The sequence below is a fragment of the Gordonia oleivorans genome (assembly GCF_040044975.1).
GTDB lineage: Bacteria > Actinomycetota > Actinomycetes > Mycobacteriales > Mycobacteriaceae > Gordonia > Gordonia oleivorans.
Map to the genome: position 1 here is coordinate 1 of NZ_JBDZDI010000012.1, position 57,671 is coordinate 57,671.

At 68.0% G+C, this 57,671-nt stretch carries 52 protein-coding genes and 1 tRNA gene (1 of these 53 running past the window's edge); 27 read left to right on the plus strand and 26 right to left on the minus strand.

Annotated features, from left to right (window positions below; translation table 11 throughout):
* The coding region (locus ABLE92_RS16575) for an HNH endonuclease (protein ID WP_348805841.1) at window positions 1-469 on the plus strand (469 nt) is incomplete at its 5' end.
* A 64-nt stretch (window positions 470-533) separates the two neighbouring features.
* Here ABLE92_RS16575 and ABLE92_RS16580 read toward each other — a convergent pair.
* Window positions 534-1,085, minus strand: coding sequence for a YceI family protein (locus tag ABLE92_RS16580; protein WP_348805842.1), 552 nt, complete (start codon window positions 1,083-1,085; stop codon window positions 534-536).
* A 241-nt stretch (window positions 1,086-1,326) separates the two neighbouring features.
* On the opposite strand from ABLE92_RS16580, the gene ABLE92_RS16585 reads away from it, so the two are divergent.
* Together ABLE92_RS16585 and ABLE92_RS16590 are read left to right on the plus strand one after the other, a co-directional pair.
* Window positions 1,327-2,400 carry a DUF6745 domain-containing protein gene (locus tag ABLE92_RS16585; RefSeq protein ID WP_348805843.1) on the plus strand — a complete coding sequence of 358 codons (1,074 nt, stop codon included), beginning with the start codon at window positions 1,327-1,329 and terminating at the stop codon, window positions 2,398-2,400.
* Between the two features lie 55 nt (window positions 2,401-2,455).
* Window positions 2,456-2,905 carry a DUF8820 family protein gene (locus ABLE92_RS16590; RefSeq protein WP_348805844.1) on the plus strand — a complete coding sequence of 150 codons (450 nt, stop codon included), beginning with the start codon at window positions 2,456-2,458 and terminating at the stop codon, window positions 2,903-2,905.
* A gap of 24 nt (window positions 2,906-2,929) precedes the next feature.
* On the opposite strand, the gene ABLE92_RS16595 is transcribed toward ABLE92_RS16590, so the two are convergent.
* Together ABLE92_RS16595 and ABLE92_RS16600 are read right to left on the minus strand one after the other, a co-directional pair.
* A complete protein-coding gene (locus ABLE92_RS16595; RefSeq protein ID WP_348805950.1) occupies window positions 2,930-3,883 on the minus strand; it encodes an arsenic resistance protein in 954 nt (317 codons plus the stop codon).
* Between the two features lie 61 nt (window positions 3,884-3,944).
* Entirely contained in the window at window positions 3,945-4,376 is a 432-nt protein-coding gene (locus ABLE92_RS16600; protein ID WP_348805845.1) for a PPOX class F420-dependent oxidoreductase, read from the minus strand.
* A 121-nt stretch (window positions 4,377-4,497) separates the two neighbouring features.
* Here ABLE92_RS16600 and ABLE92_RS16605 point away from each other — a divergent pair, with 121 nt between their 5' ends.
* Window positions 4,498-5,802 (plus strand): VWA domain-containing protein, encoded by a 1,305-nt coding sequence (locus tag ABLE92_RS16605; RefSeq protein ID WP_348805846.1) that lies wholly within the window; start codon window positions 4,498-4,500, stop codon window positions 5,800-5,802.
* 3 nt (window positions 5,803-5,805) lie between these two features.
* Window positions 5,806-6,738 carry an alpha/beta hydrolase gene (locus ABLE92_RS16610; RefSeq protein WP_348805847.1) on the plus strand — a complete coding sequence of 311 codons (933 nt, stop codon included), beginning with the start codon at window positions 5,806-5,808 and terminating at the stop codon, window positions 6,736-6,738.
* A 335-nt stretch (window positions 6,739-7,073) separates the two neighbouring features.
* Here ABLE92_RS16610 and ABLE92_RS16615 read toward each other — a convergent pair.
* Window positions 7,074-7,144: transfer RNA gene (locus ABLE92_RS16615), tRNA-Cys, on the minus strand.
* Between the two features lie 458 nt (window positions 7,145-7,602).
* Complete coding sequence (locus tag ABLE92_RS16620) at window positions 7,603-8,487, minus strand: hypothetical protein (RefSeq protein WP_348805848.1); 885 nt, start codon at window positions 8,485-8,487, stop codon at window positions 7,603-7,605.
* A gap of 62 nt (window positions 8,488-8,549) precedes the next feature.
* On the opposite strand from ABLE92_RS16620, the gene ABLE92_RS16625 reads away from it, so the two are divergent.
* On the plus strand, window positions 8,550-9,170 hold the full coding sequence (locus tag ABLE92_RS16625) for a LysE family translocator (protein ID WP_348805850.1): 621 nt from the start codon (window positions 8,550-8,552) through the stop codon (window positions 9,168-9,170).
* 14 nt (window positions 9,171-9,184) lie between these two features.
* On the opposite strand, the gene ABLE92_RS16630 is transcribed toward ABLE92_RS16625, so the two are convergent.
* Window positions 9,185-9,946 (minus strand): GNAT family N-acetyltransferase, encoded by a 762-nt coding sequence (locus ABLE92_RS16630; RefSeq protein WP_348805851.1) that lies wholly within the window; start codon window positions 9,944-9,946, stop codon window positions 9,185-9,187.
* Between the two features lie 132 nt (window positions 9,947-10,078).
* Here ABLE92_RS16630 and ABLE92_RS16635 point away from each other — a divergent pair, with 132 nt between their 5' ends.
* The gene (locus tag ABLE92_RS16635; protein ID WP_425476241.1) at window positions 10,079-10,495 is read left to right on the plus strand and encodes a Fur family transcriptional regulator; all 417 of its coding nucleotides are present in this window, start codon (window positions 10,079-10,081) and stop codon (window positions 10,493-10,495) included.
* Between the two features lie 36 nt (window positions 10,496-10,531).
* Window positions 10,532-12,760 carry a catalase/peroxidase HPI gene (katG, locus tag ABLE92_RS16640; RefSeq protein WP_348805853.1) on the plus strand — a complete coding sequence of 743 codons (2,229 nt, stop codon included), beginning with the start codon at window positions 10,532-10,534 and terminating at the stop codon, window positions 12,758-12,760.
* Window positions 12,761-12,852: 92 nt separating this feature from the next.
* On the opposite strand, the gene ABLE92_RS16645 is transcribed toward katG, so the two are convergent.
* Complete coding sequence (locus ABLE92_RS16645) at window positions 12,853-13,338, minus strand: FBP domain-containing protein (protein WP_348805854.1); 486 nt, start codon at window positions 13,336-13,338, stop codon at window positions 12,853-12,855.
* A 248-nt stretch (window positions 13,339-13,586) separates the two neighbouring features.
* Here ABLE92_RS16645 and ABLE92_RS16650 point away from each other — a divergent pair, with 248 nt between their 5' ends.
* From ABLE92_RS16650 to upp, 4 genes are all read left to right on the plus strand, one after another.
* Window positions 13,587-14,180: a class I SAM-dependent DNA methyltransferase gene (locus ABLE92_RS16650; RefSeq protein WP_348805855.1), complete on the plus strand. Its 594-nt coding sequence runs from the start codon at window positions 13,587-13,589 to the stop codon at window positions 14,178-14,180.
* 175 nt (window positions 14,181-14,355) lie between these two features.
* A complete protein-coding gene (locus tag ABLE92_RS16655) occupies window positions 14,356-15,615 on the plus strand; it encodes a GTP cyclohydrolase II (protein ID WP_348805856.1) in 1,260 nt (419 codons plus the stop codon).
* Entirely contained in the window at window positions 15,612-16,856 is a 1,245-nt protein-coding gene (locus tag ABLE92_RS16660) for a URC4/urg3 family protein (protein WP_348805857.1), read from the plus strand. The genes ABLE92_RS16655 and ABLE92_RS16660 overlap by 4 nt, the downstream gene beginning before the upstream one ends.
* 41 nt (window positions 16,857-16,897) lie before the next feature.
* Complete coding sequence (gene upp / locus ABLE92_RS16665; protein WP_348805858.1) at window positions 16,898-17,527, plus strand: uracil phosphoribosyltransferase; 630 nt, start codon at window positions 16,898-16,900, stop codon at window positions 17,525-17,527.
* A gap of 44 nt (window positions 17,528-17,571) precedes the next feature.
* Here upp and ABLE92_RS16670 read toward each other — a convergent pair whose 3' ends face one another.
* Entirely contained in the window at window positions 17,572-18,306 is a 735-nt protein-coding gene (locus ABLE92_RS16670) for a glucose 1-dehydrogenase (RefSeq protein ID WP_348805859.1), read from the minus strand.
* Between the two features lie 167 nt (window positions 18,307-18,473).
* Here ABLE92_RS16670 and ABLE92_RS16675 point away from each other — a divergent pair, with 167 nt between their 5' ends.
* Window positions 18,474-19,526, plus strand: a complete 1,053-nt coding sequence (locus tag ABLE92_RS16675) for an NAD(P)H-dependent amine dehydrogenase family protein (protein WP_348805951.1) — start codon at window positions 18,474-18,476, stop codon at window positions 19,524-19,526.
* Here ABLE92_RS16675 and ABLE92_RS16680 read toward each other — a convergent pair.
* Both ABLE92_RS16680 and ABLE92_RS16685 read right to left on the minus strand, forming a co-directional pair.
* Window positions 19,513-20,103: a dihydrofolate reductase family protein gene (locus ABLE92_RS16680; RefSeq protein ID WP_348805860.1), complete on the minus strand. Its 591-nt coding sequence runs from the start codon at window positions 20,101-20,103 to the stop codon at window positions 19,513-19,515. The genes ABLE92_RS16675 and ABLE92_RS16680 overlap by 14 nt on opposite strands.
* Window positions 20,100-21,053 carry a helix-turn-helix domain-containing protein gene (locus ABLE92_RS16685; protein WP_348805861.1) on the minus strand — a complete coding sequence of 318 codons (954 nt, stop codon included), beginning with the start codon at window positions 21,051-21,053 and terminating at the stop codon, window positions 20,100-20,102. Before ABLE92_RS16685 ends, ABLE92_RS16680 begins: the two co-directional genes overlap by 4 nt.
* Window positions 21,054-21,212: 159 nt before the next feature.
* Between ABLE92_RS16685 and ABLE92_RS16690 the strand changes: the two genes are divergently transcribed.
* Window positions 21,213-22,040: a crotonase/enoyl-CoA hydratase family protein gene (locus ABLE92_RS16690; protein ID WP_348805862.1), complete on the plus strand. Its 828-nt coding sequence runs from the start codon at window positions 21,213-21,215 to the stop codon at window positions 22,038-22,040.
* Between the two features lie 46 nt (window positions 22,041-22,086).
* Here the strand turns inward: ABLE92_RS16690 and ABLE92_RS16695 are convergent, their stop codons facing one another.
* Window positions 22,087-22,566, minus strand: coding sequence for a nitroreductase family deazaflavin-dependent oxidoreductase (locus ABLE92_RS16695; RefSeq protein ID WP_348805863.1), 480 nt, complete (start codon window positions 22,564-22,566; stop codon window positions 22,087-22,089).
* A 122-nt stretch (window positions 22,567-22,688) separates the two neighbouring features.
* Here ABLE92_RS16695 and ABLE92_RS16700 point away from each other — a divergent pair, with 122 nt between their 5' ends.
* Window positions 22,689-23,210 (plus strand): hypothetical protein, encoded by a 522-nt coding sequence (locus ABLE92_RS16700; protein WP_348805864.1) that lies wholly within the window; start codon window positions 22,689-22,691, stop codon window positions 23,208-23,210.
* A gap of 23 nt (window positions 23,211-23,233) precedes the next feature.
* Here the strand turns inward: ABLE92_RS16700 and ABLE92_RS16705 are convergent, their stop codons facing one another.
* Window positions 23,234-24,292: a hypothetical protein gene (locus ABLE92_RS16705; RefSeq protein WP_348805865.1), complete on the minus strand. Its 1,059-nt coding sequence runs from the start codon at window positions 24,290-24,292 to the stop codon at window positions 23,234-23,236.
* Window positions 24,289-26,280, minus strand: coding sequence for a molecular chaperone HtpG (gene htpG, locus ABLE92_RS16710; RefSeq protein ID WP_348805866.1), 1,992 nt, complete (start codon window positions 26,278-26,280; stop codon window positions 24,289-24,291). The genes ABLE92_RS16705 and htpG overlap by 4 nt, the downstream gene beginning before the upstream one ends.
* Window positions 26,281-26,469: 189 nt before the next feature.
* On the opposite strand from htpG, the gene ABLE92_RS16715 reads away from it, so the two are divergent.
* Window positions 26,470-27,222 (plus strand): PIG-L family deacetylase, encoded by a 753-nt coding sequence (locus ABLE92_RS16715; protein ID WP_348805867.1) that lies wholly within the window; start codon window positions 26,470-26,472, stop codon window positions 27,220-27,222.
* Window positions 27,223-27,536: 314 nt separating this feature from the next.
* On the opposite strand, the gene recD is transcribed toward ABLE92_RS16715, so the two are convergent.
* From recD to ABLE92_RS16735, 4 genes are read right to left on the minus strand one after another with little or no spacing between them, the layout of a single operon-like run.
* Window positions 27,537-29,414: an exodeoxyribonuclease V subunit alpha gene (gene recD / locus ABLE92_RS16720; protein WP_348805868.1), complete on the minus strand. Its 1,878-nt coding sequence runs from the start codon at window positions 29,412-29,414 to the stop codon at window positions 27,537-27,539.
* A gap of 29 nt (window positions 29,415-29,443) precedes the next feature.
* Window positions 29,444-32,878 carry a UvrD-helicase domain-containing protein gene (locus tag ABLE92_RS16725; protein WP_348805869.1) on the minus strand — a complete coding sequence of 1,145 codons (3,435 nt, stop codon included), beginning with the start codon at window positions 32,876-32,878 and terminating at the stop codon, window positions 29,444-29,446.
* Window positions 32,875-36,309, minus strand: a complete 3,435-nt coding sequence (gene recC, locus ABLE92_RS16730) for an exodeoxyribonuclease V subunit gamma (RefSeq protein WP_348805870.1) — start codon at window positions 36,307-36,309, stop codon at window positions 32,875-32,877. Before recC ends, ABLE92_RS16725 begins: the two co-directional genes overlap by 4 nt.
* Window positions 36,310-36,322: 13 nt before the next feature.
* On the minus strand, window positions 36,323-36,820 hold the full coding sequence (locus tag ABLE92_RS16735) for an acyl-CoA thioesterase (protein ID WP_348805871.1): 498 nt from the start codon (window positions 36,818-36,820) through the stop codon (window positions 36,323-36,325).
* A 203-nt stretch (window positions 36,821-37,023) separates the two neighbouring features.
* Here ABLE92_RS16735 and ABLE92_RS16740 point away from each other — a divergent pair, with 203 nt between their 5' ends.
* Both ABLE92_RS16740 and ABLE92_RS16745 read left to right on the plus strand, forming a co-directional pair.
* A complete protein-coding gene (locus ABLE92_RS16740; protein ID WP_348805872.1) occupies window positions 37,024-37,599 on the plus strand; it encodes a GNAT family N-acetyltransferase in 576 nt (191 codons plus the stop codon).
* A 113-nt stretch (window positions 37,600-37,712) separates the two neighbouring features.
* The gene (locus ABLE92_RS16745) at window positions 37,713-39,149 is read left to right on the plus strand and encodes an NAD(P)/FAD-dependent oxidoreductase (RefSeq protein ID WP_348805873.1); all 1,437 of its coding nucleotides are present in this window, start codon (window positions 37,713-37,715) and stop codon (window positions 39,147-39,149) included.
* Between the two features lie 12 nt (window positions 39,150-39,161).
* On the opposite strand, the gene ABLE92_RS16750 is transcribed toward ABLE92_RS16745, so the two are convergent.
* The 8 genes from ABLE92_RS16750 to ABLE92_RS16785 form a co-directional block, all read right to left on the minus strand.
* Window positions 39,162-39,875, minus strand: a complete 714-nt coding sequence (locus ABLE92_RS16750) for an urease accessory protein UreD (RefSeq protein ID WP_348805874.1) — start codon at window positions 39,873-39,875, stop codon at window positions 39,162-39,164.
* A complete protein-coding gene (gene ureG, locus ABLE92_RS16755; RefSeq protein ID WP_348805875.1) occupies window positions 39,875-40,558 on the minus strand; it encodes an urease accessory protein UreG in 684 nt (227 codons plus the stop codon). Before ureG ends, ABLE92_RS16750 begins: the two co-directional genes overlap by 1 nt.
* 66 nt (window positions 40,559-40,624) lie before the next feature.
* Window positions 40,625-41,290 carry an urease accessory protein UreF gene (locus tag ABLE92_RS16760; protein ID WP_348805876.1) on the minus strand — a complete coding sequence of 222 codons (666 nt, stop codon included), beginning with the start codon at window positions 41,288-41,290 and terminating at the stop codon, window positions 40,625-40,627.
* 9 nt (window positions 41,291-41,299) lie between these two features.
* Entirely contained in the window at window positions 41,300-43,018 is a 1,719-nt protein-coding gene (locus ABLE92_RS16765) for an urease subunit alpha (RefSeq protein WP_348805877.1), read from the minus strand.
* 1 nt (window position 43,019) lies between these two features.
* A complete protein-coding gene (locus ABLE92_RS16770) occupies window positions 43,020-43,349 on the minus strand; it encodes an urease subunit beta (RefSeq protein ID WP_348805878.1) in 330 nt (109 codons plus the stop codon).
* Between the two features lie 66 nt (window positions 43,350-43,415).
* Window positions 43,416-43,718 carry an urease subunit gamma gene (locus tag ABLE92_RS16775; protein WP_348805879.1) on the minus strand — a complete coding sequence of 101 codons (303 nt, stop codon included), beginning with the start codon at window positions 43,716-43,718 and terminating at the stop codon, window positions 43,416-43,418.
* A gap of 121 nt (window positions 43,719-43,839) precedes the next feature.
* On the minus strand, window positions 43,840-45,084 hold the full coding sequence (locus ABLE92_RS16780) for a DUF6986 family protein (RefSeq protein ID WP_348805880.1): 1,245 nt from the start codon (window positions 45,082-45,084) through the stop codon (window positions 43,840-43,842).
* Window positions 45,081-45,518 (minus strand): PaaI family thioesterase, encoded by a 438-nt coding sequence (locus ABLE92_RS16785; RefSeq protein ID WP_348805881.1) that lies wholly within the window; start codon window positions 45,516-45,518, stop codon window positions 45,081-45,083. Before ABLE92_RS16785 ends, ABLE92_RS16780 begins: the two co-directional genes overlap by 4 nt.
* A gap of 323 nt (window positions 45,519-45,841) precedes the next feature.
* On the opposite strand from ABLE92_RS16785, the gene ABLE92_RS16790 reads away from it, so the two are divergent.
* From ABLE92_RS16790 to ABLE92_RS16830, 9 genes are all read left to right on the plus strand, one after another.
* Window positions 45,842-46,240: a BlaI/MecI/CopY family transcriptional regulator gene (locus tag ABLE92_RS16790; RefSeq protein WP_348805882.1), complete on the plus strand. Its 399-nt coding sequence runs from the start codon at window positions 45,842-45,844 to the stop codon at window positions 46,238-46,240.
* A 67-nt stretch (window positions 46,241-46,307) separates the two neighbouring features.
* The gene (locus tag ABLE92_RS16795) at window positions 46,308-47,261 is read left to right on the plus strand and encodes a M56 family metallopeptidase (protein WP_348805883.1); all 954 of its coding nucleotides are present in this window, start codon (window positions 46,308-46,310) and stop codon (window positions 47,259-47,261) included.
* Between the two features lie 349 nt (window positions 47,262-47,610).
* Complete coding sequence (gene gnd / locus ABLE92_RS16800) at window positions 47,611-49,068, plus strand: NADP-dependent phosphogluconate dehydrogenase (protein ID WP_348805884.1); 1,458 nt, start codon at window positions 47,611-47,613, stop codon at window positions 49,066-49,068.
* Window positions 49,069-49,088: 20 nt separating this feature from the next.
* Complete coding sequence (gene guaB1, locus ABLE92_RS16805; protein ID WP_348805885.1) at window positions 49,089-50,522, plus strand: GMP reductase; 1,434 nt, start codon at window positions 49,089-49,091, stop codon at window positions 50,520-50,522.
* Window positions 50,523-50,529: 7 nt separating this feature from the next.
* The gene (locus tag ABLE92_RS16810) at window positions 50,530-51,948 is read left to right on the plus strand and encodes a hemolysin family protein (RefSeq protein ID WP_348805886.1); all 1,419 of its coding nucleotides are present in this window, start codon (window positions 50,530-50,532) and stop codon (window positions 51,946-51,948) included.
* On the plus strand, window positions 51,945-53,021 hold the full coding sequence (locus tag ABLE92_RS16815) for a hemolysin family protein (RefSeq protein ID WP_348805887.1): 1,077 nt from the start codon (window positions 51,945-51,947) through the stop codon (window positions 53,019-53,021). The genes ABLE92_RS16810 and ABLE92_RS16815 overlap by 4 nt, the downstream gene beginning before the upstream one ends.
* A gap of 23 nt (window positions 53,022-53,044) precedes the next feature.
* Window positions 53,045-53,983, plus strand: coding sequence for a 3-methyladenine DNA glycosylase (locus ABLE92_RS16820; protein ID WP_348805888.1), 939 nt, complete (start codon window positions 53,045-53,047; stop codon window positions 53,981-53,983).
* A gap of 42 nt (window positions 53,984-54,025) precedes the next feature.
* Window positions 54,026-56,218, plus strand: coding sequence for a malate synthase G (locus ABLE92_RS16825; RefSeq protein WP_348805889.1), 2,193 nt, complete (start codon window positions 54,026-54,028; stop codon window positions 56,216-56,218).
* A gap of 70 nt (window positions 56,219-56,288) precedes the next feature.
* Window positions 56,289-57,473 carry a hypothetical protein gene (locus ABLE92_RS16830; RefSeq protein ID WP_348805891.1) on the plus strand — a complete coding sequence of 395 codons (1,185 nt, stop codon included), beginning with the start codon at window positions 56,289-56,291 and terminating at the stop codon, window positions 57,471-57,473.
* Window positions 57,474-57,475: 2 nt separating this feature from the next.
* On the opposite strand, the gene gcvP is transcribed toward ABLE92_RS16830, so the two are convergent.
* Window positions 57,476-57,671, minus strand: partial view of an aminomethyl-transferring glycine dehydrogenase gene (gcvP, locus tag ABLE92_RS16835; protein ID WP_348805892.1) — the final stretch only. Its footprint extends 2,759 nt past the window's final position; 196 of the gene's 2,955 nt are visible here — the last part of the coding sequence; its start codon lies off the right edge, out of view; its stop codon occupies window positions 57,476-57,478.

The following is a 57,671-nucleotide window of genomic DNA, read 5'->3' on the forward strand; positions in this document are numbered from 1 at the left end:
CCGACGCGGCGTCGTCGCCCTCTGGGGCCGCAAACGCCGCTCACCCAATGCCGCGATGATGCGCATCATCCTCGACCGCGACCACACCTGCCGCTACCCCGGCTGCGGACGCACCCGCCACCTCCACACCCACCACGTCACCTGGTGGTCCCGCGGCGGCGACACCCACCCCGACAACCTCATCCTGCTCTGCTCCACCCACCACCGCGCGCTGCACCACGGAGCATTCTCCATCACCACCCACGCCCTGCAACACTTCACCTTCCACCGCACCGACGGCACCGAAATACTCACCGCCCCAACACAACACACACCCAACGGCTGGACCCCCGCACCCATACCCCACGACGCCGTCGTACCCATCAACCCCGGCAAACTCGACCTCGGCTACACCACCGAAGTCCTCTACGCCATCTGGGACCACCGCCAACGAGAACAACGCACCACCGAACTCGCCCACGCCGCCTGACCACCGGGGCGCCAGCGTTCCGCGGAACGCTGGAGACTGCCGACAACCAACCCGCGGCCTGCGCTCAGAGCCCGGTCGCGTGCCGCGCGACGACGACCACCCGGACGTCGTCGGCGACCTTGAGCGCACCCATCATCAGTGCGTAGGGCTTCACCCCGAAGTCGGTTTGGGTGATCGTGGTGTCGATACCGAACTCCCAGCCCTCGGCGGACTCGGTCACCGTCACCTCCAGTGGATGTGACCTGTCCCGGCCGAGGATGGTGAGTGCTCCGTCGATGCGATACCCGTTGTCGGTCTTCGCAATCGAGGCGGATCGATAGGAGATCGCCGGATTCTTGTTGGCCTTCAACGACTTCAGTGCATTGGCGCGGGCAACCAGCTTCTCCGGACCGCTCAGCGGGGTCACGCCGCCTTCACCCGAACGCACCTGAAGTGAGTCCACCTCGATATGTGCCGCCAGACTCACCGGTTCGTCGTCGTCCAGGATCGCCGTCGCCGACCACTTCTCCCACTCGATCGTCAGGCGATGTCCGGTCCGCGCCGCGGGACCGGTGACGCCGGTGTGCGCGGTCACCGAACCATCGTCGGCGGTGAAATCCCAGGTGCGCTCGCTCATGCCTGCGACTCTAGATCGCGCGGTCGGCAATGTCACTGGTGCCGAATGCCCCTTGCGGCCGTGAAGGATTCCTGCCATCCTTGGTCACCATGACTCACGGAAAGGCGTACTCCGCCTCCATCGCATGAGGCGCGGTACCACTCGGGGAACCACGATTTCCCGAGGTTCGCTCGCCGATTCCCTTCTGACCGATCAATCACACGCGGTCGTGTGCGCCCGCAACCGGTGGCTCCGTATCGGGATGTCCACCGAGCCCTCGGATCGGTCGGCCGCCGAAGACACAGTCGCCGAGCTGTATCACCTCTGCAACCGCCCCCGACCGCACTTCACCTGGACCGACTCCCCGGAATCTGGGGCCGGGATCGTCAGTGGTGCAACAGATCACGCATCGCGGGACATCGCCTCGCTGATCACCGGGACGCGATCACGGATCGACCAGCGCATCCGCCTGCGGATGAATACCGAACCGTACCCCTATCGCCGGGCGCCACAGGCCAGGTTCCTGTCGATCGATATGGCCATCCGGGAAGGTATCGGTGTCGACGACGTGATCCGCGCCGCCCTGCACGACGCACTGCGCACGACGATCTTCGATTCGATCGCACCGGCGATCCGCACCCTCGTGCCCGCACAACCCAACGTCGTCACGTGGTACGGACAGCACGAGGCGCATCGTCTGGCGTGTCATGACGTCTATCGTGCGCTCGGACTGATCGGATTCACCCGCCGTGAACTTCACGTGCTGGACCTGCAGATTCGGATCGCCGAGTCCACAGGCTGGTGGTGGCCGCTCGACGGCGTGTGCGTGATGTCCGAGCGGCCGACCGGGCTGCGTACCGAACCGACCCCGGGCGCCGTTCACGACGAACGCCGTCTCCATGCCAATTCTTCACAGGCTGTCGAATTCGCCGACGGGCAAAGTGTTTTCGCGATCCACGGGACGACCGTGCCGCACTGGGTTCTCGACGATCCGTCGCCCGAACGCATCGCGGCCGAACGCAACATCGAGATCCGACGGTGCGCCATCGAACGCATCGGCTGGGACACCTACGTGGCGTCGGCCCGACTGTCACTGGTCGACGAGACCGATGACCCGGGCAACGCGGGCCATCCCCTCCGCCTGTACGCACCACCGCCGGAATGGAGACGTCGTGATCGAATATTGCTGGCGACCAACGGTTCTGTGGAACGCGATGGCACTCGTCGCTGCTACGGACTCACCGTGCCGCAATGGTTGCCGACAGGCCTCGCCGCCGCCGGATGGACCTACGGCCTCAGCGCCGAGACCTATTCACAGCTCACCCGGCGCACCTGACCGACCCCTGATCCGTCACTCCCCCAACCACTCCCGACCACACACAGGTGACCTCATGACCACACCCACGCTGACCCAACTCACCGCGCGATCCGGACTTGACGTCCTCGATCATCTCGACCGCTACATCGCCATCCCGGTGACCGCCGGGATGCAGGCCCAGGGCGACCTGATCGTCATCCCATTCGACGTCGTCGCCGACGTCGTCATCGTCCACCTCAGGGCACGGTGGACGACGGTTCCGCAGGCCGGGATCGAAGTGCTGCGCAGCGGTTCCGGCGGGAATCCGCACACCCTGATCGCCGACGACGACCGATGCGAATGGACCACCGGTCACCACGATTCCGAATTCCTCACGCTCGGCGTCCTCGACACTCGCACAACGGCCTATCTGATCCACCCCGAACACGGGGCGAGCGGTATCGCACCGGGCCGATATGTCATCCGGCGGCAACGCGAAGGGGGCGTCGGCACTCGCCCCGGCGGACGATTCGTCGTCGACTGAGCCCCGCGGCGAACGGTTCCGCGGTCAGGCGGAAGGCTGCGGCGCCGGCACCAGTCGGGGAACCACGCGTACCAGCACCACCATCCCGATCACCTCGACCAGCGTCTGGGCGACCACCACGACCGCCGCGGACTCCAGCCCGGCCGGCAGCGCGAGCGCCAACGGAAGCACCACAAGCGAATTGCGGGTCACGCCGGTGAACACCACGGCGCGCCGAGCCGGCACGCCGAACCCGAACCACTTGCCGACACCCACACCGACGAGTGTCATCACGACGATGAAGGCGACGTAGAACGGGATCACTTCGGCCACCGCACCGAGACCGTCGCGCACCGCCGGAATCTGGCAGGCGACCACGACCGCGAGGACCACCATCATCAGCGGCACCATCAATGCCGATGCCCCCGAGGAGAATCGCCGACCGGACCGATGCGCCGACGCCCACCACTGAGTGAGCCACGCCGCGGCGAGCGGGATCACGATGAGGGTGAGAAAGGCCATCAGAAACGGTTGCGCGTCAACCACATCGGCAAGGTCGGCGCCCATGAACGCCCACAGGAACACCGGCAGCATCACCATCTGCAGCAGGAGCAGCAGCGGCGTGGCCGACAGCAACCGGCGACCGTCACCGCCGGCCAGTCCGCTGAACACGATGACGTAGTCGACACACGGACACAGCAGGACCAGCAGCACACCGACCCGGATGGCCTGATCGACCGGCAGGAAGTGGTACATCGCCGCGACCACCACCGGGACCACCACGAAGTTGATCACCACCACGGCGAGCAGAAATCGGCCGTCGCGCAGCGCGGTGAGCAGTGCCCGCGCCGGCACCTGGAGAAAGGTGACGTAGAGCAGCGCGGCGAGTGCGGGGCTGATCAAAAGTTCGAGAGTGGGCCCGGCGTCGGGAACTCCGAGTCCGACGATCATCCCCACCGCGATCGCCACCAGATACAGCGGCACCTGATGGCGTTCCATCCGGTCGACCACGCCGACTCACCACTCCCCTCGCGTGCCGGCGCGCGCCTCCGACGCCGGATCAGCGCAGTTTGGCGCCGTAGACGCGAGTGATGTGCAAGGTCATCAGCACCCGGCGGTCCGACACCATCACGCTGCGGTACTCCGCCCAGTCGGGATGCTCGCCCGCGCCGAGCCGATAGTAGTCGACGAGTGCGTCGACCTCCGGTCCGTCGGGGTCGGTGCCCGGTCCGGTCAAGGTGACCGTTCCCTCGGCGGTCGCCCAGGTGTACCCGTCGGGGCCAGTGAATTCGATCGCCGCCCGGGGATCGCGACGCAGATTCGCGGTCTTGGCGCGTCCCTCGGTCATCGACACCTGGATGATGTCGGCGTCGGCGTCGAAGACGGCCGTCACCGGCGACAATTGCGGCATTCCGTTGGATTTGATGGTGGCGAGAATCGCCAGCCGGGTTTCGGCGATAAGCGTTCGGGGGTCGAATTCGGAGTCAGCCATGTCCATGGCCAACTCTGTCGTCCGTTCGTGCATTTCGAGACGCTGCGCCCGATACTGTCGGCGGCACCACGTAGGGTTCTCGAGGGACATCGAAAACGGACAATTCGGAGGATGCCGCACCATGGCTGCTCGCTCACTCGGGCGCGGAGAGAACACCACTGTGTCATCGCCATCGCTGACCATCGCGGTCAGCGGAGCGCCGGTCGACATCGTCGCGTTTCTGCTCGCAACCGACCGACGCGTGCGCACCGACGCCGATTTCGTGTTCTTCAACAATCCGCGGAGTCCGGAGGGCGGGGTGATTCTCACCGGACCGTCGACCCTCGCTATCGACCTGGCGGCGTTGCCTCCCGAGGTGGATCGCATCGCCATCGGTCTGTCGATCGACGCTCCGGCGACGCTGGGTGCCTCGTCGATCACCACCACGATCACCGACGGCGCCGACACCATCAGCGCCCCGGCGCAGGGACTGACCGTCGAGCGGGCCGCCGTCCTCGTCGAGGTGTACCGACGTGGCGCCGGCTGGAAGGTCCGCAGCGAATCGGCCGGCTGGGAGGGCGGATTCGCCGCGCTCGTCCGCGAGCACGGCGTCGACGTCGATGACGAACCGACTGCGACACCACCTGCGGCGCCCGCAAACCCGGGCGTTCCGGCCGCACCGGCCATTCGCATGGTCAAGGGCGAAGAGAAGCTGTCCCTGGAGAAACGTCAGACACTGAACCTGCGAAAAGAGCAGGTGCACAAGGTCCTTCTCACCAAGGGTGCCGCCGGCGCCACCGCGCGGGTGATCCTGGTGATCGACAAGACGATGTCGATGCGCAAACTCTACAAGCAGCGCACCGTCCACCGGGTGGTGGAGCGCATGATCCCGGTGGCCACCCAACTCGACAGCGACGGCAACTTGGAGGCCTACCTCTACGGCAGCGGGTACGCGCAACTCCCCGACGTCACCGTCGCCGACGCCGACCGCTGGATGGACACCTACGTACACCTGACCGGCCGGCACGGACCCCCGCTGGGTCCGGAGATCGACTACGACCGCCAGATCGGTGGCGTCAACGAAGAGCTGCCGATCATGAACGCACTCCTCGGTGACGTCACCGATCGTCAGCCCGTGTTGGTGCTGTTCTTCACCGACGGCGGATTCCATTCGAAGGTTCCCAAGATCCGGTCGCTCATTCACGACGCCGCCCGCCTGCCGGTGTTCTGGCAGTTCATCGGTCTGGGCCGCAACCGTTTCGGAATCCTGACCGAACTCGACACTCTCACCGGCCGGGTCGTGGACAACGCCGGATTCTTCGCCATCGACGATGTCGACAGGATGAGTGACGCCGAACTGTACGAGCAACTGCTCTCCGAATTCCCGGACTGGTTGCGTGAGGTCGTCCGGCTCGGCATCGTCGACGCGCGATACGGTGCGCGGTAGCCGATGTACGACGACGCTCCGGGATCACCCACCGACGATCCCGTCCATCCCGACCTGAGACTCGCCGCCCGACTGCTTCCTCGAACGATCGTCACGGGCGCCACGATCCGCCCCTTGAAGGCGTTGAGTCGCCGACTCGCCGGCCGCCGGCCCGCGGGTGTGGACGTTCACGATCTCGGCGACGGCGTCGCCGTCCGTGTTCATCGTCCCGCCGACGACGATGTCACCACGGCGTCGTCCGGTGGCGCGATGCTGTGGATGCACGGTGGTGGGTATGTGATCGGTTCGGCGGCCGGGGACGACCAGCGGTGCAGTGAGTTCGCTCGGCGCCTCGGCATCGTCGTGGCCGCGGTCGAGTACCGTTTGGCGCCCGGACATCCGTATCCGGTACCGCTGCAGGATTGCCACCTCGCACTGGAATGGCTTGCGCGACAATCCGACGTCGACGCCGACCGCATCATCCTGGGCGGTGCGAGCGCGGGCGGCGGACTGGCCGCGGCACTGGCCCTGCGGTGCCGCGACGTCGGCGACTTCGCACCACGCTTTCAGCTGTTGGTCTACCCGATGATCGACGACCGCACCACCGAGGACCCGGCCGGCGATCCCGCCCGGCTGCGTGTGTGGAGTCCGCGCTCCAATCGCGTGGCGTGGGCGGCCTACCTCGGCGGCGCCGACCCGGTTCTCGTCGCCCCGGCCCGTCGCGACGACCTGCACGGTCTACCACCGACGTGGATCGGCGTCGGCACCCGCGACCTGTTCCACGACGAGGATCTCGCCTACGCGCGCCGCCTGTCCGACGCCGGTGTTCCCGTCACGTTCGACACCGTGCCCGGCGCCTTCCACGGATTCGACATCGTCGCACCGAAACTCCGGGTGTCCCGCGAATTCCTCGGTCGGCAGTGCGAGATCCTGGCCGGGGTCATCGGCACCTGGTGACGCGCCGGGGAGAGTGTGAGTGCCGGGAGTGAGACGTGCTCCCGACTCTCGGTGGGCTCTGGCGAGTTGTATTCCCCCTGTGGGAGGGGTTTTTCGCGTGTCCACCGCCTCTCGACGGTACCCACCGTGTCCAGTGCCGTTCGTGGCACCACGCGTATCGGCGACCGCTTCTCCACCGCTTTGGTGTCACGACGGGACTGGCCGGTCCCTCGCTACCACTACTCACGCATGAACACCGTCCGGCCTTGCGGGCCGTGCGATGCCCCGATTCCCGTTGCCGGGTCAGGGATTAGGACACTGTCACATGTCGCCGGGGAAAGGCTTTCGCTGGGTATCGCATATCGGATTCGAACCGATAACCTGTCGGTCTGCAACCAACTGCTCTGTCCAATTGAGCTACTGCATTTCTCGACGGAGGATGCGCTTTCCCTGCGGCTCCGTCCCTTTGGAGGACGGAATACCGCACACCCTCGATCCTTCGGCTGTCGGGCCTATCAGATCTCTTCCGCTGCAACGAAGCCGCCACGCCCCGTGTTCACGGTCATGGGACACGCCCTCGACTGACGATCTCGGACCGATGTCCCTTCCTCTGTCGCACACACCGTTGCCACCGACATCGTCCTGGCGTGACGATGGGTCACCGATTGGCTCTCCCGACCCTGCGGCCGTCGGATTCGCTTCGGGTGTGCCTCCACCCGGAGGTGAAGGTTCCGACTCGGAGTGCATGGGGTACCGGAAATCTCTCCCCGGCGACGGATGTCACCCGCCTTTCACCGGGTTGCCCCGGCTTATGTGCCATGCCACGAAATACAGACTGTAGAAGGCCACAACGTGGTGGCGCAACGGAATTAACGCCCGGGCTTGTCAGGCTTCGGGCAGGCGGTCGAGCACCTCGCGTGCGGCGGCGACGGCCCGCTCGGCAGAACGGAGTTCGCCGGCCGCGGCCGTGGCCGCGTCGTCGGCGGTGGAGTGCCGTCGCCTGGCGAAGCCCAACTCCTGCTCGGCGCGTGCGAGTTCGGCTCGGAGCCGGTCGGTTTCGTCGGTCAGCGTGCCCACCTCGGCGGCGGCGGCCGAAACCGATTCCGCCGCATCGCTCACCGCCTGCTGCGCGTCGTCGCGGCGGGATTCGGCACGTCGCAGTTCGGCTTCGGCGTGGCGACGTCGCGTCTCGATTTCGGCCGCTTCGGTGGCATCGTCCGCGCCGGCATTCGCCTGGTCCGCCGGGTCCTCGGTGGGCGCATCGGGCACGGCGACGATGCCGGCCGGACCGAATCCGCTGTATTCGGCGGCGACCACCAGCCGGCCGCGGCCGAGTAGGCGCGCGGTGGCCTCGTCGGCGATCGCCGCCCGCAGGGTCTGGGTGATCTCCCGTTCGGTCGCCGGCGACATCCGGGCACCGAGGTCGGCGGCCACCTCGCCGATGCCGGCGGCCGCATCGACGATGACGTGCCGCCGTCGGTCGGCGAGGTCGCGCAGCCGCCCGAGGGCACCGCGTCGTTGCGCCTCACGCAGTGCGGTGCCGAGTTCGACGATCGCGTCGATGCCGTCCGGGTGGCGTCGAATCCACTGGTTGAGGATCCAGGCGGACTGTGTGGGGCGCCGCAGCGCGGTGATGGTGGCCGCGAGGTCCCGATCGCCGCGCTGCCGTGCCCCTTTCGCATACACGTTACGCCGCGCGGTGAAGTCCGCCGGTGTGAGCCCGTACAGTTCGTCGGCGATCTCATCGAGATCGGCGGGGGCGTCGGTCATGACTCGATCACACCATGCCCGGCGCACACCGTGCCCGGATCGGGCGGCTACTCTGACGCGACGTGTCGTGGTCCACCTGGGTGACGTTGCTGCTCGCCTGCCTTCTCATCAGTTTCACGCCGGGAGCGGGCGCGGTGAACACGATGTCGAACGCCATCGCGGTCGGCCATCGGCGTGCGATCTGGGGAGTCCTCGGTCAGCAGGCGGCCCTGATCATCCAACTCGCGATCGTGGCCGCCGGCCTCGGTGTGATCATCGCCCGCTCCCCGACCGCGTTCGAGGTGATCCGCTACACCGGCGCCGCCTATCTGGTGTATCTCGGTGTACGACAGATTCTTCAGCGACCGGTGGCCACCGCCGATCCCACCGCCGGCACCCGCACCCAGACGGCGTGGGCGATGTTCGTTCAGGGGTTGTGGGTCAATCTGCTCAATCCTAAGGCCATCGTGTTCTTCCTGGCGTTCATCCCCGGATTCGTCCGACCGGAGACCGGATTTCTGCTGCAGTACCTGATCATCGGCATCACGATCGTCGTCGTGGACATCGTCGTGATGTGGTTGTTCTTCGCCCTCGTCGGCCGTGGTTTCGCCCGGGCCACGCGCAGCGAACGTGGTCAGCGCCGCCTCAACATCTTCTTCGGCACCCTGTTCATCGGGGTGGGCATCTTGCTTGCGGTGGCCTGAGTGTTCCGTGTGGGTCACGGGAGCGGAAGCCACGTCAGCCGCCGTTCGCCGTATTTGACGAATCCCAGCCGCTGCAGAATCGGCGAGGACGTCTGCTCCGCGTGGACCAGCGCGAGTCGGGCGCCCACATCGTGGGCATCGCGGAGGCGCGCGGCGATCAGCGCCCGGTATGCGCCGCGGCCTCGATGCTCGGGCAGGATCGCCGCACCCCAGAACCGGGCGACGTCGCCGCACAACTGGTAGCCGCCGGTCCCGACGGCAGTCCCGCGCTCCGAGGCGGTGAAGAGCCGGATGTGCGGGTCGTCGATGCGGAAATCCGGCTCGGCGAGAATGTGTGGTGGGAAGCCCCAGGCGCGCTCGGACACGTCGGCGAACTCGGTGACATCGTCCGGCGTCATCACGCGGCGCACGGTGATGCGCTCCGGCACCACGATCGCGGCATCGGCACCGTCGCCGAGCGTAAGCGCGACGATGTCGACGACGGCCACGGTGCGTGCGCCGCGGCGCCGCAGAGTGTCCTCGTCGAGGCCGGCGAAGGTTCCCACGCCCACCGTGATGCGTGCCGACGAGGCGCCGCGCCGCGCCATCACCGCTGCCGCGGAGTCGAGGACGCGCACGGGATCGGTGTCGCCGCCGTGATAGTGCAGCAGCGTCGCCTCACCTTCGAGGACGTAGAACTCGAAGGGGCCGTCGCGATGGTGCTGCGACCCCTGCGGATGCCACGACGATCGCCACGCCAGCGACTCCGAGATCACCTCGTCCGACGTCGCGCGCATCGTTCCAGCTTGGCATGCGGCGCGTCGGACATCTGCGCGGGCAGGACGTCGTCTCAGTTTGCGAAAGTCCTGAATCATTCCAGAAAGGCGCGCATACTGATCGCCGTGACCTCACCGTCGGACTTCGCGGGCATGTTGCGTTCCGCCGAACTCCGCGTCACCCGCCCCCGGGTGGCGGTACTCGAGGCTGTCCATGCACGACCGCATGCCGACACCGAGTCGATCTTCCAGGCCGCACGCGCGGACCTGCCGGACGTCTCACGGCAGGCTGTGTACGACATCCTCGCCGCACTCACCGACGTCGGGCTCGTCCGCCGTATCCAGCCATCAGGTCATGTGGCTCGATACGAGGCGCGCGTCGGTGACAATCACCATCACACGGTGTGCCGTTCCTGCGGCACCATCGGCGATGTGGATTGCGCGGTCGGCGAACGTCCATGTCTGACGCCGTCCGACGACAATGGTTTCGTTCTCGACGAGGCCGAGGTCATCTACTGGGGGTTGTGCCCCGAATGCGCAGCCTCTTCCAGCCCCGGGTCACGACCGTGATCACAGCCCGGATCACCCCACACCGAAAGGAATGTCGTGTCTGACGAGAACATCGCCTCCCCCCCGATCGGAGAGGCGAACACCGATGCCGGAGAGCCTGCAGGCTGTCCGATGCACATCCGGCCGCCCGTGGAGGGCGGCGGCAACGACCAGTGGTGGCCGGAGAAACTGAATCTCCGTGTCCTGGCCCATAATCCGGATGTCATCCGGCCGCGCGAACCCGATTTCGACTACGACGCGGCGCTCGCCGGCCTCGATGTCGACGGCCTCGTCGCCGATGTCAAGGCCGTGATGACTGACTCGAAGTCGTGGTGGCCCGCCGACTTCGGGCACTACGGACCGTTCTTCGTCCGCATGTCGTGGCATGCCGCGGGCACCTACCGCGTCGAGGACGGCCGCGGTGGTGCCGGCACCGGCATGCAGCGTTTCGCTCCGCTGAACAGTTGGCCGGACAATGTCAGCCTGGACAAGGCCCGACGCCTGTTGTGGCCGGTCAAGAAGAAGTACGGCAAGGCCCTGTCGTGGTCGGATCTGCTCGTCCTCGCCGGCAATGTCGCGTTGGAGGACATGGGCTTTCACACCAAGGGCTTCGCCTTCGGGCGGCCCGACGAGTGGGAGGCCGAGGAGGTGTACTGGGGCGCCGAGTCGGTGTGGCTGGGCACCAACCTGCGCTATCAGGACGGCAAGCGGGATCTCGAGAACCCGTTGGGCGCCACCACCATGGGTCTGATCTACGTCAATCCCGAAGGCCCCGAAGGAAACCCGGATTATCTCGCGGCCGCGGCCGACATCCGGGAGACGTTCGGCCGGATGGCGATGAACGACGTGGAGACCGCCGCCCTGATCGTCGGTGGGCACACCTTCGGCAAGACCCACGGCAACGGTGACGCCGACCTGCTGGGCCCCGAGCCCGAGGCCTCACCGCTCGAGCAGATGGGTCTGGGGTGGAAGAATCCGCAGGGCACCGGAGTGGGCAACGACACCATCACCAGTGGTATCGAGGTCACCTGGACCCACACCCCGACCAAGTGGGACAACAGCTTCCTGGAGATCCTCTACGGCAACGAATGGGAACTCACTCAGAGCCCGGCCGGCGCCAACCAGTGGAAGCCCAAGGACAACGGGTGGGCCAACTCCGTCCCGATGGCCCAGGGCGAGGGCAAGACCCACCCGGCGATGCTGACCACCGACCTGACGATGCGCTTCGACCCGGCCTACGGTGAGATCACCCGGCGCTGGCTCGATCATCCGGAGGAGCTGGCCGAGGAGTTCGCCAAGGCGTGGTTCAAGCTCCTGCACCGCGACATGGGACCGGCCATCCGGTACCGCGGTCCGCTCGCGCCGTCGGAGACCTACCTGTGGCAGGACAACGTCCCCGCCCAGCAGGGCCCGACGATCTCCGATTCCGACGCCGACAGCCTCAAGGCATCGATCCTCGAGTCGGGATTGAGTGTCGCGCAACTGGTCTCGACGGCGTGGAAGTCGGCCGCGACCTTCCGTGGCAGCGACTACCGCGGCGGCGCCAACGGTGGCCGCATCCGCCTGCAGCCGCAACTCGGTTGGGAATCGGCCGAACCCGACGAGCTGGCACAGGTGATCGCCAAGCTCGAGAGTGTGCAGCAGGCCTTCAACGCCGAGAGCGGACCGAAGGTGTCGTTCGCCGATCTCGTTGTCCTCGGTGGCGTCGCCGCCATCGAGAAGGCGGCCAAGGACGCCGGATTCGACGTGTCGGTGCCGTTCACGCCCGGCCGGACCGACGCCACCCAGGATCAGACCGACACCGAGTCGTTCGCCTACCTGGAGCCGAAGTACGACGGTTTCCGCAATTACGAGGGCAAGGGCAACGAGTTGCCTGCCGAGTTCAATCTGGTCGACAAGGCGAATCTGCTGACCCTGTCGCCGCCGGAGATGACGGTCCTCGTCGGTGGTCTGCGGGTGCTGGGTGCGAACTACCAGGGTTCTGCCCATGGTGTGCTCACCGAGACGCCCGGCACCTTGACGAATGACTTCTTCGTCAACATCTGTGACATGGATGTCGAGTGGAGCAAGGCGCCGGCCGATGACGGCACCTACGTCGCCACCGACCGGGAGACGGGTGCACAGAAGTGGACCGGGACCCGCGTCGATCTGGCGTTCGGTGCCAACTCCGATCTCCGTGCCCTCGCCGAGGTGTACGCCGAGGACGACTCGAAGGAGAAGTTCGTCGTCGACTTCATCAAGGCGTGGACCAAGGTGATGGAACTCGATCGGTACGACCTGGACTGATCGCACCTGCCGCGTGATGCGGCTTCGTGACGCGGTGGCGCCCCCGGATTCCCGGGGGCGCCCTGTCGTGTCATGGCCCCTGTCGTGTCATGTCACGAGCACACCCGCGCCACGAAACGTTGCACGCGCTCACGAAGCCCGTCGATGCGGGCCAGGCGCACACGTTCGGGGTCGTCGCCGGCCATCGCCGAGGATGGTAGCCGCCGCACATTGCGCGAACATTCGAAGTTCGCACAGATCAGGGTGCCGACGGTGTCTCCCTTGCGTCCGGCCGCACCTGCGCGGCGGGCACTGAACAACACCACCTCGTTGGGGAGCGAGATGTCCTCGCACAGCACACACTGCGGCCGGGTGCGTGGGGGTACCGCACCCGCTCGCAGCATCAGACCGACGGGACGTTCGTCGCGCTGGATGACGAGATAGCCGACGGTCGGCGACTTGGGATCCCGCCACCCGAGGTAATCGATTTCGGCCCAACCGATCTCGTCGAAGTCGGGCGGAAGGTGCAGGGATCTGCGTTCGGAGACCGAGGCGTTGACGAGAGCGGTACGGATGTCGGATTCGGACAATGGGTGCATGAGAAATAGAACTCCTGGTGATCGTCGGGAATGAGATGGGGACGCGCCCGATGGGCGTGACTCAGGGCGCGAACGTCACCTGGTGACGTCCGCGTTCCGATGACGAGAGCTATCTGCTGCCGGCGCGCACGCCGGAAACCCCCTCACGGCGCAGTGCGCCGACACCCGATGAAGCGATCACCCGGCCGGACTCGGTGCGAACAACGGTCAACGTGGTTTCCGCCGGCGCCCGGGAGCACACTGGAGTGATGACACGATGGGATACGACGTCGGCGCCGCGCGGCCGTGACTACGACCAGCGGTGGGAGCAGCTGGCGGCATCCGGGGACAACATCCACGGGGAGGCCGATCTCGTCGAATCCCTGCTGACGGAGGTCGACGGCACCCGGGTCCTCGACGCGGGTTGCGGGACCGGACGGGTGGGCATCGAACTGCATCGACGCGGATACTCCGTCGTCGGTGTCGACGCCGACGACGGCATGCTCGCCGCCGCCCGGGACAAGTGTGGCGACATCGACTGGGTGACAGCCGATCTCGCCGAACTCTCCGATCACGTGACCGACCGGTTCGACGTCGTCGTGCTCGCCGGGAACGTGATGATCTTCCTCACCCCCGGTTCCGAGTCGCGGGTACTCGCTCAGTGCGCGGCGCGACTGCGTCCGGGTGGTCTGCTGGTGGCCGGGTTCTCGGTGAGGCCGGGACGACTGTCGTTGTCCGACTACGACAGTCACGCCGAGACGGCGGGCCTCACGGCGGTCGACCGATATGCCACCTGGGATGGGGATCGGTTCACCGGAGGCGACTACGCGGTGTCGGTGCATCGACGAGGAAGCCAACGGTGAGCGCCACCGCGGGTACTCCGCGTGTGCTTCGCCGGGCAGGCGCCCGGATCCGTGACTATGCTGGCGGTTTCCTCGACACCGGTGAGACCGGTATCGACGGATCCACCACAGCGGGATCCACCAGAACGTCGATCGTTTCCGGTGAAGGACCGGGACGACGCGGAGAGGATGGGCAATGGCGACCACAGCGAGCGGGCGGCCCCCCGGCCACATCCGCCTGACCTCCCACAGCGGCGGATCCGCGGCACCGTCGATCACCTGGGGCGCGCCGACCGCCGAGGCGCGCGGGCCGGTCATCGCGACCACCACCGATCGCGCACACCGCAACGTCGTGGGAACCCACAGCGGCTCCTACAGCGTGTACCGCGCGCTGGCCGTCGCCGCCGGTGCGTTGTCGCGCGAGCACCGCGCCGATCTCACCAACACCTCACCCACCGACATCGTCGGACCTCATCCGCAGTGGTCGGATCCGAAGTCGATCGTCAGCATCGATCCGTGGGGCGCGACGATCGCGGAGTCGTTCCCGGAGTTGCTGGCCCGGGGTTACGACATCCGACCCACCATCGCCATCACCAAGGCGCACGTCATCCTCCCGGAGATCGCCGAGGCCATCGCGTCGGGGCGGTTGCATCCCGACGGCGAGGTGCTGTTGCCGACCGGTGCCGCCCTGGTGACCAAGGCGGCCGTCGAACCGGTGTGGTGGCTGCCGGGCGTGGCCGAGCGGTTCGGCTGCACCGAGACCGAATTGCGGCGGGTGTTGTTCGAGGAGACCGGCGGCATGTACCCGGAGTTGGTGACGCGTTCGGATCTGGAGGTGTTTCTGCCACCGATCGGCGGCCAGACGGTCTACATCTTCGGTGACCCGACGAAGCTGTCGGATCCGGGTACCGAGCTCACCGCCCGGGTCCACGACGAATGCAACGGCTCGGACGTGTTCGGGTCCGACATCTGCACCTGCCGTCCCTACCTCACCCACGCGATCGAGGAATGCATCCAGGGGGTGCAGCGTGGCGGCGTGGGCCTGGTCGCCTATTCGCGCAAGGAGGGCCGAGCACTCGGCGAGGTCACCAAATTCCTCGTCTACAACGCCCGCAAACGTCAGGAGGGCGGCGACACCGCCGACCAGTACTTCGCGCGCACCGAATGCGTCGCCGGCGTGCAGGACATGCGATTCCAGGAACTCATGCCCGACGTGCTGCATTGGCTGGGTATCACCAAGATCGACCGCCTGGTGTCGATGAGCAACATGAAGTACGACGCGATCACCGGTTCCGGGATCAGTGTCGGTGAGCGCGTCGACATCCCGATGGAACTGATCCCGGCCGACGCCCGCGTCGAGATCGACGCCAAGATGGCGGCCGGCTACTTCACCAGCGGCGCGGTGCCGACCACCGACGATCTGCGTCAGGTCAAGGGCCGGGGACTCTCCGGATGACCGCCGGCACCCGGGTCGACGGTTCGGCCGACACCGCGAACGCCGTCGCGACGCTACGGTCGACCGCGGAGATCCGCCGTCGCGCAACGGCATTGCTGGATCGGTCACGCTCCGGCCGCTCGTCGTGGTTCCGTATCGACGACGACCACATCGGCGACGTCGTGACGCTGGTCGCCGAGGTCACCCGCACCCGCTACCCCGACCTCGCGATCCCGTATCACAGCCGATGGCGACATTTCGAGGTCGGCGGGGTCGATCGGGTCGCCGACCTCGACATCCGACTCGGTGAGGTCGGCGCCGCCGAACGGGCCCGCACCCAGATCGACCTCGCCGTCGTCAGCGTTCTGCTCGACGCCGGCGCCGGCGCACAGTGGTACTTCGACGAACCCGGCACCGGGCAGCGGGTGCATCGATCCGAGGGCCTCGCGGTGGCCAGTGTGCATGCCTTCATCGGCGGCCTATTCTCCTCGGATCCCGATGTGCCGCTTCGGGTGGACGCCGCGGGTCTGCGGTCCATCGACGAGGCCGCACTCGCCGCCGCGTTCGGCGTCGGTCCCGCCACACCGCTCGTCGGACTGGCCGGCCGTCTGGCGGTTCTGCATCGGCTCGCCGACGCCCTCGACGCCCGGCCCGACGTCTTCGTCTCCCGGCGGCCGGGCGACCTCTACGATCATCTAACCGCCGCGGGCGGCGCGGTCGGCGCGCACGACATCTTGTCGCTGCTGCTCGACACGTTGTCGCCGATCTGGCCGTCGGACAACCGGATCGGCGAGGTCGCTCTGGGCGATTGCTGGCACCACAGCGCGGTCGATGGTGCGGGCAGCACCGCCGGGTGGATGCCGTTTCACAAGCTGTCGCAATGGCTGACCTATTCACTGCTGGAACCGTTCGAGTGGGCCGGCATCGACGTCGGGGATCTGGGCGCGCTCACCGCACTGCCCGAATACCGCAATGGTGGTCTGCTCCTCGACACCGGGGTGCTCGTTCCCCTACCCGCCGACGCCCTGACCACCCGGTGGCATGTCGACGACGAGTTCATCGTCGAGTGGCGAGCGCTGACCGTCGCGCTGCTCGACGAGGTCGCCCCCCTGGTCGCGGATCATCTCGGCATGACACCGGCCGAGTTGCCGCTGGCCTGTGTCCTCGAGGGTGGCACCTGGGCGGCCGGACGCGAAACCGCCCGCACACTCCGAGACGGATTGCCGCCGTTGGACATCGCCAGCGACGGCACGGTCTTCTGACCGACGGCTTCACATCAACGGATTCGCGTGAGGAGACCTCCATGAACGACGTGCACGTCATCGATCATCCACTGGTGCAACACAAACTCACCCTGATGCGCCAGAAACAGACCTCCACCAACGACTTTCGGCGCCTCCTCGACGAGATCTCCACGCTGATGACCTACGACGTCCTCACCGACATCCCGATGCAGGAGGTCAAGGTCGAGACGCCGATGGAGGTCACCACCGGTATGGTGATCGACGGTAAGAAGCTGGTGTTCGCCGCGATCCTGCGCGGCGGCACCTCGATGGCCGACGGCATGCTGACGGTGGTCCCCGGCGCGCGCATCGGACACATCGGTCTCTATCGCGATCCGAAGACCCACATCCCGGTCGAGTACTACTTCAAGATGCCCAAGGAACTCGACGAACGCGACGTCGTGGTGGTGGATCCGCTTCTGGCGACCGGACATTCGGCCGTGGCCGCCGTGGACCGGCTCAAGGAGTACCGTCCCCGATCGATCCGTTACGTGTGCGTGCTGACCTGCCCGGAGGGCATCGCGACGCTACAGGGTGCACATCCCGAGGTGCCGATCTTCACCGCGGGTATCGACCGGGAACTCGACGACCGCGGGTACATCCTGCCGGGTATCGGCGATGCCGGCGACCGGATCTACGGCACCGAGTGAGGTTGCGTGATGGCACGTGCGACACCGAGGCAACGGCGCCGGATCTACTTGTGCGGCACGTCCGCTGACAGTCCGCCGTCCATGACGAATTCGGCGCCGGTGGCGTAGGACGACTCGTCGCTGGCCAGGAACACCACGAAGGTCGAGACCTCCGACGAGTCGGCCGCCCGTCCCATCGGCACCTTCACCATGTCCTCGGGCAGGCCCTCGGTCATCGGTGTGCGAATCAGACCGGGATGGATGGAGTTGACGCGCACGTTGTGCGGCGCCAATTCCAGTGCGGCCGACTTCGCGAGTCCGCGCACGCCCCATTTGGACGCGACATAGCCGTGCGCCCAGGGACTTCCGCGTAGCCCCTCCACCGACGACACGTTGATGATCGACCCGCCGCCGGCGGCGATCATCGGATCGGCCACCGTCTGGATGCCCAGGAATGTGCCGGTGAGGTTGACGTCGATGATCTGTTTCCACTTGTCGAGGCGGAACTTCTGGATCGTCGAGCCGTTCACGATGCCGGCGTTGTTCACCAGAACGTTGACCTTGCCGAAGTCGTCGGTCGCGGTCGCCACCGCCGCCTGCCAGTCCTCCGGCGACGTCACGTCGAGGTGTACGTAGCGCGCGGCGTCACCGATGTCCTCGGCGAGCGCCTTGCCCTCATCGTCGAGAATGTCGCCGATGACGACCGTGCCACCCTCGGCGACCAGCGCCCGTGCATGCTCGGCGCCCATACCTCGGGCACCGCCGGTGATGATTGCGACCTTGCCGTCCACACGTCCCATGGCGAGCAACCATACAGGCGAAACGCGAAAATGAGAACACGTTCTACTGAACGTGGTCTACTGATATGGACAGGAGTCCGGACAGATGTTCACCACGGACAGATGTTCACCACGACGAGAGCGATGGCAGAGTGACCGAACAAGCAGCAGCGATCCGCGTGGGCGTGATGGGCACCGGCAACGCCGGCCGACTCGCCCTCACCCAGCTGATCGACGACCCGCGATTCGAGCTGGTGGGGGCCTGCGTGCACACCCCGGACAAGATCGGCCGCGACGCCGGTGCCCTCGCCGGGTCGAGCACCGTCACCGGCGTCTCCGCCGTCGGCGATCTCGACACACTGATCGCCGCGAAGCCCGACTGCATCGTGTACACCGCCATGGGTGACACCCGGCCGATCGAGGCGTTCGACGACGTGCTGCGCATCCTCGCCGCGCGCATCGACGTCGTCGGCACCGCGCCGGTGACCCTGCAGTATCCGTGGGGCGCCATGCCGGACAAGGCCATCGACAAGATCGTGGCGGTCGCCACCGAACACGACGCGAGTGTGTTCATCTCCGGCGTCGATCCCGGGTTCGCCAGTGACCTCATCCCCCTCGCGTTCGCCGGGACGTGTCAGCGGATCGAGCAGATCCGCTGTATGGAGATCGCGGACTACGCCACCTACGACGGTGCCGAGGTGATGTTCGACGTGATGGGATTCGCCAAGCCCCTCGACGAGACCCCGATGTTGTTCCTGCCCGGTGTGCTCTCGCTGGCGTGGGGCACCACCATTCATGAACTCGCCGCCGCGTCCGGAGTCGTCGTCGACGAGATCGTCGAACGGCACGAGAGTGAGCCCGCCCCAGAGGAATTCGAGATCGCCGCCGGAACGGTGCCCAAGGGGACCCGCGCGGCGGTGCGTTTCGAGATCATCGGCATGGTCGACGGACGCCCGGCGATCGTCGTCGAGCATGTCACGCGACTGCGTGGGGATCTGCGTCCGGATTGGGCGCAGCCGGCCCAGGATGGGGGCTGCTACCGCGTCGAGATCACCGGCGAGCCGTCGTATCGCGTCGACATCTGCCCGACCAGCCGCAAGGGCGATCACAATCACGCCGCGATCGTCGCCGGCGTCGGCCGGGTGGTCAACGCGATCCCCGCGGTCGTCGCCGGGCCCGCCGGGCTGCGGACCACACTCGACCTGCCGCTGATCTCCGGACCGGCACTCACCCCGGGCTGAGGGCCCCCGAGCCGACATCCCCCGGGCCCACACCGGCGCGCCGCGGACCCACGACATCGTAACGGGCGCAGACGAATGCGGAGTTGCGCTCGACCGACGTCAGAGTGAGATCGTAGGCCGCGGTGAACAACGGTCGACCGCTGCCCAAGGTGACCGGCGCTATCGACACCAGGATCTCGTCGAGCATGCCCGCGTCGGCGAACTGCGCGGCGAGATCTCCCCCGCCGACCACCCACACGTCCCGATCGCCTGCGGCGGAGACGATCTGGGCGCGCAGATCCCTCGGATCACCGGAGACCACGCGGATCGTCTGCGACACGGCAGCGTCGTCACGGTGAGTGAACAGGAAGGTCGGCACCGAGTACGGCCACGGCCTGCCGGCGGTCACCTCGTGATCGAGGAGCCACCGATACGTGGTGGCACCCATGACCAGTGCGCCGACGTCGGCGATGAAGTCGGTGTGATTCATGGGTCCGGACTCGTCGATGGGTTGGCTCAGCAGCCAGTCGAGATTGTCGTCGTCATCGGCCAGGAAGCCGTCGAGGGTGGTGGCCGTGAAGTAGCGGAAAGCGGTCATCGGAATCCTCCGGATCGGTTGCGGTGCCACATGATCGGGTCGGGGTCGAGGGACGGCGTGGTGACGTCGACGCCGGCGTCGCGCAGCATCATGCGCACGAGTTGCCGACGATGGGCGGCGAAGGTCAGCACGTGGGCGACGATCTGGGACAGTACGAAGGATTCCGGTGGCTCACACAGGGCGTCGATGACGCGGTCCGACCACGCGCCGCGCTGGTCGATGTCACGCGTCAACGCGATCCACTCCGCGGATACCTCGTGATGCAGTGCGGTGAGTCCGGCGAGGTCGTCGGAGACCGCCTCGGGTGCCCGGCCACCCTCGATGCACGCCAGCCATGGACGTTTGTCGGTCACCAGATGGGTGAGCACGTGGGCGATCGAGTCGTCGTCGCCCTGCCATTGAAGAATCTTGTTGCCGGGGAAGATGATTCGACGATAGTCCGCGTCGTCGAGCACCGCCGAGGCCGACAGCAGTGCGGTGGTGTCGTCGATGTCGTGACGGATCATCATCGCCAGGATGTCGCCGGATGCGGCCTCGTCGTACTGGTCGGTCCCGCGCCCGGCGGCGACGTAGAGCACCGTCGGCGAGTGGAAATGGATACCGTTGGGTGCGGGGAGCCAGTGCCCCCGATCACGCCGCGCCGGTGCGGTGCTCGGTGGATGACCGAAGGCACGGGCGAACGCGCGGCTGAATCCCTCCACCGATTCGTACCCGGAATCGAAGGCCACGTCGGTGACCCGGGACCCGCGTTGCAGATACCACGCGGCGCGTTCGAGCATCACCCGCCGACGCATGGCCAGGGGTGCCTCACCGGAATACCTGCTCACCTGCCGGCCGAAGTGAAACGCCGACGAATGTGCCCGCTCGGCCATCGTTGCCAGGGTGTCGTTGTCGTCGTCGAGTACTGCATCGAGCAACTGCCGGATGCGGTCGTGACCCGGGCCCGTCATCGTCGACCGCGCATCGTCGTCATGAGAGCAAGTATCCGCGGCGTCGGCACGGATGTGCTTGACCGTTCTTGCCTCCTCGACGTGACGCCCTCCACGCGGTCGAGACGTGCTACGGCGGTTCCGACAGGCCTCAAGTGACCACCGAGTAACCTCCTAGCCATGAGTGAGGACATTTGGAAGGCCTTCGAGGTCTCCGTCAACGACCACATCGCCGAAGTCACCCTGATCGGTCCGGGCAAGGGCAACGCGATGGGACCGGATTTCTGGCAGGAACTGCCCGAGTTGTTCGCCGGCCTCGACGCCGACGACGCCGTCCGCGCGGTGATCCTGCGCGGGGCGGGCAAGCATTTCTCCTACGGCCTGGACCTCGCGGCCATGGCCGGCGACCTCGGACCCGCCCTCGCCGACGGCGCGAAGGCCAAGGCCCGCACCGATTTCCACGGAGTCATCACCCGGATGCAGGCGGCGATCACCGCCGTCGCGGACTGTCGTAAACCGGTCATCTGCGCCATCTCCGGATGGTGCATCGGTGGCGGAGTCGACCTCATCTCGGCCGCCGACATCCGGTATGCGAGCGCCGAGGCGAAGTTCAGCGTGCGCGAGGTCCGGGTGGCGATGGTGGCCGACGTCGGCAGCCTGGCCCGCCTCCCCGGGATCATCGGCGACGGCCACCTGCGCGAGTTGGCGTTGACCGGCAAGGACATCGACGCCGCCCGCGCCGAGAAGATCGGGCTCGTCAACGACGTCTACCCGACCCCCGACGAGGCCCTCGACGCCGCCCGCGCGACGGCCCGCGAGATCGCCGACAACCCGCCGCTGGTCGTCTCGGGCATCAAGGAGGTCCTCGATCACGGCCGCATCGCCGATCAGGCCGACAGCCTGCGGTTCGTCGCCGCGTGGAACGCCGCGTTCCTGCCGAGCAACGACCTCACCGAGGCAATCACCGCCGTGTTCGAGAAGCGCAAGCCGAACTTCAGCGGGTCCTGAGCCGGAGCCCTCGGAACCGGAGCCCCTCAGAAGACGCTCCGGGCGGTCACCCGGGTTCGATCGGTGTCAGTTCGAACACCGGGATCAGCCGATCGGTGCGTACCTCGTACAGGTCGAAGTTGGGCCAGACCGCGCGCAGATCCTGCCAGGCATCCGCACGCGCCTGGTCGTGCAACTCGCGCACCCGCACCGGCACCGCCGTTCCCCGGTCGAGGATCGCGGCGGTGTCGGTCGCACGCAGGTTGTACACCCACTGCGGCGTCGTCGGACCGCCGAAGTAGGAACCCGCGATCAGCCACGAGCCGCCCGGGCGAGGTACCGCCAGCAGCCGGGTCTGGCGTTCGACACCGCTGCGGCGGCCCGCGACCACGACCGTGGTGTTGGGCAGTCCGGCGATGTCGAGCAGGCCGTAGCGTTCGCCGGTGACCTTTCGAAGAGCGTTGTCGCACTTGACGATCTGCGGGAGATACCGCGGCATCCACGGGATCGACCCGATCCTGACCGCCACGGGGGTGAGTATGCCCATCACCCGAGTCTGTCATGGTGGCCGGACATCATGGCCGAACTGTGCCGCCGGTGTCAACGTCGGCATCCACAGGTGTGGATCGTGCCGGCCGCTCGACCCGAGATCGGGCGCACGATCAGACCATGACACACAACACCTCACCCATCCCCGATCCGACGACCGCCACACCGCCGGACGCGTTGCCCGACGCCGACCCGATCCCACCGATCGACACCGCCGACCTGCCGTTCCATGACGCCGACGATCTGAGGCAACGCTGGCGCGCACTCATGGGACCGCTGGGATTCGGTGAACCGATGTTGTGGCTGCTGTTCGTCGAGCGTGACAGCCGCCTGATCAAGGCCATCAACAAGCTTCCACTGCCGACCATGCCGGACCCCGAGTTGATCGATCTGCTCATGCTCCGGTTCGGCGAGACGCTGCAGAACACCATCGGGATGTCGATGGCGTGCCTGCTGAGTCGCCCGGGCGCGGACGGCATCACGCCCCGCGACCGAGGATGGGCGATCCTGCTCACCGAATGCGCTGCACGCCACGGTGTTCGACTGCAGCCGATGTTCCGCGCCAACGACATCAACGTGGTCGGACTCGAGGCGCACCATCGCGCGATCGCAGACGACCGACCACTCGACGAGGCGTCCTGATCGAGATCATGGCATCCGAACCGTCACCCGTCCGACGGTGTATAGGTGGGCGTCGGGGTGCCGGTCATGTCCACGGTGCCCTCCGTCGGCTGCTCCACCGTGGTCCGGACCGGTCGGTCACCGTAGGTCGGCGTGTAGCCCACATGCCAGGTGACGCTGCCGAAGACTGACACCCGGGTCGGGTCCGCCTGGTCGACGTCGACGACGAGGTCGTCGAGGTCGTCGGGTGCCGTCCACTGCACGGAGCCTGGCCGGGCATCCCGGAAGAGCCGCTGAACGCAGCCGGGCCGGTCCGTCGACGCGTCGGCCTGGCGTGACGACGCACAGCCGTCGAGATGGCGGGTGAGGGCGGCATCGACGGCGCGCCGTCCCGACTCGCTCAGCGCGGCGACGAGATCCGGGGTCGGTATTGCCGCGGAGCCGCCGGGCACGTCGGCGGCGTCGGTGGCGGTACCGTCGGGGGCCGCCACCGCCAGATACGGATCGGCACTGCCCCACACGAGGCGCCCCGGGAACACGTACGCGCTTGCGTGACCGGCCACCGGGATGCCGAACAGGGTGAGCCCGGGGATGGGGCTCGCGGCGATCGAGACCGACCGAACCCCATCGGCTAGCAACCACCGTCCCTGGTTCCTGGTGAGCGTGTAGGTGGTGCTCACCGCATGATCACCGATGCGGAACGCCGCACCGACGACCGCACGGTCGCCGGTCGGTGCGGGCGATTCGGCGGTGGTGTCAGTGGCCTCACTGGTGCCGGTGGTGCCGGTGCCGGTGATGCGCACGTCACCGATCGGGGCCGCCTCCTGCTGGCGGGCCAGCGCGTCGTCGGTGAGGAATGTCGTTGACGGCCCCGCAGCCGGCCCCGTCACGATGAGCCGTCGGGCCGTGGCGCCGTCGGTGCGGGCGAGTGCATCGAGGAAGGCCCGCACCGTCTCCTCCGGTGTGGTCGGCTGCTCCGGGGCCGTGGTCGGCACCCGCACGATGAGCACCGCCACGAGCAGGACGGCCGCCGCCACCACCGCGGCACCCCCGGCGATCCATCGCCACCGGGATGCGCGCGGGGTGGTCGGCGGCAGACTCACCCCTGCGGTGTCGCGAGGGAGTCGGTCAGCTGGGTGGCCAGGAGCCGCGCGAACGCCGCAGGGTCGTCGAGTTCGCCGCCCTCGGCGATCAGCGCCATGCCGTAGACCAGGCGTGCGGTCGGGATGAGCGCCGAATGATCCTCCGACGCCCCGAATGCGGTGTTCAAACCGGTCACCAGCGGGTGATCGGCGTTGAGTTCCAGAGCGCGCTTGGTCTTGGGGACCTCCTGGCCGGAGGCGCGGTAGAGCTTCTCCAGCTGCGGCGACATCGAGAAGTCGTCACCCACCAGGCAGGCGGCGGATTCGGTGAGGCGCTTGGACAGCCGCGCCTCGGTGATGTCGTCGGACAGCGCCTCACCCAGCCACGTGAGCAGCGGCGCGAACTCGGCGGACTTGGTCTCGTCTGCGGCGTCGTCGGATTCCGACTCGCCGTCGATGGCGTCGAGATCCACCGCACCCTTGGCGACCGACTGGAAACTCTTGCCCTCGAATTCCAGGCCCGATCCGACCCACATCTCGTCCACCGGGTCGTCGAGGACGAGCACCTCGATTCCCTTGGCACGGAACGCCTCCAGGTGTGGTGAGCTCTCGATCTGCTGACGCGATTCGCCCGTCATGTAGTAGATCGACTTCTGGTTCTCCGGCATCCGTCCGACGTAGTCGGCCAGCGAGGTCAGGTCGTCGTCGCTGTGGGTGGAGGCGAAGACCGAGGCCTTCAGGATGGCGTCGCGATTGTCGAAATCGTTGACCAGACCTTCCTTGAAGACGCGTCCGAAGGTGGTCCAGAAGGTCTGGTAGTCCTCGGCGCGCGCGGCCCGCATCTCGCTGACGGTGGAGATGATCTTCTTCGTGAGGCGGCGCCGGATGGCTCGGATCTGACGGTCCTGCTGCAGGATCTCGCGAGAGACGTTGAGCGACAGGTCCGCCGCGTCGACGACACCCTTGACGAACCGCAGGTATTCCGGCATCAGTTCGTCGCAGTCGTCCATGATGAACACCCGCTTGACGTAGAGCTGGATGCCCACGTTGCGTTCCCGCATGAACAGGTCGAATGGCGCCTGAGTCGGAATGAACAGCAGCGCTTGGTATTCGAAGGTGCCCTCGGCCTTGAGGGTGATGATCTCCAACGGCTTGTCCCAGCCGTGGGAGACGTGCCGGTAGAACTCCTCGTACTCCTCGTCGGACACCTCGTCACGCGAGCGTGCCCACAGGGCCTTCATCGAGTTGATGGTCTCGGCCTCGACGGTGGTGACCGTCGTCGGTTCGCCACCCTCCTCGGCGGCCGGTGTCGTGGTGGTCTTCTCCACGTCCATCCGGATCGGCCAGCCGATGAAGTCGGAGTACTTCTTCACCAGCGAACGCAGCGTCGCCGGGTCGGTGTAGTCGTGCAGGTGATTCTCGGTGTCGACGGGCTTGAGCGTCAGGGTGACCGCACTGCCCTGGGGCGCGTCGTCGACGTCACCGATGGTGTAGGTGCCGTCGCCGGTGGATTCCCAGCGCGTTCCGGTCTCTTCGCCCGCCTTGCGGGTGACCAGGACGACGGAGTCGGCCACCATGAACGTCGAGTAGAAGCCGATACCGAACTGACCGATGAGTTCCTCGGTGGTGGCCGCGTCGCCGGCCTTGCCCGCCTCGGCGAGCTTCTTGCGCAGTTCGGCGGTGCCCGACTTGGCGACGGTGCCGATGAGTTCGATGACCTCCTCGCGCGACATGCCGATGCCGTTGTCGCGCACGGTCAGCGTGCGGGGCGCACCGTCGGCGTCATCGCCGCCGCCCTGCGCGTCGAGGGTGATGTGCAGATCCGACGTGTCGACGTCGAGATCCTTGTTCAGCAAGGACTCCAGGCGCAGCTTGTCCAACGCATCGGACGCGTTGGAGATCAGCTCGCGCAGGAAGCTGTCCTTGTTCGAATAGATCGAATGGACCATCAGGTCCAGCAGTTGCCGGGTCTCGGCCTGGAATTCCCGGACTTCGGATTCAGTACTCAACGACGACCTCCACGTGACAGCTGATCGAACAACGAAGAATCTTAGCGAGCACCGGAACAAGTACCCTGAACAGGGTGTGACGATTCCGGCAAGGGATTGCCCACCGCCCGACCATCGCTCGACCCCGACACCAGAACCCCCGAGACCAGAACCCCCCGACACCAGAACCCATGGGAGGCCGCGCCGCCGATGACGCTCCCCCGCGTGATGTGCGTTCATGCCCACCCCGACGACGAGTCCCTGTGGACCGGTGGCACAATCGCCCGTCACGTCGACCTCGGTGGCGAGATATCGGTGGTGACCACCACCTGGGCGCCCGGGACCTCACGGCACGCCGAGTTGTGTCAGGCATTGCAGGAACTGGGTGTGACCTCCGAACCGATCATGATGGGCTACGCCGATGACGGTGTGCCCGAGTCCGCACCGGGGCGTGAGCGATTCTGCGACGGCAGGTTCGACCGCCAGGTCAAAGAACTCGTCCGGCACATCCGGCGCCTCAAGCCGGACATCGTCATCACCTACGACGCCGCGGGGATCTACGGGCACCGCGATCACGTGCATGCCAACCGGCTCGCCTGCGCCGCGGCCGACGCCGCCGCGGTACCCATGCTGCACCGCAGCACCGGACCGCCGTGGCGGGTGAAATCGCTGTATCTGGCGACCGTCCCCATCTGGATGGTCGAGGCCGTCGCCGACGACTTGTTCCCGACCATGTCGAAGTACGCGCTGCCCGGTACCCAGCCCGGGATGATCGACCTCGAACTCGACGTGTCGAAGTGGGTGGATCGCAAGGCGGCGGCCATTCGTGCACACCGCTCCGAGGTCGAGCGCAGCTACATGATCTCCCATCTCATGAATCTGCCCCCGGAGAAGCGGGACCCCTTGCTCGGTATCGAGAACTACATCCGGCGCGATCTCGTGCGTGGTGGCATCGATCTGTAGGGCCCTCTGGAGGACCCCTGACGGCGCCCGGCTCCGCGTTGACAGCGCTCGGTGCTGCGTTGACAGCGCCCATGTCGTGGCGACGTTCTCCGACACGCTTTCCAGCCCAGGCGTCGGAGGCCTCGACACCTCCTCGGCTAGCGCCTCGTCGGGCTCGACCACCGGGGGCGAGCGCTGTCAACGGGTGGGCGAGCGCTGTCAACGTGGACCAGAGCGCTGTCAACGAGCCGGAGAGCGCTGTCGACGACGTGGGAGCTCAGGTTTCGGGCTCGGTGGTCGGCGTCGGTTCGGGGCCGCTCACGGTTCGGGGCCGCTCACGGTTCGGGGTCGATCATGGGGCGGATGGCCGAACGCAGGCCGCTGGCGCGGTGCACCCGCCGGTCGACGGCCGCCCGCAGCATCTCGGGTGTTCCCACGATCCGTACCGTCGACTGTGCTCGAGTGATGGCCGTGTACAACAACTCTCGGGTGAGCAGCGGGGAGTCGGCGGGTGGCAACACCACGGTCACGGCGCCGAACTGGCTGCCCTGACTGCGGTGAATCGTCATCGCGTACGCCCACATCGTCTCGGCCAGCCGATGCGGCGCGACCGTCACCGGCTCGCTGAACTCGCTGCGCCGGAAGGCGACGGCGTCACCCTCCGCGCGGTGGATCATCACCCCGCAGTCCCCGTTGAACACCTTGTTCTGCCGGTCGTTGGCGGTGACCAGAATCGGCACGCCGGGAATCGGGCGGGTTCGGTCCGCCATCAGATGGCCGTGTCCGGCGGCTTCCGCGAGCCACTCGACGATCCGTCGGGTCCATCCCTCCACTCCCCACTGACCCTCCCGGTGCGCGCACAGCACGCGATGGGTGTCGAGGGCGTCGAGTGCGGCCGACGCGTCACCGCTCGTCGCGGCCGACCGCAGCGCCCGCCCCCAGGCGACGACCGCGGCGCGGATTCCCGGATCCTCGGGTTCGACGAGGACGACGTCGTCGATGGCATCGTCGGCGACCAGTTCGAGGACGTGGTCGGCGTCGCCGACATTGACCGCCGCGGCCACCGCGGCGATGCCGCCGCGGTTGCGGAAGTTGTCGGTGAGGGCGACGATTCCGTCGGCCAGTCTGGGAAGTTCGGCATCGGCCAGACCTGCGGTGGCCACCAGATCCGCGAGCGCGGCGTCGATGGGCACCCCGGAGGGTTCGCGTTCCACGAGGTCGGCGAGGACGGCTCCGGCCTCCACCGACGCGAGCTGGTGCGGGTCGCCGACGAGGATGAGACGGGCGGTCGGCCGTACCGCCTCCAACAGGTGACTCATCGCGGTGACCGACAGCATCGAGGTCTCGTCGACGACGACCACGTCGTGCGGTAGCCGGTTGGTACGTCCGTACCTCGGAACCGAACCCGGTCGCCACCCCAACAGCCCGTGGACGGTGACCGCATGGACCGCCGGGTCCGCGGTGGTGTCATCCCCCCGCATGCCGTCCAGCGACGCCTGCAATTGGGCGACCGCCCGGCCGGTGGGAGCGCATACCGCGATCTGCAGGCGTGAACCGCCGAGCCGATCGAGAACGGCGAGGATCCGCGCGACCGTATAGGTCTTGCCCGTGCCGGGACCGCCGGTCAGGACCGAGGTCCATCGTGATGCCGCGATCGCGGCGGCGAGTCGTTGCCGGGGTGAGGCGGTCGGGCTCGTGGCGAACGCGTCGTCGACGGCGGCCACGATGTCTGCGATCGCCACCGCGGGACCGTCGTCGGCACGCTCGGCGAGCGCGGTGCGAATGATCTCCTCCTGCTCGAAGTAGCGACTGAGATACAGCAACGGGCCGTCATCGGAGTCGACCAGCACCAGCGGACGCAGGGGTCCCGACTCCGATCCCACGATCAGCGGGCAGGTGCGCAGTGCGTCCACCATCTCGTCGACCGTGGGGAGTGTCATCGGGTCGGCCGAGGCATCCTCGTCGTCGATGTCGGCCGGATTGCTGCCGACCGGGTCGAGGTCGGCCAGCGCCAGACACGTCGAACCCTGACGGACCGCGCGGACCGCGAAGGCGGCCGCGAGTTGCGCGACCTCGGAGACCGATTCGCCGCACAGGTCGACGAGGCGGGACACCACGTGCACGTCCGCGGCGTCGAGGAATCCGGCGACGTTGGCACGCCCGAGGATTCCCTCGGCGGCCAGAACCCGTTGTGGCCCCAGGGATGTCGTCACGACTCCACTCCCCTCGCCCGGACCCCGGCTCACCGTGCGCCTCGCGTGGCGAGCCCCGACCCCGACAACAGATCCGACAGCGAGGTGATCAGTTCGGTGGGGACGTTCCACTCGAAGACCCCACACCCCGACGGGGTGTCGGGTCCGATCATGCCGCGCACGAAGTGATACTGGACCGGACCCAGATGCTCGGCCGGATCGTATCCCGGCAGTCGCCATCGCAGATACCGGTGCAGCGCAACCGAATACAGCAAGGCCTGCAGCGGGTAGTGAGAACGGATCATCTCGCCGGCCATCGCCGGAGCCGAGAAATCGGTTGCGTGCAGGTCGCCGGGACGTAGCCGGTTGGTCTTGTAGTCGACGATCACGAAGCGCCCCTGCGGTGTTCGGAGCACCGAATCGATGCTTCCGGTGAGGAAGCCGCGGAGCGTTCTGGCGGGCAGTGCCCCGAGAATGCCGGCATAGTCACGCAGCAGGTCGTCGTCGGGCAACATCCGTGCCATCAACGCGGCGATCTCGGAGAGTGCCGCCGCCCCGTCGGCGTCGCCCAGCGGAAGCTCGAAGTCGAGTTCGGCCAGCCGATCGCGCGGCGGGACACTCCACAGGTCTCCGAAACCGAGCGGCGTCGTCAGCACCGCCTCGAGGGCGGTGGTCAGCGATTCGGCGTCCACCGACAGTGCGTATCGCGCCGCCGACCGGGCGCAGAGATCGCGCACATGGGCGTGGCGATCCGGCGCCGCGGTGTCGACGTATTCGAGGACTTCGTGCACGAGCGTCCCGAACGCCGCACCGAAGGGCATGCCGTTCATCAGGGACATACCGGCGTCGTCTGCCGCCCCGCCGGTCCCGGTATCGATGGCGTCGGCGACGCCACCGGGATCCGTCGGCTCGTCAACGATGACCTCGGCCTCGGGTTCGCTTCCGGCATCCGGGGTTTCGGCGGCCGGACCGTGCGCGGCGCCGGCGATGATGGCCGAATACGAGGTGCGCTGCCAGGAGGTGTCGATCTTCCCGCCGAAGATCGCCGCCGACAGTTCCGCCGGTTCGGTACCGTCGGTGCCCGACTCCCAGCGACCCGGGTCCGCGCCGACCGCGCGTTCGACGCTGATCGCCGAGGTGCCGGCACCCAGCTGGGTCAGCCGGGCCGCGCATTCCGCCGGTTCGGGCACGGGGACCGTCTCCGGGATGTCGGTGCCCGGAGCGAGATATCCCGGTGCACGGCCGAATACGAGGCGATGCAATGCCGAATGCGATGTCCCCTGCGACGGTGCCCACCACATCACGACCTGCGACGCGGCCCGGGTGAGCGCGACATACAGTTTCCGCAGATCCTCCCCCGACTCCTCGGAGATGCTGCGGCGCAAACGTTGCGACCGTCCGGTGGTGTCGGGTCCACCGACGTCGAGAAACCGCGTCTGGTTCTCGTCGTGGAAGCGGAACGTCTTCGGAGACGGTACCCGCGCGCCATCCCAGCCGAACGGGACGTACACGATCGGGAACGCGAGTCCCTTGCTGGCATGCACCGTCATGATCTGCACAACGTGGGTGTCCCGGTCCAGGCGCCGCGTCTGCTCGTCGGATCGCCGCCACCGCGACACATCCTCGATACGATCGGCCAGCCATTCCTGCACCGACGACAGACCGCAATCGTTCTCCACCACATGCCGGTTGCAGACCGTGGCCACCTGCATCAGGTCGGTCAACGCACGCTCACCGTCGGCGGTGGCGAGCACCCTGGCCGCCACTCGCCGGTCACCGAGCACCCGCTGCACCAGTGCGGCGAAGCCACCGATGTCGAATACCTTTGCCAGGTCCGACAATTGGGCCGCCAACTCGGTCAGTGCGTCGTCGCTCGCGTCGGCGAGTTCTTCGGGTGTCCAGCCGATCAACGGGGTCATCGTGGCCAGCGCCACCCGGTCGGTCCGCGACGGCGACTCGATCGCCCGGATCAGCCACAACCAGTGCCGCGCGCTCATCGTGGAGAAGACGCTGGTCCCGGTGCCGACCACCGATCCGACGCCGTGATCGGCCAACGCGCGCTGCAGCGGCTCGATCGTCTTGTTGGCCACCACCAGGATCGCGATGTCACCCGGATGCACCGGCCGGGTGTGCCCGTCGACGGTGAGTTCGGTACCCGACGAGAGCAGTCGGGTGATGTCGGCTGCGACATCGGCGATCACGGCATCGCGAATCGCGCCCACCGGTGCGAATCCGCCGCGGCCGCGCACCGGGAAGTCGTCGACGTCGAACCAGCGCACCCGCAGCGGGGTCGCCCCCGGCCCGCGCAGGCGACTGCCCGGATGTGCCGATTCCACCGGATACACGGTGATCTGCGAACTGCCCAGGTTGGCACCGCCGTACACCCGGTACAGCGCGGTGACGAGGTCACCGTCGGTACGCCAGTTGTTCTCGAGGGCGCGACGCTCGTCGGCCACCGCGACCGCATCGAGGTAGCTGAGCACCTCGGCACCGCGAAAGGCGTAGATCGACTGTTTGGGGTCCCCGACCAGCACCAGCGGCTTGTGTCCGTGGAAGCAGCGCCGCAGGATCTCCCATTGGAAGGGGTCGGTGTCCTGGAACTCGTCGACGAGGACCAGACCGAATGCGTCGCGGATGCGAGCGCATGCGTCGTCGCCGACATGGGTGTCGGTGACGATGGAATACAGGATCATCTGGAGGTCGTCGTAGGTGCGCACCCGCGCAACCCGTTTGCGTTCGTCGACGATGTCGCGGACCCGGTTGCAGAAGCGGACCCGGCGGGCCGCGATGCGGTCATCGGCGTCGGCGTTCTCCCCCACCGGATCCGACGGTGCCAGTGCCACACCGGGATTGCGGACGGCGTCCTTCGCGATGACGATGGCGTCGTCGAGGCCGAAGACCGGTTCGTCCGCGTCGCGGACGAACCCCTGAAAGTACAGATCGCGGGCGGCGTCATCGACGAGATCGTCGACGTCCTCGACGATCTCGTAGATCAGTTCCCGCTCACCGAGGAATCCGAGGGCCTCGAGCATGCGATTGCAGAAGGTGTGCGTCGTGGCGATGGTGGAGGCGTCGAAATCCGACAGTGCCCGGGTGAGTCGGTCACGGCGGGACGCGACGTCGGCCGGATCGCCGGTCAGCAGCATCCGCAGCAGCGGGTCGGTGCCGGGGTCGGCCTCGGTGTCGGTGGTGGCCGCCGGACTCATCGCCTCGGCGACGCGCCACAATCGGCTGCGCATCCGCTCCCGCAATTCCGCTGTCGCCGAACGACTGAACGTGACGAGGAGCAGTTCGTCGATGGCCACCCCCTCGGCGATGTGACGGGCCGCGATGTCGACGATCGCGTAGGTCTTGCCGGTGCCGGCGCTGGCCTCCACGACCGTGGTCTTACCGCCGACGCCCTCGACGATGTCGAAGGCGAGCGGGGCCCGCGTCCCGGCCTCGGCCATTGCCGTGTCCGGGAATTCCTCGGGGTGCGATGTCATCGGATCACCTCGTGGGCCAGCAGTGGTTCCCAGATCCGGGTGGCCAGCGCGCCGAACATCGGCTCGCCGGGTACCAGACCGATCGCCGACCACCGCCGATCGTCGGGAATGGGCACCTCGGTGAGCGCGTCGAATCCCACCGCGGTGGTGACGTCGTCACCGTAGGCGAGTCGGATGTACGGATCGGCCTGCGCGCCGAAGCGATAGTCGAACTTCGCTTCCGCCGCGCGGCGCGCGATCTCCGCCGAGCTGCCCCGCACACACTTCTCGGCGTATGCCAGACCGGGATCGAGCGGGACGGGCAACGGCACGCACAATCCGAGGCGATAGATCGCGATCAGGTCGGCGAGTACCGCGGTCGGATCGTCGGGGACCCGCAGGTTCACCTCCGTCACGTGGGATGACTTGCGGTCGGCACGTCCGATGACGACCGCCGTGCGGATTCTCTCGCCACTCGGCGCGGACTGCTGCTGCTGCGCTGACGTCGTCGCGAGCAGCCGTATCCATGCGGCGAGGCGTTGCTTCGCCCGGATCTTGGAGTAGGTCGCCTCGATGATGTTCTCGCCGTGGACATCCGGCACACTGCCGTGCAGCCGGCCGCCGTCAGGCAGGTCGAGCACCACATCGCGGGTGCCGCCCGACCCGGTGCGCAGCCCGGCCGCCACCCGATGCACGTTGCCCACCTGCTGCGAGATGCGGATCAGTTCGCGGCGCCCGAACTCGATGGGCGGCAGACTCCCCCGGCGCATCTCGGCCATCTGGGCGGTGCGCAGGTCCACGCCCGCGAGTGTCTGACGTAGCAGTCGGTCGCCGATGGCCCATTCGTCGAGGCCGGCGACGGCCACGTCGAGCCGGTCGGAGTCCTCGGCGTCGTCGTCCGGCAGCCGGGCACCGAGACGCTGCCGGATGAACCCCTCGATCGGATTCCCGAAAAAGGCGGTGAGCGAACCGAGTTCGATGTCGGCGGACACCGATTCCGAGTCGGCGGGCATGGTGATGTCGGCGACCCGTGCGGGGGCGTGATGGTCACCGCCGACCGCCCGCGCCCCGGCGAGCAGGGCGGTGTCATAGCCGAATGGTCCGTCGACGCCGTCGAACGCACCGGGCGTGAAGTTGCGGGCGTCGAAACCGTGCAGCGGGTGCCGGCAGATCACCGCGTCGGGTTCGGTGCCGGTCAATGCCGCGACGACCTCGGTGAGTTCGCTGACCACCACCGCCGGCGGTACCCGAGTACCGCGCACCGGGTCGGCCCCGGTGTAGAAGACGAGAAGGTGTTCTTGAGCGGCGTTGACGGCGTCGAGAAACAGTTGCCGATCCTCGTCGCGGGGTTGCCGTTCACCGAGCATCGGCACCCGGCCGAGGACGTCGTCGCCGTCGATCCGCAATGCGCGCGGAAACGCATCGGTGTCGATGCCGAGCAGCACGACGACCTGATGAGGCACCGACCGCATCGGTACCAGGGTGCACACCGTCAACTCACCGGTACGGAAGTTCGCGCGCGTCGGCCGTCCCGCGATCATCGTCGCCACGAGATCCCGCACATCCGACAGCCGCAGCACCCGCGACGAGGTGTCGGATTCCGGATCGGCACCGTCACCCAGGGATTCGGTGAGCGCCCGGGTTGCTGCCGCCGTCTGCCACTCCTCGCCGGGGGCGGTTGCCGTGAGGGTGGCGACGATGTCGAGGAGCGCCGCCGCCCACGTGGCGGCCGGCGCGCTTTCGGCCATGCGGGCGAGCAGATCCCCGAGCCGGTCGACGAATTCGGCGAGCCGTCCGACGAGATCGATCTGGGTACTCTCCAGTCCCTCCATCGGGAGCGCGGTTCCCAACCACAGGCCCTCACCCGCACCGGCGACCACGCCCAGGGCGATGCGGTCCAGACCCACGTCGAAGGTGCCCTGCGCCAATCCGGCCAACCCGAATCGGGCGCGCTGGGTGTCGTCGATCCCCCATCGGATACCCGTGCGCGACAACCATTCCCGTACCCATTCCAGGTCGTCGTCGGTCATCTCGAACCGTTGGGACACCGGCTCGAGGGCGAGCAGGTCGGCGACGTCGCCGGCGCTCACCCGGCCGGCGGCCAGTTCCACGACACGGGCGACGACGTCGAGGATCGGATTGACGTGGCGCAGTCCGCGGTCGGCCAGCCGGACGCGGAGCGCGGATGCGGGGTGGTCGAGCCCGGGCTGGCCGAAGACGCCGCGGATCAGCGGCGCGAAGGTCTCGACGTCGGGACACATGATGATGACGTCGCGCGGCTGCAGGGAGGCGTCGGCGTCGAACAGGTGCAGGAGCCGGTCACGCAGCGCCTCCACCTGGCGTTCGGGCCCGTGGCAGGCATGCACCTCGACGGAGGTGTCCGGGGCCAGGGCGCCCGACCGGTCACGCGGGTCGGTGTCGTCGCGAATGCCCTCCTGTACCGCCGCCAGGACCGAGGTGGGCGAGGCCGTCGGCTCGGCAGGCGCATGGTGGATGTCGGCGTCGAGGTCACCCATGATGCGCAGTTGCAGTTCCTGCACATCGCGGGACAGACCGGCCAGCAGGGGATTTCGCAGTGTGGGCGGCGTCCAGGAGGCGCGGCGCCGGTCGGTTGGTGCCGGTTGCGACGCGATCGCCTCCCACAGCGCGGGTCCGGGATGCGGGATGAACAGATGGACGTCGCGGTGGACCGCGAGGGCCGCGGCGACCCGCCGGAAGGATTCGGTCACCCGGGTCGGCCCGAACACCGACAGCCGTTCGGGCAGGTCGGTCGTGGTCGCGTCGGCAGCCAGGTGCTCGCACACCGCGTCGAGCGCTTCGACCGGATGGGCGGCACCGATCCGTGAGCGCACCTCACGCCAGAACCGGGGTTGCCAGGTCATGTCGTCGGGCAACCGCTGTCCCGAGCCGTCGGTGTCGTCACCCGACGCCCAGCCGGTGAGCATTCCCGGACGGTGACGCGCGTACCGCTCGAAGAGGTCGGCGATGTGACGGGCCGTCGCATACCGGCGACCCACCCGCGGGTCGTCGGCCCGGGCGTCGGGTCCCAGGCCGACGTGGCGCGCGAGGACACGCAGCGCCGGATCGGTGATCAGATCGTCGAGGACGTCGAGAACCGGCCACACCAGCGAGCCCGGCTGCCAGAGGCCGGTGGCGGTGGACTCCGCTCCCGACGTCGTCACCTGCTCGATGACGAGGTCGGTGAGGGCAGCCGGTGAGGAGAAGTCGATGTTGGCGGCGATCCCGTCGGCAGCGATTCGGTCGGCACTGATTCCGTCGGCTCCGGAGACGCCCAGTCGCGTCGCCAGTCGTTGCGACAGCCACCGCTCCACGCCACGCGCCGGGACCGCCACCACCTCGGTGCGCATGGGGTCGGCCAGCGGGGTGGTCAGCACCTGCCCCAGCGCATCGGCGAGGACATCGGTGCGTTCGGCGCGGTGCAGGGTCAGCATCGAGGAACCCGGATCAGGCCTGGGGCCGCAGCGCCGGTAGTTCCCCGCGGTGCGCCTCGAGGACGGCCCGCGCCGTGGGCGGGATGGGGGTGGGTGCGCCGCTCTCCCGATCCATGGCCACCATCGTGGTCCGGGCCAGCGCGACCAGGGTGCCGTCGGCGGCGGCCATCGTCGCGCCGATCGTGTACGACGACGTGCCCAGGCGCGTGATGGCCAGGCGCACGCGCACCGGATCGACGCTGTAGAGCAGCGGCGCGCGGAACTCGATGTCCTGGCGTACCACCAGCAGCGGCACCCGGTCGACGCCGGCCGGAAACCACCGGGAGAACGCCCGTACGCGGGCCTCTTCGAGCAGCCGCGCAAACTGCACATTATTCACGTGAGAGTTGATATCCATGTCGCCCCAACGCAATTGGAGCTCGATCTCCACCGGACCGACATCGGACTGGTCGGCCACGGGAGCACGGCTGCCGCCGGAGACGGCGGCGGTGGAGGACTGTTCTGGAGCCACGAGTGGCAAGCCTATCGGTTCGGACCGACATCACCGCGGCCCGGACCGGACGCCGATCTCATGGCCCGACACGCGGGCCGACAATCGGCGACGGACACCCCGATCAGTCCGTACACTCGACATCCATCAGAGCACCCGCCGCTCCGCATCGCGGCCGGGGTTCTGACAGGTGAGTGCAGTGGGGTCGAGGCATTGGGGGCCGGGTGATCGTCGAGACATCGCGGATGCTGTTGCGTCCGGTCGATCGTCGCGACGTCGATCACCTCGTCCGACTCGACAGCGATCCCGAGGTGATGCGTTTCGTGACCGGCGGAACGGCCACGCCCCGATCGACCATCGAGGGCTTCGTGGTTCCGCGCGCCGAGGCCGAGTTGCAGACCGGGCGTGGCGGAATCTGGACGGCGACCGATCGACGGTACGGGGAGTTCCTCGGCTGGGTGTCGCTGCGCGCCCCGCGGCATTCGGTGCAGCCCGAACTCGAACTCAGCTACCGTCTGCGACGCGAGTACTGGGGTCGCGGCCTGGCCACCGAGGCCGCCCGCGTCGTCACCGATGTCGCCTTCGCCGAGTTCGACGCGCAACGCCTGTTCGCGAGCACCACCGCGACACACGCCTCGTCGCGGCGGGTGATGGAGAAACTCGGCATGCGGATGTGCGCGCGCGACGCCTGCACCGATCCCGCGGGTGCCGGCGAACCGGAGGTCGAATACGAAATGCTGCGGCGGCACTGGGAGATCAGCGGCGCGCGGTACGGCGCCGCGACCGACCTCACCGCGTGAGCGGACACGCCCTCGCCGCCTTCGCCGCCTCACCGAGACCGATCGTCGCGCGGGGACTACCGTAGAGATGCGTTGCACACGCACGCCCACAATCGAGAAGGAGACGTTCTCGGATGAGCAGCCCCACCCCTTCGGCGCGTCCACAAGTCGTCATCATCGGCTCCGGTTTCGGCGGTCTCTTCGCCGCTCAGCGGCTGGCCAAGGTCGATGTCGACGTCACGCTCATCGCCAAGACGACGCACCACCTCTTCCAGCCGATGCTGTACCAGGTCGCGACCGGCATCGTCGCCGAGGGCGAGATCGCACCGGCCACCCGTGTGGTGCTGCGCAAGCAGAAGAACACCAAGGTGCTCATGGGTGATGTCTTCGAGATCAATCTCGAGGCGCAGACCGTGACGTCACGTCTGCTCGAGCGCGTCACGGTGACCCCGTACGACAAGCTCATCATCGCCGCCGGCGCCGACCAGTCGTATTTCGGCAACGATCACTTCGCCGAGTACGCGCCCGGCATGAAGACCATCGACCACGCCCTCGAACTGCGCGGCCGCATCCTCGGGGCCTTCGAGCAGGCCGAACTGTCCGACGATCCGGCCGAGCGGGCCAAGCTGCTGACCTTCGTGGTGGTCGGCGCGGGCCCCACCGGTGTCGAACTCGCCGGGCAGATCGCGGAGATGAGCGACAAGACCCTCAAGGGGGCCTTCCGCAACATCGATCCGACCGAGGCCCGCGTCATCCTGCTCGACGCCGCGCCCGCGGTGCTCCCGCCGTTCGGTCCGAAACTCGGCGGCAAGGCGGCGGCCCGGCTGGAGAAGATGGGCGTCGAGATCCAGTTGAACGCGATGGTCGTCGACCTCGATTACGACGGTCTGACCGTCAAGGAGAAGGACGGCACCACCCGCCGCATCGAATCCCAGTGCAAGGTGTGGTCGGCGGGTGTGCAGGCCAGCCCGCTGGGCAAGCAACTGGCCGAGCAGTCCGGTGTGGAACTCGACCGCGCCGGCCGGGTCAAGGTGGGCCCCGACCTGTCCATCCCCGGCAACCCCGATGTGTTCGTCGTCGGCGACATGATGGCCGTCGACGGCGTGCCCGGTGTCGCCCAGGGCGCCATCCAGGGCGGGCGGTATGCCGCCGACGCGATCAAGGCGGAGCTCAAGGGACAGACGCCGGATCAGCGCAAGCCGTTCAGCTATTTCGACAAGGGATCGATGGCGACGATCTCCCGTTTCAGCGCGGTCATGCAGGTGCCGATCCCGGGCACCAAGAAGAAGTTCGAGACCGAGGGCTACTTCGCGTGGCTCGGCTGGCTGGCGCTGCACCTGGTGTACCTGGTCGGTTTCCGCAACCGGCTGAACACGATCGTCAACTGGTTCTTCGCGTTCTCCACGCGTGGTCGTACCCAGCTCGCCGTCACCGAGCAGCAGGTCTACGCGCGGACCGCGATCGGGCAGCTGTCGGAACTGGAGAAGAAATCGATCCCCGAGGTGGAGGCCGAATCGGTGGGCGCCGAGGACCCCGCCCCGGACGGCGACAAGACCGCCGAGGCCAGCTGACCCCGGTCGGCCTCAGCTGATCGCGAGCGCTGCGACATCGAGGATGTCGCAGCGCTCGCGCGCTTGTGCGAGGGTGCTTGCCAGGGCCGTGGTGAGGGTCCCGGCGTCATCGGCCAACGCCAGTCGCGCCGCGAAGTGCGCGGCATCGACCGCATCCGGAGAAGTGTCCGGTCGCCGGAACACGCTGGTCAGTGCGTGGCATCCGGCTGCGGCGGCGGTGGAGCCGGCGCCCAGCGCCACCCCGTGTCGAAGGATCGGCCTGCCGTCGACGTCGACGTTCAGCGTGCCGCGCCACCTGCCGCGCTCGTCGTCGGGATGCCGATGGGCGGAGCGACCGATCTGGATGTGCTCGTGCACATCGACGATCGCGTCGCCGGCGGCGATGACGTCGATACGCGAACGATGATCGGCGCCACCGGCGATCACCGTCGGTTGCGGGTCGAGGCGCAACCGCGCTCCCGCGCCCACCTCGATGTGCCAGTGCGACGTCGAATCGGCCCGATCGGCGGCCGGCAACGCGATGGTCGCGGCCACCGAACCCAGATCCAGCGAGGCACCGTCGGCCACCCGCACGACGATCTCGATGTGATCACCACCCAGCGGTGTCGCGGCCGCCCCCACCAGGTGGGCGGCATGGCGGCCGGTTTGCCGCACCGCGAGTGCACCGGAACACCGTGTCCGCAACGACCGCGCCGGGTCGGCGATGATCTCGACGTCGGTGCGCACTATCCGGTGACCGGCACGGCGAGTTGGGCACGCACCCAGGCCAACACGTCGGTGGCCGCGGGGTCGTCGGTGAGCGAGATCATCGCGGTGGGGCGGCCGTCACGGACCTTGTCGGCGTCGCGTCGCATCACCCCGAGGTCGGCGCCCACCCGCGAGGCGAGGTCGGTCTTGTTGATCACCAACAGGTCCGAGTAAGTCACGCCGGGCCCACCTTTGCGGGGGACCTTGTCGCCGCCGGCGACGTCGATGACGAAGATCTGCACGTCGATCAGGCCGGTGGAGAAGGTGGCGGTGAGGTTGTCGCCGCCGGACTCGACGAGAATCAGATCCAGCGGTGGGTTGGCGGCCACCAGATCGTCGATGGCGTCGAGGTTGGCGGTGATGTCGTCACGGATCGCGGTGTGCGGGCAGCCCCCGGTCTGCACGGCGGTGATGCGTTCGTCGGGCAGCACGGCGTTGCGCCGCAGGAAGTCGGCGTCCTCGGTGGTGTAGATGTCGTTGGTGAGGACGGCCAGTGACAGTTCGTCGCGCAGTTGCCGGCACAACGCGGCCACCAGGGCGGTCTTCCCAGAGCCGACCGGGCCGCCGATCCCGATGCGCAGCGCCTCGCCGGGTTCGCGGTGGCGCCGCGGCCGGTCGTGGGTGTGGTCGTGCGGTTCACCGTCGATCAGATGCGGGGGCATGGGAGGTTCCTCTCCGGATAGGATTGTGGGACAACGTTTCTCAGGACGAAAATGTCAGAACGGGGGTCAGGACATGAACAGCGGCATGCCGCGACGCTCATGGCGTTCGGCGAAGACGTCGAGGATCGGATCCGACAGGTCGGCCAGTCCGATCGCGGCCTGCGCGGCGATGTTCTCGCAGTCGGCACCGAGGTCGGCGATCATCAGTGCGACATCGGCGGGGTCGAGGGCCAGCAACCGTTGCCCGGCGGTCGCCGCGCCACTGACGGTGGTGTAGACGAGTACCAGCGCGGTGTGGAAACCGGAGAGACCCGATGCGGCTCCCACCGATCCACTGATGACCGGTAGATGTGTCGTCGGGGTGTGCTCGCCCCAGTCGAGGTTCGGCCACATCCGCCGGGCCAACCGCGCCATCCCCCGGCCCTGTGCGAGCGACGCCTTGCGGGCGGCCGCCGACGGCGTGCGGGCGTCGGTCTCACCTTGTGCGGCAGGCACATCCAGCGCACCGTCGGCGACGGCGGCCGCGATCGACGCCGACACCAGACCGGTGGTGACCAGCCGACGATGCAGGAATGCGGCGAGATCGTCGACGCCCCGGATGAAGCCGTCGGCAATGGCCTGTTCCACCCCACCCGAGTGCACATGCCCGCCCACCGGCAGCCGGGAATCGGCCAGTGTGAGCATCATCGCCAGCGGCGACGCGCCACGCGCGCGGGGATCGGTCTGCGTCATCGGTGACCCTCAGAACAGGAAATATCGTTGGGCCATCGGCAGTTCGGCGACCGGTTGCGCCTCCCACACCTCACCGTCGACGCGGACGGTGAAGGTGTCGGGGTCGACCTCGATGGTCGGCATCGCCGAGTTACCGGGCATGTCGGCCTTGCCGATCGACCGGGTGTTCTTCACCGGTGCCAGGCGACGGCGGATACCGATACGGTCGGCGAGATCGTCGTCCACGCCGGGGGCGACGAAGCTGATCGACGTGTCGGCGGCCACCGGAGGCGCCGCTCCGAACATGGGGCGCGGCAACACCGGCTGCGGTGTCGGGATGGAGGCGTTGGCGTCACCCATCTGCGCCCAGGCGATGGCGCCGCCCTTGATCACCAGATCGGGTTTGATGCCGAAGAAGGCCGGGTCCCACAGCACCAGATCGGCGAGCTTGCCGATCTCGACCGAGCCGATCTCGTCGTCGAATCCGTGTGCCACCGCCGGACAGATCGTGTACTTGGCGACGTAGCGCTGCGCGCGGTGGTTGTCCGCGCGGCCATCGCCCTCCAGGGAGCCGCGTTTGCGTTTCATCACGTGGGCGGTCTGCCAGGTGCGCAGCACCACCTCGCCGATGCGGCCCATCGCCTGGGCATCGGAGCCGATCATCGAGATCGCCCCGAGGTCGTGCAGCAGGTCCTCGGCGGCGATCGTCGACGGCCGAATCCGACTCTCGGCGAACGCAAGGTCTTCGGGCACGGTCGGATTCAGGTGATGACACACCATCAGCATGTCGAGGTGCTCGTCGAGGGTGTTGACGGTGTGCGGGCGGGTCGGGTTGGTGGAGCTCGGCAGCACGTTCGGGGCCGCCGCCACGGTGATGATGTCGGGCGCGTGACCGCCACCGGCACCTTCGGTGTGATACGCGTGAATGCTGCGGCCGGCGATGGCACCCAGGGTGGATTCGACGAATCCCGCCTCGTTGAGGGTGTCGGAGTGCAGCGCCACCTGGACGCCGGTCTCGTCGGCCACCCGCAGACAGGCGTCGATCGCCGCCGGGGTACTCCCCCAGTCCTCGTGCAGCTTGAATCCCGAAGCGCCGGCCCGGATCTGCTCACGCATCGCCTCGGCGCTGACGGTGTTGCCCTTGCCGAGCAGGGCGATATTGAGCGGCCAGTGATCGGTGGCCGCGAGGATCGAGGCGAGGTGCCAGGCGCCGGGGGTGACCGTGGTGGCCTTGGAACCCTCCGCCGGCCCGGTACCGCCACCGATCAGGGTGGTGATGCCGTTGCCGAGGGCCTCGTCCATGATCTGCGGGCAGATGAAGTGGACGTGGCAGTCGATGCCGCCGGCGGTGATGATCTTGCCGTTGCCCGCGATGATCTCGGTCGATGCCCCGATGACCAGATCGGGATGCACCCCGTCCATCGTGTCGGGGTTACCGGCCTTACCCATCGCGACGATGCGGCCATCGCGAATTCCCAGGTCCGCCTTGATGATTCCCCAATGGTCGAGGATCACCACACCGGTGATGACGGTGTCGGGGGCGCCCTGCGCGCGGGTGGCGCGGCTCTGTCCCATCGATTCCCGGATGACCTTGCCGCCACCGAAGACGGCTTCGTCGCCGGCGAGCCCGGGGCCGCCACTGCGGTCCTCGGTGACCTCGATCAGCAGATCGGTGTCGGCCAGCCGGATCAGGTCCCCGGTGGTCGGGCCGAACAATTGCGCGTACCGGTCGCGTCCCAGAATCGCCATGTCAGTCGACCTTTCCGGGTGCGTCGAGGGAGATCCCGTACACCTCACGGGATCCGCCGAGTGGTACCAGCGTCACCGTCATCTCGATGCCCGGCTCGAATCGGACCGCGGTGCCGGCCGGGATGTCGAGGCGCCGACCGCGCGCCCGCTCGCGATCGAAGGCCAGCGCGGCATTGGCCTGCGGGAAATGCACGTGGCTGCCGACCTGGACCGGACGGTCACCCTCGTTGATGACCGACAGCACCACCGCGTCGGCCCCCTCGTTGAGTTCGATGGTTCCCTCGGCGGCGATCACCTCGCCGGGTATGACCGCAGATCTGTTCTCCGACATCGCTTTCCTGTCCTGGGCTTTCTGTCCTGGGGAGGGATGGTTCGGCAAAGAGTGAGGAGCCGCGGCTCAGCCGATCGGATGGTGCACGGTGACGAGTTTGGTGCCGTCCGGGAAGGTCGCCTCGACCTGGACGTCGTGCAGCATCTCCGGGATGCCGTCCATGACGTCGTCGCGGCCGAGGACCTCGCGTCCACTCGACATCAGCTCGGCCACCGACCGACCGTCGCGGGCACCCTCGAGAACGTGATCGGTGATGATCGCCACCGCTTCGGGATGATTGAGTTTGAGCCCGCGACCCTGCCGGCGGCGGGCGAGTTCGGCGGCGTAGGAGATGAGCAGACGTTCCTGCTCATGTGGCGACAGTCGCACCGGTCCCTCTCTATCGTCTCGTCCTCTGGCGTCTCCCCGCGGTGACCCGACATCATCGGGGATCGCCGGTCTCGCCATCCTGCCACGGCCGAAGGCCGACGGCGCGGCAAGTGAACGCCGCTCAGTCGGACCGGAGTGCTCCCCCACCGGCGGCCAGGTCGTCGAGCCGGTCGATCGTGCACAGCGGGGCGATCGTCGCGACCTCGTCGGCCGCGAACGCGCGCGCGGCCAGTCCCCGTCGGATGACCAGGGCCAACGACATCGCGGTGGCGGGTTCGTCGACGACATCACCCGATCGCCGCTCGAAGTACGCCTGCAGCCGGGTCGCCGCCGCGGGCATCGCCGAGCGGAAGAACCCGGTCACGGCCAGCCACCGCGTCACCAGATGTCCCGGATGCATGTCCCAGCCCTGATAGAAGCCCCGCTCCAGGGATCGGGTGACGAGGCGGTGGTGGCGACGCAACGCGGCGTCGATCTGCTCGGGTGTGCCGGTGGGCATCACCTGCGTCGAGCCGTCGCTGACCCACACCCCGGTCTGCGCGGCGGCCACCTGCATGACCGCCTTCGCGTGATCGGCCACCGGATGTTCCAGCGACTGCTGGGCCGAGACGATTCCACATGCCGCGCTGTAATCGTAAGTGCCGTAATGTAATCCGACGACGCGCGGCGTTCCTCGATGGATCGCCTCGGCGACGGTGGCACGTCCGTCCGGACCGAGGATCGCCTGCGGGATCTCGACCTGCAACTCCACCTTCAGCGCCCCCTCGGTCAGTCCGTGGGCGTGTTCGAAGCCGGCGCACATCACCGACACCGCGTCGACCTGCCGGACGTCGCGCAGCTTCGGGATGGTGATGACGAAACCCGGGGGCACACCGCCCGCGCCGTCGAGCACCCGTTCCAGGCTCCGGATTCCGCGTCCGCGTTCGGCGGCGCCGAGCCCCTTGGCGCGCACGCCCGCGATACGCGGCGCGTACGGCCGGCGTTTCACCCAGTCGGCCAGGATCGTCCCGGCCCGGGTGGCGTCGGCGTCCTCGGCGGCGTCGCTGCGCCACCCGTATCCGTCCTCGAGATCGATGCGCAGATCCTCGATCGGGTTCTCGATCAGACGCGCATGGGCGATGGCGCGGACATCGTCGGTGGCCAGGTCGGCCACGACGGGCGAGGACTCGAGACGCCCGGCGGCGGCGGCCCATCGCTCGGGGGTGTCGACGTCGACGTCGGCGGCGCTGACATAGACGGTGTGGGCGGGCTGGATCTCGTCACGGTCACCGGGGAACAGGCGCGCCAGGTCGGCATCGACCGGCGTCAGGATCTCCTCGATGGCGGCGCGGGCCGAGGCGTCGAGGCCGTTCGATGTGTCGCTCACCCGGCGACCGCACCGTCGGGGATCTCGATGTTCTGCAGCCGGACCTGGCTGCGGGCCAGCAGTCGATCGGCGTCGTCGAACATCTCGACCGCCCACAGTTGCTGGCGTCGGCCGCGATGGATGGGTGCCGACCGCGCGGTCACGGTGCCCTCGCTGATCGACCGCAGGAAATCGGTGTTGTTGTTGACGCCGACCGCGGTGCCGCCGATGCCCGACTCCTGCAGCCACACGTAGGCGCTCATGCTCGCGACACTTTCGGCGACCGCACAGTAGACACCGCCGTGCACGATGCCGAAGGGCTGATGATGTCGCGGATCGAGCGAGAGGGTGGCCACCAGGCCGTCGGGTCCGACGCTCTCGATCACGGTTCCCAGCACCCCGTCGAGGCCGCGGGATCCGGCCGCCTTCACGTAATCCTCGTTGTTCACGGTCATCGGACAAGAGTGTCATGAGCCGGGTGGGGGCGCGTCGCACGCGCCACCAAGAGGGCCCCGGGGAACCGATAGGCCCCACATCTCGTTCGAGATGTGGGGCCTACCGTTGCGTGGACCGGGGGTCTCTGCAGCCCTCAGGACTCTCGCGCGGTCCAACGTGTACTTAATGTAGGCTAGCCTTACCAACGGTGTCAAGCGGTTGGGGAATATCCGTGGGAAGCACCACGTCAACAACCACTGGAGACCACACCGTCGGCGCACCGGGCACGCCGATGACCTGGGCAGAGAAGCCGGATGCGGCATCGAGGAGAATCGGCAGTAAAATGCGAAAGATGAATGGCTTGGGAGACCTGGAGCGGGCGGTCATGGACACGCTGTGGGCCACTCCCACCCCTCAGACCGTGCGCCAGGTTCATGCCACCCTGTCGGAGAGCCGGTCGTTGGCCTACACGACGGTGATGACCGTCCTGCAGCGCCTCGCCAAGAAGAATCTGGTCACCCAGATCCGTGAGGACCGCGCCCACAAGTACGTCCCCACCCATCCCCGCGAGGACCTCGTGGCGTCGCTGATGGTGGACGCCCTCAGCGAGGCCGACGCCCCCGGATCACGCCACGCCGCGCTGGTGTCGTTCGTGGGTCGCGTCGGGGCCGACGAAGCCGCCGCCCTGCGATCGGCGCTCGATGAACTCGAAGCCGCACGCAACCCGGAGATCACACGCTAGATTTCTTTCGGGGCGCTCAGCACCCCACCGCACCGCCCGCACAGCCCAACCGCGAGGACAGCCATCGATGACCGCCCTGCTCTTCGGCAGCATGACATTGCTGTTGGTCGGTCCTGTGCCGGAATGGCTGTCGCGGTCGGCGTGGCCGATCCGGGCGCCCCGTGCCGCGATGACGTTGTGGCAGGCCATCGCCCTGGCCGCGGTGCTGTCGGCGTTCAGTTGTGGTCTGGCGATCGCGGCGAATCTCCTGGCCCCCGGGCCGGACGGCACCCCCACCACGCACCCGGTTCATGAGATCGAACGACTCGGCCTCCCCCTGTGGTTGCTCTACGTCGGTGTCTTTGCGCTGACGCTGCTCATCGGCGCCCGGTTGTTCTTCACGACCATCCGGGTCGGGCTGCGCACACGCGCCCGCCGGTCCACCCACCGGCAGCTGATCGACATCCTCGACCGCTGCGATCGCTCCGATCACACGCATCCGCTCTTCGCGCGTGACATCCGGATGCTCGATGTCCAGGAGCCGCTCGCCTACTGTCTGCCGGGCCTGCGTCAGCGCGTCGTCCTCAGCGAGGGCGTCGTCGCCCGCCTGAGCCGCGACGAACTTGTCGCCGTCATCGCGCATGAACGTGCGCACTTGCGCGCCCGCCACGACCTCGTCCTCGAGGCCTTCATCGCACTGCACGAGGCGTTCCCCCGGTTCGTCCGCAGCAGTTCCGCCCTCGACGCCGTCAAACTCCTCGTCGAGGCGCTCGCCGACGATCAGGCGGTCCGCGCCACCACTCCCACGACCCTCGGCCGCGCGTTGGTGGCCTGCGCCGACGCGGTCGCTCCCCGCGGTGCGATGGCCGTCGGCGGACCGACCACGCTGGCCCGGGTGCACCGGCTGCGGCATGGGCGGCCCACCCCGCTCATCGTCATCGCCGCCTATGCCGGCGCCGCGGCGATTCTGGTGATCCCGACGCTCGCCGTCGCGATCCCGTGGCTCACCGAGATCAGCCGGCTGCTCACCGCGCACCGCTGATCCATACAGCGGTGATCTCCGATAGCGGCACGGTCACCGCCGCGTTCGCCAACTGACCACTTCCGAGGCGTCCTTCCGCCGGTCGAGGCGCGAGGAGCCCCCTGGGGCGACGAGCCTCGAGACCTGGTGAGGCGCAGCTGGTGCATGCGTTGGGTTTTCGGCTTGCGAGGTCTCGATACGCGACGAGCTCGCTTCGCTCGCGCGACGCACTCGACCGGCGGGGGGCGACGCATTCGACCGGCGGGGGGCGGCGCATCCGACCGGCGCGGGGCCCGACGCCCGATTCCCGGATCGGACCCGCGACCATGCGCGCGCACCACCGTCCGGACCGACACCATAGGGTGGAGACATGACAAACACCGCCTCGACCTCCCCCACCGCCAAGGCCCAGATCGGTGTCACCGGCCTGGCCGTGATGGGCTCCAACATCGCCCGCAACTTCGCGCACAAGGGCTACACGGTTGCCCTGCACAACCGCAGCATCGCCAAGACCGACGCACTGTTGGCCGAGCACGGCAGCGAGGGGTCGTTCATCCGGTCGGAGACGATCGCCGAATTCGTCGATGCGCTCGAGAAGCCGCGCCGGGTACTCATCATGGTCAAGGCCGGTGACCCCACCGACGCCGTCATCAACGAACTCGCCGACGCCATGGAACCCGGCGACATCATCATCGACGGCGGCAACTCGCTCTACACCGACACCATCCGCCGCGAGAAGGCGATGGCCGACCGTGGGCTGCACTTCGTCGGGGCCGGCATCTCCGGCGGTGAGGAGGGCGCACTCAACGGCCCGTCGATCATGCCGGGCGGCCCGGCCGAATCCTACAAATCCCTCGGGCCGCTCCTCGAGTCGATCTCCGCGCACGTCGACGGCGAGCCCTGCTGCACGCACATCGGGCCCGACGGCAGCGGCCACTTCGTCAAGATGGTCCACAACGGTATCGAGTACGCCGACATGCAGTTGATCGGTGAGGCCTACGACCTCATGCGGCGCGTGCTCGATCTGCCGGTGGCCGACATCGCCGACGTGTTCGCCCAGTGGAACACCGGCGATCTCGAGAGCTACCTGATCGAGATCACCGCGCAGGTGCTCGCACAGACCGACGCCGACACCGGCAAGCCCCTCGTCGACGTCATCGTCGACGAGGCCGGCCAGAAGGGCACCGGGCGCTGGACCGTGAAGTCCGCCCTGGACCTCGGCATTCCGACGACGGGTATCGCCGAGGCGGTCTTCGCCCGCGCACTGTCGAGCTCGTCGGGTCAGCGCAAACAGGCCCAGGGCCTCGCCGGTGGCACCGCGGGCACCGCACCCGCCGACAAGGACGCGTTCGTCGACGACATCCGGGCCGCCCTGTACGCCTCCAAGGTGGTCGCGTACGCGCAGGGATTCGACCAGATCTCCGCGGGCAGCAAGGAATACGACTGGAACGTCGATCGCGGATCACTGGCCACGATCTGGCGTGGTGGCTGCATCATCCGCGCGAAGTTCCTCAACCGGATTCGCGACGCCTACGCCGACAACCCCGACCTGCCCAGCCTGCTCCTCGACCCGTACTTCCGCGACGCCGTCGAATCCGGGGTCGATGCGTGGCGTCGTGTGGTGTCCACCGCCGCCCTGATGGGAGTCCCGGTGCCGGCCTTCGCGTCCTCGCTGTCCTACTACGACGGCTTGCGCAGCGAACGCCTCCCCGCCGCCCTCACCCAGGGACTGCGCGACTACCTCGGTGCGCACACCTACCAGCGGATCGACAAGCCGGGCACCTTCCACACCCTGTGGGGCGGCGACCGCACCGAGGTCGAGCAGTAGGTCTGCCCGAAAGCCCCGACGTGCGATTCCTGGACGGTCATCAACGGACCCACGACCTGACCTACAACGACGTGTTCGTCGTCCCGAACCGTTCGGACGTCACGTCCCGGTTCGACGTCGACCTGTCGACGCGGGACGGTTCCGGCGCCACCGTGCCGATCATCTCGGCGAACATGACGGCGGTGACCGGTAAGCGGATGGCCGAGACACTCGCACGTCGGGGCGGACTCGCCGTGCTGCCCCAGGACCTGCCGACCGCGGCGGCCGCCGAGTCCATCGAGTTCGTCAAGTCCCGTGACCTCGTGGCCGACACCCCGGTGGTGCTCACCACCGAGGACTCGGTGTCCGACGCGCTGGCCCTACTGCACAAACGCGCCCACGGCGCAGCCGTCGTCGTCCGCGACAAGGTGCCGGTCGGCGTGGTCACCGAATCCGGATGCGCCGATGTGGACCGGTTCGCGCGGGTCCGCGACGTCCTCGATCCACTCGTCGTCACCCTCCCGATCCACACCCCGCCCCGCGAGATCTTCGATGCGCTCACCGACGTCCACCAATCGCTGGCCGTGCTCACCCACACCGACGGCACCCTGGCCGGGGTCCTCACCGCGGTCGGTGCGCTGCGGCACGGGGTGTACCGACCCAACGTCGATGCCGCCGGCAAGCTCCGGATAGCCGCGGCCGTCGGAATCAACGGTGACGTCGCCGCCAAGGCCAAGGGACTCGTCGCGGCCGGTGCCGACCTCCTGGTCATCGACACCGCCCACGGACATCAGGAGCGGATGATCTCGGCTCTCGAATCGGTCGCCGCGGCCGACCTCGGGGTACCCATCGTCGCCGGGAACGTGGTCACCGCCGAGGGCACCGTCGACCTGATCGAGGCGGGCGCGACGATCGTGAAGGTCGGGGTCGGTCCCGGTGCGATGTGCACCACCCGGATGATGACCGGCGTCGGCCGCCCGCAGTTCTCCGCGGTGGCCGACTGTGCCGAGGCCGCCCGCGCGCGTGGTGCCCATGTCTGGGCCGACGGCGGTGTCCGCCATCCCCGGGATGTGGCGCTGGCCCTGGCCGCCGGGGCGTCGAACGTGATGATCGGCTCCTGGTTCGCCGGCACCTACGAGGCCCCCGGCGATCTCCACCACGACGCCCGGGGCGCCTTCAAGGTCAGCTTCGGCATGGCCTCCAAACGCGCGGTGGCCGCCCGCTCGAGTTCGGACAACGCCTACGACCGGGCCCGCAAGAGTCTGTTCGAGGAAGGCATCTCCTCCTCGCGGATCCCCCTCGATCCGGAACGGCCCAGCGTCGAGGATCTCGTCGACCACATCTGTGCCGGGGTGCGCAGCACCGCGACCTACGCCGGTGCCCGCAGCATCGCCGAACTCCACGAACGGGTGGTGCTCGGCGTGCAGTCCCCCGCCGGTTTCGCCGAGGGCCGGCCGCTTCCGGGCGGGTGGTGATCGGCGGGTGCAGATCGTTCTCTACATCGCCGGACTGGTGGGGTTCGTCGCCCTCACCCTCGGCACCGCGCTGTTCGTGGCGGCCGAGTTCTCACTGACCGCACTGGAACGGTCGGCCATCGACTCCGACGTCGACAAGCGCGGCGATCGGCGGTCGAGGATGGTGCAGCGTGCCCATCGCACGCTCTCCTTCCAGCTGTCCGGGGCGCAACTGGGCATCACGATCACCACCCTGGTGACCGGTTACATCGCCGAACCGGTCCTCGCCCAGCTGTTCACCCCAGCGCTGCAGGCCGCCGGTCTCGGCGCCGGATGGTCGACGGGAATCGCCCTGGCGCTGTCGCTGATCATCGCGACGTCGCTGTCGATGGTGCTCGGTGAACTGGTGCCGAAGAATCTGGCCATCGCTCATCCGCTGTCGGTGGCCCGTTTCACCGCCGGTCCGATGACCGGCTTCTCCGCGATCTTCCGGCCGATGATCACCGGACTCAACGGCGCCGCGAACTGGCTGGTCCGGCGTCTCGGAATCGAACCCGCCGAGGAACTGCGGTCGGGTCGGTCACCGCAGGAACTGGCGTCATTGGTCCGCAACTCGGCACGCCAGGGTGCCATCGATCAGGACACCGCGACGCTCGTCGACCGATCGCTGCGGTTCGGTGACCTGACCGCGGAGGATCTGATGACGCCGCGGGTCACCGTCGAATGCCTCGAACGCACCGACACCGTGCGTGACCTCATCATCGCGTGCGCCCGCACCGGTCATTCCCGATTCCCCATCGTCGACGACGGCAGTCTCGACGAGCTCATCGGTGTCGTGCACATCAAACAGGCCTTCACCATCGCGCCCGACGAGCAGACCACCACTTCGCTCGCGTCGATAGCGCGAGCGGTGACCCGCGTACCGGTCAGCCTCGACGGTGACGCGCTGATGGAACAGATCCGGGCCGACGGGATGGAACTCGGTGTCGTCATCGACGAATACGGCGGTGCGGCGGGCATCGTCACCACCGAGGACCTCATCGAAGAGATCCTGGGCGATGTCACCGACGAACACGACTTCGAGCATCCCGATGTCGCCGCCGACGGCGACGGCTTCCTGTGCGCGGGCCTGCTGCGCACCGACGAACTGTTCGATGCCACCGGATACCGGGCGCCCGAGGGCTCGTTCGACACCCTGGGCGGCCTGGTGATGTTCGTCCTGGGACGCATCCCCGAGGTCGGCGACAGCGTCGAACTCCCCGCGCGGACACCGTCGACCGACGACGAGGACGACACCGACGGCGACGAGTTCGATCCGGATTCGCAGACGAGATGGCGTGCCACCGTCACGCAGATGGACGGCCGCCGGGTCGACGTCGTCTCACTGCAACCGCTGTCCGACGACGAACCGACAACCACGGAACCGACGACCACGGAGACGCGATGAACGACATCTGGGCGATCGTCCTCGCCGTCGCACTGCTCGCCGGGAACGCCTTCTTCGTCGGTGCCGAGTTCTCCCTCATCTCCGCGCGGCGCGACCGCCTCGAGGCCCTCGCCGACGAGGGCAAGTCGCGGGCCCGCACGGTCATCCGCGCCGGCGAACACCTGTCGCTGATGTTGGCCGCCGCACAGTTGGGCATCACGATCTGCTCGATCCTGCTCGGCCGGGTCGCCGAACCCGCGGTGGCCCACCTCATCGAGGGACCGCTGCACCTCGCACACGTCCCCGAGTCCCTGCTGCACCCGATCGCCTTCGCCGTCGCACTGGCGCTCGTGGTGGTCCTGCACATCCTGCTCGGCGAGATGGTGCCCAAGAACATCGCGCTGGCCGGCCCCGAGACCTCGGCGATGCTCCTGGTGCCGATCCATCTGCGTTTCATCACGATCGCCCGCCCGCTGGTCGCGTTCTACAACTGGCTGGCCAACATCACCCTGCGGGCGCTGCGGGTGGAACCCAAGGACGAACTCGATTCGACGGTGTCGCCGGTCGAACTGGCGCAGATGCTCGGCGAGTCGCGGGAGGAGGGGCTGATCGACGCCGAGGAGCACGCGCGTCTGGACCGTGCGCTGCGTTCGGTGACCCGCAGTGTCTCCGAGGTGCTGATACCGCTGGACCGGATGCGCAGCGTCGACGTCGAACGCGATCCGGTGACCGGCGGTACCGGTCCCCGTCTCGGCTCGGTGGAACGGGCCGTCAGCGACACCGGTTTCTCCCGGTTCCCGGTGCGCAGCATCGACGGAACCTACACCGGGTACCTGCACCTGAAGGACGTCCTCGACGACATTCTCGACGACAGTGTCGGACCCGACACGATCATCGGCATCGACAAGATCCGCCCGCTACCGGTGATCGCGGCCGACGCCCCGATCGACGAGGCGACGGCGACGCTTCGTCGCACGAGTTCACATCTGGGTGCCGTCGTCGACGACAGCGGCCGGACCATCGGGATCGTCGCCCTGGCCGATCTGGTCGAGGAGTTCGTCGGCACCGTCCGCGACGAAACGCATCGGGTGTGACCCGTCATGACCCGGATCCCGTCATGACCCTCACCGCGGTGAACACGGTTCTCACCACGCCGGAGTGGCAGGCACGGCGGGAGGCACACGAACGTCGCGTCGAGGAGATCATCGGCGACTACCTGCGCGCCCGGCGACGGGGCCACAAACATCCCGTCCTCGACTTCCTGTTCACCTACTACTCGTCCCGCCCGTCCCACGTCACGCGGTGGCATCCCGGCTTCGGGGTCACCCTGCAGATCGACGACACCCACACCGGCAGGGACCGGGCCCGCGAGTATCTGGGGCTGCGGGGCTATCACCGGGTACCCGACGGAGTCACCGTCGATCCGGCGTACCTGCGGCAACGCGCGCGGGCCGTCGAGTCGGCGGACACACTCCTGGCCCGCACCGCCGCCCGCCCCGCCCGGATGGGCTGCTTCGGTCTGCACGAGTGGGCGATGGTCTACCGCACCGACGACACCCGCCACGCCTACCCGCTACGGCTGGGCGCCACCGGCACCGACGCCGTCGTCGAATCGATGCCGTTGCGCTGCACCCACTTCGACGCGTTCCGGTTCTTCACCGACGCCGCCCGGCCCCGCAACGAGATCTCGCTGACACCGTCGGATCGCCTGGAGCGGGACCAGCCCGGCTGCCTGCACGCGACGATGGATCTGTACCGCACCTGCTTCACATTGGCACCGCTGCTCGACGCGCGACTGACCGTGTCGGCGTTCGAGATCGCCCGCGACGCACGCGAACTCGACATGCGCGCCAGCCCCTACGATCTGAGCGCACTCGGCTATGAGCCGGTGCTGATCGAGACCCCGGCGGGCCGGGCCGCCTACGTCCGGGAGCAGACCGGGATCGCCGCGCGGGGCGCCGCTCTGCGGGCCGACATCGGTGCCGCACTCGGACAGCTGCGGTCGGTCATCGCCGCAGGCCAACGCCGTGCCGGAGGCGAAGTTCCCGGCGAGTAACATGGAAGGCCGCAAGCGCGAACCCCGAGCAGAAAGGCTCACATGTCGGACCGCATCATCGTCGACGGCCTGCAGGTCGACCCCGTTCTCTACGACTTCATCACCAATGAGGCGCTGCCGGGCACCGGTGTAGACAAGGACGCGTTCTGGTCGGGTGCCGCATCGGTGATCGCCGATCTCGCCCCGCGCAACGCCGAACTCCTCGCGATCCGCGACACCCTGCAGGCGAAGATCGACGACTGGCACCGTGACCACAAGGGCGCCGACCTCACCGATCCGGCGGCCTTCGGTGAGTACAAGGATTTCCTGACCGAGATCGGTTACCTCGTCCCGGTCCCCGACGACTTCCAGATCGGGACCGAGGGCGTCGACCGGGAGATCGCCGAGACCGCGGGCCCGCAGCTCGTCGTGCCGATCCTCAACGCACGCTTCGCCCTCAACGCCTCCAACGCCCGGTGGGGTTCGCTGTATGACGCGCTGTATGGCACCGACGTCATCTCCGAGGCCGACGGCGCCGAGAAGGGCAAGGGCTACAACAAGGTTCGCGGCGACAAGGTGATCGCCTACGCCAAGGACTTCCTCGACAAGGCGGTCCCGCTCGAGCAGTGCAGCTACACCGACGTCACGAAGTTCGCGGTGACCGACTCCGGTGTCACGGTGACCCTGGCCGACGGCACCACCTCCACGCTGGCCGACCCGTCCGCCTTCGCCGGATACCGCGGCGAGGCCGGCACCCCGACGTCGATCCTGCTGCGCCACAACGGCCTGTACCTCGACATCGAGATCGACCCGACCTCCCCGATCGGCCAGACCGACCCGGCCGGCATCAAGGATGTCGTGATGGAGTCGGCGATCACCACGATCATGGACTTCGAGGATTCGGTCGCCGCCGTCGACGCCGACGACAAGGTCCTCGGCTACCGCAACTGGCTCGGCCTGAACAAGGGCGACCTCGCCGAAGAGGTCACCAAGGGCGGCAAGACCTTCACCCGCGCACTCAACGGCAACCGCGAGTACACCGCACCCGACGGCACCGGCTTCGATCTGCACGGCCGTTCGCTGCTGTTCGTGCGCAACGTCGGTCACCTGATGACCAATCCGGCCATCCTCGACGCCGACGGCAACGAGATCCCCGAGGGCATCCAGGATGCGCTGTTCACCTCGCTGATCGGGATGCACGGACTCTCCGGCGGCGAGAGCGGCCTGCAGAACTCGCGGACCGGGTCGATCTACATCGTCAAGCCGAAGATGCACGGACCCGACGAGGTGGCGTTCACCTCGCAACTGTTCGGCCGCGTGGAGAAGGTTCTCGGGCTGCCGGAGAACACCCTCAAGGTCGGCATCATGGACGAGGAGCGCCGCACCAGCGTCAACCTCAAGGCCGCGATCAAGTCCGCCGAGAACCGGGTGGTGTTCATCAACACCGGCTTCCTCGACCGCACCGGCGACGAGATCCACACCTCCATGGAGGCGGGTGCGATGATCCGCAAGGGCGAGATGAAGAAGCAGAAGTGGATGCTCGCCTACGAGGACTCCAACGTCGACATCGGTCTGCACGCCGGTCTGCAGCACAAGGCGCAGATCGGTAAGGGCATGTGGGCGATGACCGACCTGATGGCCGACATGGTCGAGCAGAAGATCGGTCAGCCGCAGGCCGGCGCGACCACCGCGTGGGTGCCCTCGCCCACCGGCGCGACGCTGCACGCGATGCACTATCACCTCGTCGACGTGTTCGAGCGCCAGGACGAGATCGCCAAGCGTGACCCGGCCTCGGTCGACGACATCCTGACCATCCCGCTGGCCCCGAAGACCGATTGGTCCGAGGCCGAGAAGCGCGAGGAACTCGACAACAACTGCCAGTCCATCCTGGGCTATGTGGTGCGGTGGATCGATCAGGGCGTCGGCTGCTCCAAGGTGCCCGACATCCACGACATCGCACTGATGGAAGACCGTGCGACGCTGCGGATCTCGAGCCAGCTGCTGGCCAACTGGCTGCGCCACGGCATCGTCAGCGAGGACGACGTCGTCGCCGCGCTCAAGCGGATGGCGCCGGTGGTCGATCGTCAGAACGAGGGCGACCCGACCTATTCGCCGCTGGCCCCGGATTTCGACACCAACATCGCCTGGCAGGCCGCCAAGGAGCTGATCCTCGAGGGCGCCAAGCAGCCCAGCGGGTACACCGAGCCGATCCTGCATCGCCGGCGCCGCGAGTACAAGGCAGCAGCGCAGGCATGAGCCGATGATCTCTCATCGGGCGGTGATCTCCACCTCCCGATGAGAGATCCTTCCATGGGAGGACCACCCGGTGGCACACCATCGCGTCGCCGATGACCGCAACAGGCTTCGGCATCGTGGGGTCAGTCGCGGTCTGGTCCTCGCCCTGTTGTCGGTGGTGTTGGTGGCCGCCTGCGTCGTCGTCTGGTTCCAGATCGCCGATCACGTCGACCGTGAGGGCGACGCCGCCGCCGCGACGTGCGTGGACGGCAAGGCGACGGTGACCATCGCCGCGGACCCGGACATCGCGCCGGGGCTCATCTCGCTCGCCGAGGTCTACACGCGCAGCAATCCTGTGGTGCGCGATCACTGTGTGACCATCGCGATCCGCCCCAGCGACGCGAAGGTCGCCCTGACGTCACTGACCGGCTCCTGGGATGTCGCGTCGATGGGCGATCACCCGGCCGCCTGGATCCCGCAGTCGTCGGTGTGGGCGGCCGAACTCGTCATCGCCGAACCCGACCTCGTCGACGGCACCCCGGACTCGCTGGTGACCTCGCCGGTCGTACTGGCCACCGCACCGCAACTCGGCGCGAAGGCCGACCAGCTGGACTGGGGCCGGTTGCCCACCCTGGCCACGCGCGACGACAGCCTCGACGACCTCGGCCTACGCGGCTGGGGATCGTTGCGGATGGCGATGCCGCGGGAGGCACAGTCGGATCCGTCGGCGCTGGCCGCGCAAGCGGTCGCCGCGCGGGTGAGCCGGACGACGGGACCCCTGACGGCCGCCGACGCGTCCACCGAGCGCGTGTCCTCCAGCATCCGCGCGCTCACCGGGGCGGCGCCGCGATCCCCCGATGGCACACCGGTCGGTGCGGCCACCGCGATCGCCGAGGCCGCCGATCCCGCCACCGCCGACATCCACGCGGTGCCGATCACCGAACAACGCCTGTATCAACTCACGAAGGACGACACGACACCCCGGCTGAGCGAGGTCATCCCGCTCGGCCCCACCCCGATCGCCGATTTCCCGGTCATCCGCCTCAAAGGGGACCGGGTCCCCGAATTCGCCGCGGCCGCGGTGTCGGAGTTCGTGACGTTCGTCGAGGACCCCGACCATCTCCGCGCCCTGACCGCGCTCGGATTCCGCGGTGACGCACCGATGCCACCCGAGACGGCGACCGTCACCTTTCCGATGACCAACGATCCGATGCCCGGTCCGGAGGACCAGGCGATCGTGGACATCAATCGCCTGGTCTACGGGCCACTCACCTGAGGTCAGTCGGCGAACGCCTCCACCGACGGGCAACTGCACACCAGGTTACGGTCACCGAACACGCCGTCGATGCGGCGCACCGCCGGCCACACCTTCGCTCGTGCCCCCGCCGACGGCAGCCCCTGCGGATAGACCGCCAGCTCCCGGGAGTACGGGTGATCCCACTGTCCGACAAGACATTCCGCGGTGTGCGGCGCA

Coding starts and splice junctions, on each gene's coding strand:
- ABLE92_RS16815 (WP_348805887.1), top strand. CDS start 51,945: ATGAACGACATCTGGGCGATCGTCCTCGCCGTCGCACTGCTCGCCGGG.
- ABLE92_RS16600 (WP_348805845.1), bottom strand. CDS start 4,376: ATGGCTGACTCCGAATTCGACCCCCGAACGCTTATCGCCGAAACCCGG.
- ABLE92_RS16605 (WP_348805846.1), top strand. CDS start 4,498: ATGGCTGCTCGCTCACTCGGGCGCGGAGAGAACACCACTGTGTCATCG.
- ABLE92_RS16650 (WP_348805855.1), top strand. CDS start 13,587: ATGACACGATGGGATACGACGTCGGCGCCGCGCGGCCGTGACTACGAC.
- ABLE92_RS16620 (WP_348805848.1), bottom strand. CDS start 8,487: ATGACCGACGCCCCCGCCGATCTCGATGAGATCGCCGACGAACTGTAC.
- ABLE92_RS16635 (WP_425476241.1), top strand. CDS start 10,079: ATGTTGCGTTCCGCCGAACTCCGCGTCACCCGCCCCCGGGTGGCGGTA.
- ABLE92_RS16820 (WP_348805888.1), top strand. CDS start 53,045: ATGACCCTCACCGCGGTGAACACGGTTCTCACCACGCCGGAGTGGCAG.
- ABLE92_RS16610 (WP_348805847.1), top strand. CDS start 5,806: ATGTACGACGACGCTCCGGGATCACCCACCGACGATCCCGTCCATCCC.
- ABLE92_RS16695 (WP_348805863.1), bottom strand. CDS start 22,566: ATGGGCATACTCACCCCCGTGGCGGTCAGGATCGGGTCGATCCCGTGG.
- ABLE92_RS16725 (WP_348805869.1), bottom strand. CDS start 32,878: ATGACATCGCACCCCGAGGAATTCCCGGACACGGCAATGGCCGAGGCC.
- ABLE92_RS16770 (WP_348805878.1), bottom strand. CDS start 43,349: ATGTCGGAGAACAGATCTGCGGTCATACCCGGCGAGGTGATCGCCGCC.
- ABLE92_RS16765 (WP_348805877.1), bottom strand. CDS start 43,018: ATGGCGATTCTGGGACGCGACCGGTACGCGCAATTGTTCGGCCCGACC.
- ABLE92_RS16580 (WP_348805842.1), bottom strand. CDS start 1,085: ATGAGCGAGCGCACCTGGGATTTCACCGCCGACGATGGTTCGGTGACC.
- ABLE92_RS16785 (WP_348805881.1), bottom strand. CDS start 45,518: ATGACCGTGAACAACGAGGATTACGTGAAGGCGGCCGGATCCCGCGGC.
- ABLE92_RS16745 (WP_348805873.1), top strand. CDS start 37,713: ATGAGCAGCCCCACCCCTTCGGCGCGTCCACAAGTCGTCATCATCGGC.
- ABLE92_RS16700 (WP_348805864.1), top strand. CDS start 22,689: ATGACACACAACACCTCACCCATCCCCGATCCGACGACCGCCACACCG.
- ABLE92_RS16715 (WP_348805867.1), top strand. CDS start 26,470: ATGACGCTCCCCCGCGTGATGTGCGTTCATGCCCACCCCGACGACGAG.
- ABLE92_RS16790 (WP_348805882.1), top strand. CDS start 45,842: ATGCGAAAGATGAATGGCTTGGGAGACCTGGAGCGGGCGGTCATGGAC.
- ABLE92_RS16675 (WP_348805951.1), top strand. CDS start 18,474: ATGGGCACCGGCAACGCCGGCCGACTCGCCCTCACCCAGCTGATCGAC.
- gnd (WP_348805884.1), top strand. CDS start 47,611: ATGACAAACACCGCCTCGACCTCCCCCACCGCCAAGGCCCAGATCGGT.
- ABLE92_RS16660 (WP_348805857.1), top strand. CDS start 15,612: ATGACCGCCGGCACCCGGGTCGACGGTTCGGCCGACACCGCGAACGCC.
- ABLE92_RS16825 (WP_348805889.1), top strand. CDS start 54,026: ATGTCGGACCGCATCATCGTCGACGGCCTGCAGGTCGACCCCGTTCTC.
- ABLE92_RS16585 (WP_348805843.1), top strand. CDS start 1,327: ATGTCCACCGAGCCCTCGGATCGGTCGGCCGCCGAAGACACAGTCGCC.
- upp (WP_348805858.1), top strand. CDS start 16,898: ATGAACGACGTGCACGTCATCGATCATCCACTGGTGCAACACAAACTC.
- ABLE92_RS16595 (WP_348805950.1), bottom strand. CDS start 3,883: ATGGAACGCCATCAGGTGCCGCTGTATCTGGTGGCGATCGCGGTGGGG.
- ABLE92_RS16630 (WP_348805851.1), bottom strand. CDS start 9,946: ATGCGCGCGACGTCGGACGAGGTGATCTCGGAGTCGCTGGCGTGGCGA.
- ABLE92_RS16685 (WP_348805861.1), bottom strand. CDS start 21,053: ATGACGGGCCCGGGTCACGACCGCATCCGGCAGTTGCTCGATGCAGTA.
- ABLE92_RS16760 (WP_348805876.1), bottom strand. CDS start 41,290: ATGACGCAGACCGATCCCCGCGCGCGTGGCGCGTCGCCGCTGGCGATG.
- ureG (WP_348805875.1), bottom strand. CDS start 40,558: ATGCCCCCGCATCTGATCGACGGTGAACCGCACGACCACACCCACGAC.
- ABLE92_RS16680 (WP_348805860.1), bottom strand. CDS start 20,103: ATGACCGCTTTCCGCTACTTCACGGCCACCACCCTCGACGGCTTCCTG.
- ABLE92_RS16795 (WP_348805883.1), top strand. CDS start 46,308: ATGACCGCCCTGCTCTTCGGCAGCATGACATTGCTGTTGGTCGGTCCT.
- ABLE92_RS16645 (WP_348805854.1), bottom strand. CDS start 13,338: ATGCACCCATTGTCCGAATCCGACATCCGTACCGCTCTCGTCAACGCC.
- ABLE92_RS16655 (WP_348805856.1), top strand. CDS start 14,356: ATGGCGACCACAGCGAGCGGGCGGCCCCCCGGCCACATCCGCCTGACC.
- ABLE92_RS16590 (WP_348805844.1), top strand. CDS start 2,456: ATGACCACACCCACGCTGACCCAACTCACCGCGCGATCCGGACTTGAC.
- ABLE92_RS16670 (WP_348805859.1), bottom strand. CDS start 18,306: ATGGGACGTGTGGACGGCAAGGTCGCAATCATCACCGGCGGTGCCCGA.
- recC (WP_348805870.1), bottom strand. CDS start 36,309: ATGCTGACCCTGCACCGCGCCGAACGCACCGATGTCCTCGCCGATGCG.
- ABLE92_RS16690 (WP_348805862.1), top strand. CDS start 21,213: ATGAGTGAGGACATTTGGAAGGCCTTCGAGGTCTCCGTCAACGACCAC.